Raw genomic sequence first — 53,718 nt, forward strand, 5'->3', positions numbered from 1 at the left:
ATGGCGGGGTCGAGCGTGTCGGGCGCGCGCATCACCTCCTGCCAGTTCTCCGCACGGAGCCAGTGGTAGGGATCCTCCCGGACGATGCCGTGGGCCGTCAGGGTGAGGGGGCGCTGGTCCGCCCGCGGCGCCGGCGCAGCCGCAGCATCGGAAAGGGGGCTATTGGGTGTCTTCAACATGGAGCGGAGGTAGGCGCTTTCATGGGCCTTGGCAAGGGCGGCGGCGTGTCGCGGAAGGGCAGGGCGTCATTCGTTGCAACCGGTGCACAAGCGCGGCGCCGTGTGATAAAAGCGCGGCCATGAGCGACCGATCCACAACGCTGCAGCCGTCCGCGAAGACCCGGACGGAGCGCCCGCGCCTGTACAAGGTGCTGCTTCTCAACGACGACTTCACGCCGCGCGAATTCGTCGTGGCGGTGCTCGCCTCCGAGTTCCGCATGAGCGAGGACGAAGCGGTGCGGGTGATGATCACCGCCCATCAGCAGGGCGTATGCGTCGTTGCCGTCTTTCCGCGCGATGTCGCCGAGACCAAGGCGACCCGTGCAACCGAGGCGGGGCGCGCCAACGGCTTTCCGCTGCGTTTCGAGACCGAGCCGGAGACCTGACCGGTCAGCGGGCACAGGGCCCGTCTGTTTGCGGGATCACTGCGGCGGGCAGACGACGTCTCCGGCGCGCATCGCGCCCGCACCGCCGACCGTCACATCGGACGAGCCCGCGGCAACGCACCCTTCCGCCGGCGCGACGAACCGCACGGCCGGCTCGCCTTCCACGAAGACGCCCGGGACCGGCTCGAACAGGCCGGGCGGGCACGCCGCCACATCCGACAGGCGCAGTGCCGGACGACCGTTGATCGTCACCGACGAGGCGCCCGTCACCGCGCAGGCCGGCATGTCCTGCGCCGCCGCGGGCAGCGCTGGGAGTAGTAGCGTGAGGACGAACGTGATCCAGACGCCGGTGGCGAGGCTCTGTAGATTTGGGTCACGCCTTTGGCGCGACTGATTTGCTGGATGCCGGATCACGCGATGGCGCCTTCGCGCCACGCGGTCCGGCATGACGGAGCGGATATGGACCGCAGGGTGCTCTGTCGATACAACTTTCAACTCGCTATGGTTGTTGTGTCGGGCGAGGCAAATGACAGCCTATGTCTATATTCTGACAGGCAGCCGCGCAGGAATGTCGCGATCTCGTATCATACTTCTGAGGCCGTCATGCCGGACGGCCTGCGGCGTAGCCGCATGGCCAGATCCGGCATCCAGATATCAGTGCCGGCAACGCCCGCACATCAATCTCCAACACGATCAGAAGGCCGTCGCTGCTGCCTCACCGCCCCGGGCGACCGCTCTTCTTCGGGCGGCCGCGGCGCTGGCGCTCTTCCGCAGGATCCTCATAGGACCCCGCGCCGATCTTGCCGCGCACGACCGGCTTGACGTCTTCTTCCGGAGAACTGCCGGGCCTCTTCGGCAGCGCGCCCTTTGACAGCGGCACCTCGGTGCGTCCGACGGTCATCTCGTCGAGCGTATTCTTCCGCACTTTCGAGGCGTTGGGCAAGTTGGCGCTGGCGCCGTATTTCTTCTCGCCCCGGAAACCGCCGCTGCGATCCTCCACCGCCGACTGGCGGGCCAGCGGATCGTCGGCCAGCGCCAGTTCCGTCTCCTGCAGCCGCTTGATCTCGTCGCGCAGCCGCGCGGCCGTCTCGAACTCCAGGTCCGCGGCCGCCTCGCGCATCTTCTTCTCGAGGTCCTCGATATGCGCCTTGAGATTGTGGCCGACCAGGTTGCCGCTCTCGGCGAAACCGGCATCGACCGTGACGTGGTCCTGCTCGTAGACCGACTGCAGGATGTCGCCGATGGACCGGCGCACGGTCTCCGGCGTGATGCCGTGCTCGGCGTTGTACGCCTCCTGCTTCTCGCGGCGACGGTTGGTCTCCGCGATCGCCCGCTCCATCGAGCCGGTCATCCGGTCGGCATAGAGCACCACCCGCCCGTCGACGTTTCGCGCCGCGCGGCCGATGGTCTGGACCAGCGAGGTCTCGGAGCGCAGGAAGCCCTCCTTGTCGGCGTCGAGAATGGCGACCAGCCCGCATTCGGGAATGTCGAGACCTTCGCGCAGCAGGTTGATGCCGACCAGCACGTCGAAGGCGCCGAGCCGCAGGTCGCGGATGATCTCGATGCGCTCCAGCGTGTCGATGTCGGAATGCATGTAGCGCACGCGCACGCCGTTCTCGTGCAGGTATTCGGTCAGGTCCTCGGCCATGCGCTTGGTCAGCACGGTGACGAGCGTGCGGTAGCCCTTGGCCGCGACCGCGCGCACTTCGCCCAGCAGGTCGTCGACCTGCGAGGAGGCGGGGCGGATGTCGATCTGCGGATCGACGAGACCGGTCGGGCGAATGACCTGTTCGGCGAAGACGCCGCCGGCCTCCTCCATCTCCCAGGAACTGGGCGTCGCCGACACGCACACCGTCTGCGGCCGCATCGCGTCCCATTCCTCGAAGCGCAGCGGCCGGTTGTCCATGCAGGAGGGCAGGCGGAAGCCGTATTCCGCCAGCGTCGCCTTGCGGCGGAAGTCGCCGCGATACATGGCGCCGATCTGCGGAATGGTGACATGGCTCTCGTCTGCGAAGACCAGCGCATTGTCCGGCAGGTATTCGAACAGGGTCGGCGGCGGCTCGCCGGGATTGCGGCCCGTCAGGTAGCGCGAATAGTTCTCGATGCCGGCGCAGGAGCCGGTCGCCTCCAGCATCTCCAGGTCGAACAGCGTGCGCTGCTCCAGCCGCTGCGCTTCCAGCAGCCGGCCGTGGGCGTTCAGCTCTTCCAGTCGCTGCACCAGCTCCGACTTGATCGACTTGACCGCCTGGGCCAGCGTCGGCTTCGGCGTCACGTAGTGCGAGTTGGCGTAGATCTTGACGCTTTTCATCTCCGCCGACTTCTGCCCGGTCAGCGGGTCGAACTCGGTGATCGCCTCGATCTCGTCGCCGAACATCGAGATGCGCCAGGCCCTGTCCTCGTAGTGGGCAGGGAAGATCTCGACCGTATCGCCGCGCACCCGGAAGGTGCCGCGCTGGAACGCCGCATCGTTGCGCTTGTATTGCAGCGCCACCAGATCGGCGAGCAACTGGCGCTGATCCATGCGCTCGCCCACCTCGATGGCGAAGGTCATCGCCGTATAGGTCTCGACCGAGCCGATACCGTAGATGCAGGACACCGAGGCGACGATGATCACGTCGTCGCGCTCCAGCAGCGCCCGGGTGGCCGAGTGGCGCATCCGGTCGATCTGCTCGTTCACCGAGCTTTCCTTCTCGATATAGGTGTCGGTGCGCGGGACGTAGGCTTCCGGCTGGTAATAGTCGTAATAGGAGACGAAATATTCGACCGCATTGTCCGGGAAGAACGACTTGAACTCGCCGTAGAGCTGCGCGGCCAGCGTCTTGTTCGGCGCCAGGATCAGCGCCGGGCGTTGGGTGCGGGAGATGACTTGCGCCATCGTGTAGGTCTTGCCCGAGCCGGTGACGCCGAGCAGCACCTGCGTCTTGTCCTGGTTCTCCAGACCCTCGACCAGATCGGCGATGGCGGTGGGCTGGTCGCCGCGCGGCTCGTATTCGGAAACGAGCTTGATCGGGATGCCGCCTTCGGACTTCGCCGGCCGCTCCGGGCGGTGCGGCACCCAGGCGACGCCGTTCTTGTGCAACGGATTGCCTGAGGTGATCAGGTCGGTGAGCGCCTGCACCGTCGCGGTGTGCCCCGTGGTGCCGTCCGACATTTCCGGCGCCGGCTTCTTGCCTTTGCGCGCCTTCTTCGTCTCCGCCACCTGCTTGGCCAGCAGCGCCTCGGCCTCTTCCAGGCTCATGTCCAGCCCGGCGACGGGATTGAGCCCGCCGGCCGCGCGCTCGCGCGGATTGCTGGTCGCGCCCATGGAGGTGCCGCGCGCCGAGCGCGCCGGCTTGGCCTGCTTCGCGGCGGGGCGCTCCTTGCCCTTCTCCGCCGGTGCCGGCTCGTCCTCGGTAAGCTGCCGCGCCCAATCGGAAACCGGACCGGTCAGCGGCGCGCCCTCGAAGGCAGCCTGCGGCGCCTCGCCGAAACCTTGCGGCGCGGCATCGTCACGGGCAGTTCCGTCGTCGGCACGCGCCTTGTCCGGTTTGCCGGTGGAAGACGCGGAAGAAGGGGAGGAGGAAGAGGGTCGCTTGGCCATGGCGGCAATATGGTCCCAAAGCCGCGTTTCGGAAACCCCGTGTTCCGGCTTTGTCCGGCGAAAACCCGCATCATGCTGACATAACGGTGTCAGGAGGGGCTGGATTGAGATTTTCCTCTTGACCTGGAGCGCGCTCCAGCTCCCAGGGTCCGAGGCTGGTTCCAACAGGAGACAGCTCCATGAGCGTTATTGAAGCGTTTTTCTCGGCCCTGACGAGCGGCGATGTGGAGAAGGTTCTGCCGTTCATCGCAGCAGACGCGACCATCGTCGGGGTTCGCGCGACATCCGATCCGCGCCTGCCGATCTACGGCACCTATCACGGACAGGAGGGGATGCGGGCCTTCCTTGGAGAACTGCGAGCGGCCTTCGAAACGGAGGCCTTCGAGGTCGAGGATTTTCTGGAAAGCCCAAAGCTCGGCTTCGCATCGGGGCACTTCCGGCACCGTGTCCGCCACACCGGGCGCTTGTTCGTGTCCACTTGGGCCTTGCGAGCGAAGCTGTGCGACGGGAAGATCGAGCATTATCTGTTTTTCGAGGACACGGCCCGGCTGGAAGCGGCCTTCGGGGTGTCGACGGCGGAGGCTGCGTGATGATGATAGGCGACCTGTCGCAGCGGACCGGCCTGAGCGTCGATACCCTGCGCTACTACGAGAAGATCGGGCTCATTCCCGCGCCGCTGCGCGATTCCGGCGGGCGGCGGGTCTATGACACGGCGATCCTCGGCTGGCTCGATTTCCTCGACCGGCTGAAGGCGACCGGGCTCGGCATGCGCGACCGCCTGCGCTATGCGGACCTGCGCACCCACCCCGGCGTTGCCTCGGTGCGCGAACGCCGCGAGATGCTGGAGCAGCATCGCGAAAAGGTCGCGGCCGATCTGGAGCGCCTGGGCGAAACGTTGAAGCTGCTCGACGACAAGGTTGATCTCTATCGCCGGATCGAGAGCGGAGAGATCGACGACCCGGTCGCTCCGCTCGGCGAGGCGCTGTCGTCCAAGGCATCCCATCGGGGGAGGGCATCATGAGCGCCGCTTTGGAGAGAGGGCGGGACCTCGCCGCACGGCTGAACCCGGACCTCGAAGCCGTGCTCGCCGAGCGCTACGACGATCTGCTCCCGGGTTTCGCAGAAAGCCTGATCGAATGGGCCTATGGCCGCCACTATGCGCGCGGAGGGCTCGATCTGAAGACGCGCCAGCTTTGCACGGTCGCTGCGTTGACGGTTCTGGGCGGCCAGACAGGCCCGCAACTCAAGATCAACATCGAGCACACGCTCGCCGCCGGCGCCAGCCGTACGGAGATCATCGAGGCGATCTGGCAGATGGCCGTCTACGGCGGACTGCCCGCCGCCATCAACGGCCTCAATTCAGCACGGGAGGTCTTTCAGGCGGCGGACCGCGACGGATAGACCGCCCGGCGACATCCTGACGTGTGGCTCGTTCGGGTGAGCGTCTCCCGCTCACCCGTCTCCCTTGTGTCCGTCATTGTGGCCGAGGCTCATGTCCGGCCAGACGAGGTCGCGCACCCGCGCCTTCAGGACCTTCGCCTCGGGAAAGCCGCCGTCCGCCTTGCGGTCCCATATGGTCGTGCCGTCGCAGGTGATGGTGAAGGTCCCGCCGGTGCCGGGCACCAGCGTCACGGAGCCGATCTCCTCTGAAAAGGTCGAGAGCAGCTCCTGTGCCATCCATGCGGCGCGCAGCATCCAGTTGCACTGGCGGCAATAGGTGATCGTCAGGGCGGGCTTTTGCATTTCGGTCATCGGTTTCCGGCAGAAATCAGGGACGGGGGAGGGGCGGCGGGATAGGCTCCGCCGGCTCGTGCGGCGGTCCCTGCGGCCGCGGCTCTGGCTGACGCCATTATCGCGCCGAGCGGCGCCGGGGCAAGCCTTGCAGCGAGACAAGTCGGGATGCCTTGCCATCTGGCGCTTCCCGCGCTCGGGAAAGGCGATCCGGGACAGGCGGCGCTGTTGATGGCGAGGATGCGGGGCAGGCAACCTGCGCCGCGCTACCTCATTTGGGTGACGCGGCGAGGGAGGGCATCGGCGAAAGGAAAGGCGTTGTCCCTCCACTGGAGCTTTCGCCATGAAGAACCTCGTGCTTACCGCGGCTCTCTCGCTTGCCATGCTGACTGTCGCGCCTGTCGTCTTTGCCCCTGTCTCGACCGAGGCGTCCGCCCGTCTGGAATGCGTGGCCCGGAGCCACGCCGCCAGAGGGCCGTCCCGCCGCGACAAGCTACGGGCGCAGAATGGCGCCATCAACGCCTGGGAGCGGGAGGCCCGCCGTCGCTATGGCATCCGGTTCAACGATTTCGGCTACGCGATCAACAAGAACTCCAATGGCTGCAAGTCCAACGGCCGTGAATATGTCTGCGTCGTGAGTGCGGTCGCTTGCGCGAAGGGGAGAACGCGCCCGCGCCCTTCCCGTCCCTCGATCAGCGGAACGCAAACCCAGTAGGGCTGGAGCGCGAGCCCGCCTATGTCCCGGTTCGGGCGCGCGCCTCACGCGCCGAGGTCTCGCCCGAGCCAGGCGAGGAAGTCGCGGATCGCCGCCTCGTCGCGGCGGCAATAGGACCATTTTCCCTGCCGCCGGACGGTGAGAAACCCCGCCTGCCGCAACAGGTCGAGATGCCGGCTTGCGGTCGGCTGGGCGATCCCCAGAGCCTCCGCGATCAGTGTCATGCAGACGCCGAAGGCGACCGGATCCGCCGAAACCTGCCCGGAAAAATGCGCCGCCGGATCCCGCAACAGGCGCAGGATCGTCATGCGCACGTCGCTGGAAATCGCCCGCAACTGTGCCTCTCGCAGGGTATCGGCCGGGGCTGGGGTTGCATCATTCATGCACCTGATCATATAGTCATTTCGCTAAATGTAAATATGATGGCTTGGCCAGGGAGGGCCGGTTGATGCGTCTCGATCTGCCGAACGCCACGATCGTCGATGGCTCCGCGATCCGCTGGGGACGTGCGGGCGAGGGGCCGCCGCTCGTCGCCATCCACGGCACGCCGTTCTCGTCTCAGGTCTGGCGGCGCATCGTGCCGCATCTGGCGCCGCACTGGACGGTGTACTGGTTCGACCTTGCCGGCTATGGCCGCTCGGAGATGCGCGAGGGACAGGATGTCTCGCTCGGCGTGCAGAACCGGGTTCTCGCCGCGCTTCTGCAGGAATGGGGGCTGGAGCGGCCGCATGTGCTGGCCCATGACTTCGGCGGCGCGACGGCCCTGCGCGGTCACTTCCTCGACGGACTTTCCTACGCCTCGCTGACCATCTTCGATGCGGTGGCGCTGGCCCCCTGGGGCTCGCCCTTCGTCCGCCATGTGCGCCAGCATGAAGCTGCCTTTGCCGGCATGCCGGCCTACATGCACGACGCGCTCGTAACCGCCTATCTGCAGACCTCGGCCCACCGGGGGCTCGATGAGGAGGCGCTGCGCATCTATGCAGAACCCTGGACGGGCGACCAGGGCCAGCCGGCCTTCTACCGGCAGATCGCCCAGATGGACCAGCGCTACACCGACGAGGTGGAGAGCCTCTATCGTCCGCTCGACTGCCCCGTCACGGTGCTGTGGGGCGAAGAGGACGGCTGGATCCCGCTGGACAAGGGGCGCGACCTTGCCGGGCGCATCTCCGACCGGCCTCTGGTCGTGATACCCGAGGCCGGCCATCTGGTGCAGGAGGACTGTCCGGAAGCCATCGTTGCGGCGATGCTGCGACAGCTGCCGGCCGCCTGACGCGCGTCAGGCCTCGTCTTCGTCGAGATGCAGCGCCGTGCCGTTCATGCAATAGCGCAGGCCCGTCGGCGGCGGGCCGTCGGGAAAGACGTGGCCGAGATGGCCATCGCAGGTGCCGCAGCGAACTTCCGTGCGCACCATGAAATGCGAGCGGTCCTCGTATTCGCGCACCGCGTCCGGCGTCACCGGCTCGAAGAAGCTCGGCCAGCCGCAGCCGGCATCGAACTTGGTGTCGGAGCGGAACAGCGGCGTGCCGCAACCGGCGCAGGAATAGAGTCCGCCACGAAAAACGTTCCAATACGGGCCGGTGAACGGACGCTCCGTGCCGGCTCGTCGCAGCACATGGAACTGTTCCGGCGTCAATTCACTCTGCCACTCCTCATCGCTCTTCTCGAGTTTCTTGTGCTCTGTCGCGTTCGACATGTGCGGACCCCGTTGCTGAAGTGACTACCTCGACAGGCAGAAATAGGAACCAATGGCCCCTGCGACAATAGGCTTGGTGGCACGGTTCGAAAACTGTAAGGCCACGGTCCTAAATCGCTTGCCCGGCCTGTTGTGCTGGTTATATGTGAGGCAAATCTTCATGAACACTCCGTAGCATCGGCTGATTCGTCGGATCACCCGGCTGTCCGGACCGTTTCATATCTTTGGGGAGGAACATGTCGATCACAGGCCCTGAGGCGACCTTCGCCGCCGTCCTTGCTCCCTTCGCCGCGGCGGCGATTGCTCCTTTTGCGACGCGATTGCTGGGAGCCAATGCGGCCTGGCCGCTCGCCGTCGTGCCGGCGGCGATCTTCCTGTTCTTCGCCGGTCTCGTGCCGGAGGTCGCAGGCGGCGCCAGTTTCACGCCCGCCGTCGACTGGGTCCCGGCCTATGGCGTCAGCTTCTCCTTCTATGTCGATGGTCTGTCGACACTGTTCGCCCTGTTGATCTCAGGGATAGGTACCTTCATCATCCTCTATGCTGGCGGCTATCTGAAGGGCCATCCGCATCAGGGCCGCTTCCTCTCCTTCCTGTTCCTGTTCATGGGCGCGATGCTCGGCCTGGTGCTCGGCAACGACCTGATCACGCTGTTCATTTTCTGGGAACTGACCTCGATCACCTCCTTCCTGCTGATCGGCTTCGATCATCTGCGCGCCGCCTCGCGCCGTGCTGCGCTGCAGGCGCTGGTGGTGACCGGCGGCGGCGGCCTGCTGTTGCTGGCCGGCTTCCTGATGATCATCGCGCTCACCGGCATCACCGACATGGCCACGCTGGTCGCCGGCGGCGATGTCCTGCGCGAGCAGGCGCTCTATCCGCTGGTGCTGCTGCTGGTGCTGGGCGGCGCCTTCACCAAGTCGGCGCAGTTCCCGTTCCACTTCTGGCTGCCCAATGCCATGGAGGCGCCGACCCCGGTTTCCGCCTTCCTGCACTCGGCAACCATGGTCAAGGCCGGCGTCTACCTGTTGATGCGCATGCATCCGGTGCTCGGCGATACGGCGATGTGGACGACGATCCTGCCGATCTTCGGCGGCATCACGCTGCTGGTCGGCACGCTGCTCGCCGTGCGCCAGACCGATCTGAAGCTGATGCTCGCCTACACCACGGTCGCCTCGCTCGGCCTGCTGGTGATGCTGACCGGTACCAGCTGGGACAAGGCGATCGAGGGCGCGGTGCTCTACCTGCTCGCCCACTCGCTGTTCAAGGGTGCGCTGTTCATGGTCGCCGGCACCATCGATCACGAGGCCGGCACCCGCGACGTGACCAAGCTCGGCGGCCTGCGCGGCGCCATGCCGATCACCTTTGCCGCCGCCTGCCTTGCCGCGCTGTCCATGTCGGGCCTGCCGCCCTTCGTCGGCTTCATCGCCAAGGAATACTTGTATGCTGGCACCTGGGGTGCGACCGGCGCGCATCAGGCGGTGACCGCCGTTGCGGTGATCGGCAACGCGCTCATGCTGGTGATCGCCGCGGCCGTGGCGCTGAAGCCGTTCCTCGGACCGAAGGTCGAGACGCCCAAGCACGCGCATGAAGGGCCGGTACTGCTCTTCGCGGGGCCTGTGGTGCTGTCGTTGGCCGGCCTTGCCGCCGCCGTGATGGCCCACGCGACCGGCGTCTACTTCATCTCGCCGGTGGTCTCTTCCGTACTCGGCACGCCGACCGAGGTGGAGGTCCATCTCATCCCCGGCTATATCGGCGCGGCGCTCATCCTGTCGATGGTGACCGTCGCGCTGGGCATCGTTCTCTATCTCAAGCTCGATGCGTTGCGCGCCGCCATGGCCCGCACGCTCGCCGCCATCGGCTGGGGCCCGGACAAGGGCTTCGACCAGGTCATTGCCGGCCTCGTGTCCTTCTCGGGCAGCTTCACCCGGCTGATCCAGGGCGGGCGCATGGACGTCTACATGACGCTCACCTTCCTGGTCACCGCGCTGGCGCTCCTGGTACCGCTCACGCTGACCGGCAACTGGCCCTCGGCCGTGCCGATGCCGGACTTCCGCTTCTACGAATGGGGCATCCTGGCCATCGCCGCCAGCGGGCTCTTTGCGGTGCTGGTCGCCAAGACGCGCCTGACGGCCATCGTGTCGCTCGGCATCCAGGGCTTTGCGGTCGCCGTCATCTTCATGCTGTTCGGCGCCCCGGACCTGTCCTTCACCCAGTTCATGGTCGAGACCCTGTCGGTGGTGATCCTGGCGCTGGTGATGACGCGCCTGAACCTGCGCCCGAGCGATCACCGGCCGATGCTGCCGCGGATCGTGCAGGGCACCATCGCCTTGGGCGTCGGCGTCGGCCTTGCCGGCCTCCTGATGCGGATCACCGAGCTGTCCTTCGACCGGTCGTTGTCGGACTTCTTCGAGGCCTACAGCCGCACAATCGCCCACGGGCGCAACATCGTGAACGTCATCCTCGTCGACTTCCGCGGCTTCGATACTTTCGGCGAGATCGCCGTGGTCATGCTCGCCGGCCTGTGCGTGCTGGCGCTCATCCGGGTGCGGCCGAAACACGCCAGGGAGGAGGCGCTCGACCGCGCCGCCGGTGACGAGGCGTTGCAGAAGAGCGGGGAGGCACGCCTGTGAGGACGGTCATCTTCCGCACCATCGCCCCCTATCTGGCGGCGCTGATGGTGCTTTTCTCGATTTTCGTGCTGCTGCGCGGCCATAACGAGCCGGGCGGTGGTTTCATCGGCGGGCTGATCGCCGCCTCGGCCTTCGCCATTTACGGCATCGCCTGCGGCGTCGCCGCGGTGCGCCGGGCCATCACGTTCCACCCGATGAGCATCTCTGCCGCCGGCCTTTTCCTGGCCGGCCTGTCGGGCCTGCCCTCGCTGTTCACGGGGCAGCCTTTCATGACCAGCCAGTGGTGGTACGTCCACATGCTCGGCGTCGAGGTGCCGCTGTCCACGCCGCTGTTCTTCGACATCGGCGTCTATCTCGTGGTCGTCGGCTCGATCTCCTCGATTGCCCTGGCCCTCGAAGAGCGGGAGAGCGACTGATGGAAGCCGCCTTTGCCATTCTCATCGGCATGTTCTTCACCGTTGCCGTTTATTTGCTGATGTCGCGCCAGCTGGTGCGCGTGCTGCTTGGGATCGCCATCCTCGGCAATGCGGTGAACCTTCTGATCTTCACCTCCGGTCGCCTGCTGCGCGAAGTGCCGCCGGTCATCCCGGAGGCCCTCCAGGTACCGGAGGGGACGATCGCCAATCCGCTGCCTCAGGCGCTGATCCTGACGGCGATCGTCATTTCCTTCTCCTTCTTCGCCTTCCTGCTGGTGCTGTCTTTCCGCGCCTACCAGGAACTCGGCACCGATAACACGGTCGAAATGCGTGTCGCCGAGCCGACCGGTGAAACCGCCCCGCCGCAGGGATACTGAGCATGGCCGCTTCCGACTATTCCGTTGATCTTTCGCAGGCCATGCGGATGGATGCGGTCCCGCCGGGTGACTGGCTGATGATCGCTCCGCTGGTCATCACCATTCTCGGTGGCGCGCTCTGTCTGATGACGCGAAAGAACACGGCCTCCCAGCCGAAGATCGCGATCATCTTCCTGACGCTGCTGGTTCTCGCCTGCGCAGGCTTGCTCGCCCGCGTCCTCGACAAGGGCGTGCTGACCATGGTCGCCGGCAACTGGCTGCCGCCCTTCGGCATCGCCTTCACGGTGGATGCGATGGGCGCGACCCTGGCGCTGACCTCGTCCATCGTGGCCCTGGCCGCCGCTGTCTTCGGCATCAACGACATCGACAGTTCCGGCCGGCGCTACGGCTTCTATCCGTTCCTGCTGCTGATGATGACCGGCGTCTGCGGCGCCTTCCTGACCGGCGACATCTTCAACCTCTATGTCTGGTTCGAGGTGCTGCTGATTTCGTCCTTCGGCCTGCTGGTGCTCGGCAACGAGCGCGCCCAGCTCGATGGTGCGGTCAAGTATGCCCTGCTCAACATCATCGCCACGACGCTGTTCCTGATCGCCACCGGCCTTCTCTACGGCATCCTCGGCACGCTCAACATGGCCGATATCGCCCGCAAGGCGGCATCCAGCGGCGTCGACGGTCCGCTGATGACGGTGGCTGTGCTCTACTTCCTGGCCTTCGCGATGAAGGCAGCCGCCTTCCCGGTCAATTTCTGGCTGCCGGCCTCCTACCACACGCCGCGTATCGTCGTGGCCGCGGTCTTCGCCGGCCTGCTGACCAAGGTCGGCGTCTATGCGCTGCTGCGCATCTTCGGCCTGCTGATGCCGGAGGCCCGGCTGGCGCTGTCCGACCTGATCGCCGTCGTCGCCATCACCACCATGTTGACCGGCGTGATCGGAGCGCTGGCCCAGACCGACCTGCGCCGTCTGCTCGGCTATCTGGTCATCTCGGGCATCGGCTCCATGCTGGCGGGCCTTGCCATCGGCAGCGGTCCGGCCATGGCGGGTGCGATCTTCTATGCCGTCCATTCGATCCTGGTGATGACGGCGCTCTACATGACCGCCGGTGTCATGCGCGGGCTCGGCGGCTCCTATTCGCTGCGCGAGCTGGGGGGGCTGTACCGGGCGAGCCCGCTGCTTGCGGCGGTGTTCCTGATGCTGGCGTTTGCCGTGTCCGGCCTGCCGCCGTTCTCCGGCTTCTGGCCCAAGGTGCTGCTGGTCGATGCGGCCCTGCGCGACGGCCATGGCTGGATCGCCGGGGCCATCCTGCTTACCGGCTTGCTGACGACCATCGCCGTCGGGCGGGTGTGGATCTACGCCTTCTGGCGCGGCGGTGCGGAAGGCACGGCCGACGGCCAACTGACTGCCTCGCTCGCTGTCCCGCGCGAAGTCGGCGGTGCGGCCGTGTGGATGCCTATCGCCCTGCTGCTCGGCCTGGTGGTGATCATCGGCCTGCAGCCCGAGTTCATGATGCAGGTGGCGCAACGCGGTGCCTCGACCCTGGTCGAGCCGCTTGGCTACCTGCGGTCCGTCTTCGGAGACATCGTCCAATGACCGGCCTTTTCCTCATCAACATCCTGCTGGCGCTTGCGTGGGGCGCGGTCACCGGCAGCTTCGCCGAGGTGAACCTCTTCTTCGGCTTCGTGCTCGGCATGATGGCGCTGTACATCATCCGCGAGCAGGTGGGGTCCGACCGCTATCTGCGACGGTTCTGGCAGATCGGCACGCTGGCCCTGCTGTTCATCTACGAGCTGGTGCTGTCTGCGCTGCGTGTCGCTGCCATCGTGCTGCGGCCGAAGATCGACCTGAAGCCGGGCATCATCGCCTATCCGCTCACCGTGGACCGGGATTTCGAGATCACCATGCTCGCCAACCTGATCACGCTGACGCCCGGCACCCTGTCCGTCGACGTCTCCGACGACCGTCGCACGCTTTACGTCCATTGCATCGACGTGCCGGACAAGCAGGCGACCATCGACGACATCAAGAACGGTTTCGAACGCAAGATCCTGGAGGCCTTCCGATGAGCGGCCTTGCCAATTTCTCTTCCGACTTCCTGGACGTTTGCGTCAGCATCTCGCTGGCGATCCTGACCGTGTCCTTCGTGCTGATCGTGCTGCGCATCGTCAAGGGGCCGACCCTGCCCGACCGGGTGGTAGCGCTCGACATGCTGGTCGCCGTCGGCATCGGCTTCATCGCCGCCATCGGTGTGCAGACCGACTACTATCTCTATGTCGACATCGCCATCGCGCTCGGCCTTGTGGGTTTCCTGGCGACCGTGGCTTTCGCCCGCTTCGTGCTCAACCGGGGCCTCGCCAAGGACCCGACCATCGTCGACGAGATCCGCGAAGTCCAGGCGCGCGCAGCGCAGGAGGAGGGTGGACGATGACCCCGTTTGTCGAAATCGCCGTAGGCGTCGTCCTGGTGGTCGGTTCGATCTTCTCGCTGATCGCCACCATCGGCCTGTTGCGGCTGAAGGACGTCTACATGCGCATGCATGCCGGTTCGAAGGCCGGCACGCTGGGCTCCGGCCTGATGCTGATCGCCCTTGCCGTCCATGCCGGCCAGGTCGACGTGCTGACCCGTGCCCTGGCCGGTGTCGTGTTCTTCCTGCTCACGGCGCCCGTTGCCGCGCATCTGCTGGCCAAGGCCGCGTATCAGGCCGGGTACAAGCCCTGCGCGGACACGCATATCGACGAGATGGCGGACGATCGGAGCTGACGTTACGGCCCGCGCCGCTCTCCCGGTGCGGGCCTGTTCTTGAGAGGGCAACTGCCCAGATTTCGCCTTTATATTCGCGATCTGCTTTTCTTGTTTTTGCGAATTCTAAACCGGCCTTGGCAATCGATTGGCATTTAGGCCAAGCTACATGGGTTTCATTGAAAAATTTCTCTTGTGATCGCCATTTTGTCGATATATACGACACATATGGGTTTCGGTCGACAGAATCGAGATCAGATATTGTCTCGCGTCAGTATCCCAACAGTACGCTGAGCTTGTCTGGTCGTAATTTTTGTCGGTCTATTTCGCAAAGTCCCGAATAAACTGATGGGTGAAATAATGACTGATACGGTCGCCGACGACAATCTTATCGACCTGACCGCCGACATCGTCTCGGCCTATGTGTCCAACAACACCGTTGCCTCGTCCGACCTCGGCGGTCTGATCAACGAGGTCTACAACGCCCTTCAGCGCACCAGCGGTTCGACCGTCGAGCCGGAGCCGGAGCCGCTGCGTCCGGCCGTGCCGGTGAAGAAGTCGGTCACCCCCGACTACATCATCTGCCTCGAGGACGGAAAGAAGTTCAAGTCGTTGAAGCGGCACCTGCGCACGCACTACGACATGTCGCCGGAAGAGTACCGCGAGAAGTGGGGCCTACCGACCGACTACCCGATGGTGGCGCCGAACTATGCGGCCGCCCGTTCGGAACTGGCGAAGAAGATGGGCCTCGGCCAGCAGCGCAAGCGCGGCAAGTAAGCCCTTCCAGGCGGCTTGGCGCGGCTGCAGGGCCGAAGCGCAAGCCGACAGGTTCGAGACCGCTGCGGAGCAATCCGCGGCGGTCTTTGTTTTCGGGCCCTCGTTTCCGGCAAGGGAAGGGGCTCAGCCGTCCTGCGGCAGCAGCCATCCGCCGGTGAAGCGCACCGGAATCCTTTCGCCGGGCGTGACCTTCCGGGAAAGGTGCAGGACCAGCGGCTCGTCGATACCGGTCAGTTCGGCCGTCGCTTCGAAGAAGCCGCCGCGATAGCTCGCATGCAGGACCGTCGCACTCAGCGCGCCGTCGCCGGCCTCGGCCCGGATGTCCTCCGGCCGCAGCACCACCCTACCGGCTCCGGGGCGCGCATCGTTGGGGGCGCGCACCTGAAGCGTCTGGCTACCCGACTTCACCTGCGCCATGCCGTTTTCCGCCGCGGCCACGTTCACCCTTGTCAGGGCCGAGCGGCCGATGAAGCGGGCGACCCGCTCGGCGGCGGGGCGCTGATACACCGTCTCGGGGCTGGCCGCCTGCAACAGCCGACCTTCCCACAGGATCGCGATACGGTCGGCCAGCGCCATGGCCTCGCGCTGGTCGTGGGTGATGTAGAGCGTCGTTGCGCCGGTCTGGCGGTGGAACAGCGCCAGTTCCTCTTCCATCGACTGGCGCAGATGCGGGTCGAGATTGGCCAGCGGCTCGTCCATCAGGATGGTGCCGGCCTGCTGCGCGAGGCAGCGGGCGAGGGCGACGCGCTGGCGCTGGCCTCCCGACAGGGAGGCAGGCTTGCGCGCCGCGAAGGCCGTGAGGCCCACCTTGTCGAGGCTGGCCTCGACCCGCCCCTTGCGCTCGCTTGCGGCAAGCCCGGCGCTCTCCACCGGAAAGGCGACGTTGTCGTGCACGCTCATATGCGGCCACAGCGCATAGGACTGGAACACCACGCCGACATTGCGCGCCTCCGGCGGCACATGCCGGGACGGCGAGGCGACCGTTTCGCCGCCGATGGCGATCTCGCCCCCGTCGGGCGTCTCGAGGCCCGCGATCAGCCGCAGCAAGGTGGACTTGCCGCAGCCGGAGGGGCCGAGAATGGCGAAGAAGCTGCCCGCTTCCACGTCCAGCGTGATGTCGGAAACGGCCGTCTGCGGGCCGAAGCGCTTGGTCAGCGCGCGAAGGGAAACCGACATGGGGCTCCGGTACTGTGCTGAGGTCGGGAGGGCGGCGTGGCGATGTGCTTAACCGTGCGGGCGACCGCCCGCAAGCGCGCCCCATCGCATGGCTGTGTGAGGATTGCGTGACAGCGCGCTGCCTGCCGGCTCACTTCACGGGTGCCGGCCGCTCCGTGCCCCAGTTGGAATAGATGCGCGAGCGCCGCGCGTCCTCTTCCTGGCCGTAGCGGTTGATCGCCTCGCAGCCCTTTTCCAGCAGCACCACCTCGGCGGCGAGCTTCTTCCAGGCGACATTGGCGTCCCACACCTTGTTGTGGGAAGGTGTCTCGATCTCCAGCGCGTCGATGGCGTTGCGGTAGGAGACGAGGCGGTAGCGCAGCGCCTGGCCGGCCCAGTCGATATAGCGGCGGTTCTCCCACACCCGCGCCTGGGCGCCCGCTAGTTCCTCCTTGGTGGAGATCTCGCGTCGGCCGAGGGCGCGCAGCCGCTCCTCGTCGGCGGCCATCACCCGGGTCGCCACCTCGCAGAAGGGCGGAACGAGCTCGGCATCCGCACGCGCGTCGGCCGCCACCTTGTCGTAGCGCACCTCGCTGGAGCGGTACTTGTCCGAGCGCAGATAGGAATAGTAGCGGTCCGGATCCAGCTTGTTGGCGCTTTCCGGCAGGATCCGCGTGCGGATCAGCTCGGTGCGCGTGCCCTCGATCCAGTCCTCGCTTGCCGGCGGGCGGATCAGCGTCCAGCCGCGGTCGCGCAGTTCGCGTTCGTCGTCCGTAAGGTTGAAGCGCGACATCGGTTCGCCGCGCGCCACAGCTAGCTCCGAACCCATCTGCGGCATCAGGCGGTCGTGGATGACCGAAGGGGCAGGGCGGCCGAAATCGCCCGTCGGCCGCTGGCAGGCGGCAAGCGTCGCAGCGGCAAGGCAGGCGGAGGCAAGCAGCAGCGCACGCGAAAGGGCAGGGCGCGGTGCGCTCTGACGCCTTGCGAGCCCCGGCCGTTCGGCCATGGCCGCGCGCACTGTCGGACGGCGGATCGTCACGCTTTGCTCTTTCCCCTCGCGACCCCCGCGCCCCGGGTGGGACGGGCGGTCCGGCTCAGTGAGCCTTGCCGGGATCGCGGTCCAGGCCCGGATGCGCAAGGCTATCCTGTTTGCGCCCGATTCGCGCGCCGAGATCAAGCGCTTGCACGTCGTCGTGACGCTCGACCCTCACGCCGGGAAAGATGACGATCTCGGCCGAGCCATGGCGGCCGCGCGGCAGGGCTCGCCGGGAAAGGCGCCCAAACCGAGTGCCGCAGTGGAAGTTCAGCACAGTGCCCATAGCACCCTCCATGAGCCAACCCGGTGCGCGGTGGCGCTCCGGCCCCAGACCCCTGGCAGGTCACGCGAAACCAACTGCCGTAAGGTTAGTAGGAACGAGTCAGGGTTAACAACTCGCTAACGCTTTTCTGGCAGTTTTACGCAGTCCGTCTCCAAGAGGTTCTCTGCGTAAGGGGCCGATGGCGAGGGGCGCGTGTAAATGCGTAGCGCAGGCAGTCCCGGCCCGTGTCCAGTTCTTTCGACGTTTCAGCCAAGACCTTGTCCCCTGGCGCTATCCCCGAGGAGAGCGTGCAGGACCGCCGTCGTCCGCACCACAGGGCGATGGAGGGCGTGCTCGACCTGCCGATGGAGCCGGGCGGGGCCCGCAAGGCCGGGCTGTTGCTGGCCGCCACCGAACTCTACGTCGCCCGCCAGGGGCACGACACCGCCGAACGCCGCATCTTCGCCGAGCTGTTCCGCCAGCTGCTGCCCGAGACGCCGGCCGAGCACCGGCTCACCATCGCACAGCTGCTCGCCGCCGTTCCCGAGGCGCCGTCGGAATGCCTCAGCCTGCTCGCCGCCGATCCCGATAGCGAGATTGCCGCCGCGGCCCTTGCCGGCGAGGGAGCCTTGCCGGAAACCGACCTGATCTCGCGTGCAGCCAGCGGCGATGCCGCCGTCCACCGGGCCATCGCCGCGCGCTCTCAGATGCCGGAGAGCGTTGCCGGCGTGCTGCTGCGCCATGCCGACGCGGCGACGCTGAAGGTGCTGCTGGCCCGTCCCGACTGCCCGCCCGACGAGCGCGTCCTGGAGCTTCTGTCGGCGCGCGAGGACATGCTGCGCGCGCTCGCCGCGGACCTTGCCCGCCGTCATGCCCTGCCCGCGCCGCTGCTCTTCGCCCTGTTCCTCGACCTCGACCGCACGGGACGCATGGAGGCGATTGCGGCGGCGGAAGCGCGTGCTCTTGCCGAACTGGCCCGCCGGGGCGATCCGAAACTTCTCAACGTTGCCTTCAAGCCCGCCGTGCTGGCCGCGCTGGTCGAGGCGGCGCTGTCCGGCGGCCTCGCCGTCTTTGCCGCCCGCCTTGCCCATGCACTGGCCCTGCCGGCGGAGACGGCGGCTCGCATCGTCGACGATCCCGGCGGCGAGGCGCTCGTGCTGGCGCTGCGGGCACTCGGGACCGGCGACAGCGAGAGCGGCCGGGTTCTCGTGCGGGTGCTCGGCCAGACCGCGGCGCTGGAGCATTTGCGCGCTCTCCTTGCCCTGCATGACCGGGTCACCCCGCGTGCGGCGATGATGGTGATGGAGGGACTGCATGCCGGCCCGGCGGCCACCATCGCGCAGCTGGCCGCTGCCCGCGAGGAGGCGCAGCGCCCGGCCGCCGGCCGCGCCCGGGCGTCCGGTCTCGCCTCGCCCTATGGCGGTCTGTCCCATGCCGAGCGCCGCGACGGGCAGGGCGGGCGCACGCTCGTGCCGTCCTCCTCTCCCGCCAGCGTTCCCTCGCGCCGCGACGCCGGCTGACCGCCGGACAGCCTTGTAAAAAATCCCCGGCGTCTTCCCCGGTGTCTGGGCCGGGGCACAAGAAACTGTTACATGCGCCTGCTATGGCCCCTGTTCACCCGCTCGCGACGAACGGGACAACACGCCATTCACGGGGTTTCGCATGATCAAGACCAAGCTGCTCGCAGCCCTCATGACGGTTTCGCTCGCAACGCCGGCCTTCGCCGACCTGTCCGGCAAGCTGGTGCTGTACACCTCCCAGCCCAATGCCGATGCGCAGCAGACGGTCGATGCCTTCAAGGCGAAGCATCCGGGGCTCGAGATCGAGTGGGTCCGCGACGGCACGTCCAAGGTGATGGCCAAGCTCCAGGCCGAGTTTGCCGCCGGCGACCCGCAGCCGGACCTGCTGCTGATCGCCGACACGGTGACCATGGAAAGCCTGAAGAAGGAAGGTCGCCTGCTCGCCCATGAGGGTGCGGACGTCTCCGCCTATGATCCGGCGATCATGGACAAGGACCGCACCTACTTCTCTACCAAGCTGATCACCACCGGGATCGTCTACAACACCGGCGCCTCGATGGTTCCCGCGTCCTACAAGGACCTGTTGAAGCCGGAGGCCAAGGACAGCTTCGCGATGCCTTCGCCGCTGACCTCGGGCGCCGCGACCATCCACATGGTCTCGGTGACCAGCAATCCGGATCTCGGCTGGGCCTTCTACGAGGGGCTGGCTGAGCAGGGCGCGCTCGCCCAGGGCGGCAATGGCGGCGTCTACAAGGCGGTTGCCGGCGGCGAGAAGCTCTACGGCTTCCTGGTCGACTTCATGGCGATCCGCGGCGCAGCCGAAGGCGCGCCGGTCGCGTTCGTCTTCCCGGAAGAGGGCGTCTCCGCCGTCACCGAACCGGTCGCGATCCTCAAGACCGCGAAGAATGTCGAGGCCGCCAAGGCCTTCGTCGATTTCCTGATCTCGGAAGAGGGCCAGGCCCTTGCCGCCTCGCAGGGCTACCTGCCGGCGCATCCGGGCGTTCCCGCGCCGAAGGGCTTCCCCGCCCGCGACAAGATCAAGCTGTTGAACTTCGATCCGGCCGCCGCGCTTGAGGGCGATGCCGCCAACAAGATGAAGTTCGAAGAGATCTTCGGCGGGTAATCGAGGCTTGCGCAGTCCGTCCGCCTTCACGTTCGCCGGCGGCGAGGGGCTCTCCCTCGCCGCCGTCGCCTTTCTGGTCACGCTGCTGTGCGGCGTGCCGCTGGCGTTGCTTTTCGCCATCGGCCTGACCAGTGAGGGCGGGTTGTCGCTCGGCCCCCTTGCCGACACGCTCGCCTCCCGCTCCGTCCAGCGCGCCCTGTGGAACTCGCTGGAAAGCAGCTTCCTCTCCGCCTGCCTTGCCACCGTGCTCGGCACCGTGCTGGCGCTGGCTCTCGGCCTCACCAATGTGCGCGCGAAGGCGCCGCTGGTCTTCCTCATCCTGCTGCCGATGATGATCCCGCCGCATGTGACGGCGATTGCCTGGAGCCAGGCGCTCGGACCCGCATCGCCCGTGCTGCAGGCGGTCGGCCTGGCGCCTGCCGCCGGTGCGCCGCATCCGGTCTATTCGCTGGCCGGCCTCGTCGCGCTGCTTTCCTTCCAGCACATGCCCATCGTCTTCCTGGTGGTGAGGGCGGGCCTGCGGGCCTTTCCGCGCGAACTCAGCGACGCTGCGCGCGTCTCGGGCGCCCGCGCGCCGCGCCTGTTGTGGCGCATCACGCTGCCGCTGCTCGCGCCTTCGCTGCTGGCCGGCTTCGTGCTCGCCTTCGTCAGCGCCCTCGGCAATTTCGGTATCAACGCGCTGATCGGCATTCCCGCCCGCTACACCACGCTGCCGGTGCTGATCTGGCGCCGGCTCGCCGGCTACGGCCCGTCGGTGATCGGCGATGTCGCGCTCATCTCCATGCTGCTCGGCATCGTCACCCTCGGCCTCGTCGCCATCCAGGTCCTGCTGCAGCGGCGCATGCGCAACGCCCTCGTCGGCCTGCCGCAACAGCCGTTGGCCGTCGATCTCGGCCGCGCCCGTCTTCCCGTCGAGGCCTCCGTCTGGCTGATGCTGGCCGCCGCCTTGCTGCTGCCGGCGCTGTCGCTCTTCGCCACGTCCCTGATGCGCACCTACGGCCTGCCGCTGGCTGCCAGCAGCCTGACGCTGGAGAACTATGCCGAGATCCTGTTCCGCCAGGCGGTGACGCTGCGCGCCTTCGCCAACTCGACGGTGGCGGCCGCACTTGCCGCGCTCCTGATCGCCGGCCTGTCGATCCTGCTCGGCTATTTCCTGGCCATGCGCCGCGGCATAGCGCGCCGGCTGGCCGGACTTGTCGCGGCCCAGGCGGATGTCGCCTATGCGGTGCCGGGCCTCGTCATGTCCATTGCCTTCATCCTGATGTTCCTGCGCCCGCTGCCGGTGCTCGGCGTCAGTCTCTACGGCACCATGGCGATCATCCTGCTGGCCTATGTGGCGGTGTTCCTCGCCATCGGGCTCAACTCGGTGATGGCCGCCTACATGCAGGTGGATGCCAGCCTCGACGATGCGGCGCGCGTATCGGGCGCCGGCTTCTTCCGCCGCCTGGTGCGGATCCACGCGCCACTGGTCGCGCCGGCCGCCGCCTCCGGCGCTATCCTCGTCTTCCTCACCTCCTACAACGAGGTGACGGTCTCCGCGCTGCTGTGGTCGAGCGGCAACGAGACCATCGGCACGACGATCTTCAACTACGAGGACGGCGGCTACACGACGCTCGCCGCCGCCATGTCGAGCATCACCGTGGTGGCGACGGTGCTGGTTATGCTGGCGGTCAACGGGCTCGCCCGCCATGTGCCGGCCGGCGCCATTCCCTGGAAGGACTGACGGAAAGATCTCGCCCGGACTACTGCCGGACCTGCGGGCTGCGGTCGCACGCTTCGGCTAGTGCGGCGGCGAGCGCTCGGGCCTGTCGGAGCGCCACAAGCCGGTTGGGATCGTGCGCCCAGGAGCGGGCGAGGCCGAGCTGCCGCTCCATGGCCGCCGCGCGGTCCAGCCAGCGGATCTTTTCGGCGCGCGATATCCCCGCCGGCACGCCGAGCCGCGCCGTCACCCTCGCATGGATGTCCGAAAGCGGGATATCCCCGTCACCGCTGCCGCCCGTATACTTCTTCGCCATCGGCCCCGCTCCCGTCTTTCGAAAGCCAGTATGCGGCCGGCGGGAGGGGGCGGGGATAGGTGCTCGGCGGCAAGGGATCGGCGCTCAATCGGACGCGACGTCCCAGAAGGTGCGGCCGTCGCGATCCTCGATCTCGACCACCCAGATGTCGGGGTCCATGCGCCGCTCGGAGGCAAGCCGTGCCTCGACCACCTCCCGTTCGGCGCGCTCGGCAAGGCGCTCGAACAGCCGGTCGCCGATGGGCGCGTCCATGAACAGGCTTTGCGGGGCAGGGCCGTAGAGGTCGCAGGTGCCGTCGCGCCGGTCGACAACCAGATAAATGGCACCGGCCTCCTCCGCGCCCCTGGAGATCACACCGGCCCAGGCATTCTCGCCGAAGCAGCGGCGGATCAGGGCCGAGACCCAGAAACCGGACGTCAGGCGCATGGCAGTCCTTTCGCGGGGCGCAGCCGGGCGCTCGGCCCGGCCCGTCCTGGCCTTACAGCGGCCGGCCGAGCACCTTTTCCACCTCCTGCTCGACCAGGGGGCCGAGCGCGCCGGTGATGGCAAGGCCGCGGTCGAGTTCGAAACGGCGGATGGCGTTGGCGGTCTGTTCGCCGGCGAATCCGTCGACGCTGATCGGACCATAGCCCATTTCCGTCAGGGCCGCCTGCAAGCGGGCGATGCGGGCGCGGTCGCCGCTGAGGGCGTTGCCGCCGACCGGTGCGGGCGGCACGGGACCGGTGCTCGCCGGTGCGGAGACGGTTTGGGCACGCGGGGCGGACGGGGCCGGCACCGGCGGCGTCACCCGGGTGGTGCGCACCGAGCCGGTCGTCGGGTTCGAACCTTGCGCGGTGGCCGGCGACGAGTTGCCGGAGGACGACTGACCGGGTGCTGTCTGGGGCGGCAGCGGGGGCAGGGGCGGCAGGTTATCCACGCCCGCACCGGTGTCCATGGCAAGGCGCGCCAGCAGCGCGGTGTCGATATCTCCGGTCTCGGGCAGGCCGCGCGCGCGCTGGTAGGCGCGCACCCCGCGCTCCGTCGCCGGGCCATTGAGCCCGTCGAGCAGGCCGCCATACATGCCGAGGCGCCGCAGCTCCATCTGCACGTCGCGCACCAGCCGCTGGCGCTCCAGCTGCGCCTCGGTGACGACAGGGGCTGCCGGCGCGCTGACCGGCGCGTCGCGGGTGGCGAAGAACGGCGCCGGATGACGGCCGGACTGGAAGACGAGGGCGTTGGCGATGATCAGCCCGCCGGTCAGCGCCATGACCAGCCAGCCGCCGGTCGCGACCGGATTGTCGAGCGCCACCGCACCGAGGCCCTGGGACGCAGGGCGCGCCGGCGGCAGCGGTTCGTGCCGTCGTCCGCGCCGGGCGGCGGGAGCGGGCTGGTTTCGGGGCGAACGGCTCATTCTCTCAGTCTTCTTCCTGGCGCTCATGCGCTGCGCTTGATGTCATGTCCCGTGCTGCGGCCGGCCTCCCCCCGGGGCGCCGCAAGCCTTTGCGAAAGTGTCGGCCGCGGGGCGGATATCCCCGCGTCGGCGGCCAGCGAGGGCAGGGCGACGCTGACGCAGGTGCCTTCCCCCTCGCGGCTGTCCAGCGTCATCCGGCCGCCGCTCAGGGCGGCCAGTCCCTTGACCACGGCAAGGCCGAGGCCGGCGCCGTCATGCAGCCGCGCCAGGCCGGCACTCACCTGCACGAAAGGCTCGGTCACCCGCTGGTGGTCGGCCGGTGCGATGCCGATGCCGCTGTCGCGCACGCCGAAGACGAAGCCCTGCGGCTCGCTGCGGGCGAAGAGGACGACACGGCCGCCCTCGGGCGTGAATTTCAGCGCATTCGACAGCAGATTCAAGGCGATCTGGCGGCAGGCGCGCGGATCCGCGCTCACCTCGCCGAGCGACAGCGGCAGGTCGGCCGTCAGCCGCAGGCCGAGCCGGGCAGCCTCCGGCTCCATCATCCGGCGGCAGCTCTCGAGGCACGTCCGCAGGTCGAAGCGTTCGGCGACGATGTCGAAATGGCCGGTCTCGATCCGCGCCATGTTGAGCATGTCGTTGACCAGCTGCAGCAGGTGGCTGCCCGACTGGTGGATGGTGCCGGCATAGTCGCGCACCCGCTGCGGATCGGTGGCGGCACCGGACGGCGTATCCCCGCTCAAAAGCTCGGAAAAGCCCAGGATCGCGTTGAGCGGCGTGCGCAATTCGTGGCTGACGGTGGCCAGGAACCGGGAATGCGCCTCGCGGGCCTTCTCGGCCTCGGCGAGCGCCGTGTCGCGCTCCGTGGCAAGGGTCGTCTCGGCCGTGACGTCGCGCAGCACGCTGAAGACGCCGTCCTCGCCGTCCGGCGCCGGATGGACGGTCAGTTCGGCCGTGACATAGCCTGGCCGGCCGGCCTCGCCGGGCTGGGTGCCGCCGCGGCGCAGGCGCAGCCGCAGGCACTGCACCGCCCCGTCCGCAGCGGCATCGCTGAGGGCCTTGAGATAGGCCGGACGGTCGCCGACATGGACGCGGGCGAAGAGCCCGTCGCCGGCCAATTCCCGTGCCGCTGCTGCCGGATGGCCGAGCCCCAGGATACGCGCGGCGGCCTCGCCGGCCTCCTCCACGCGCCCATTGGGCCCATGCCGCAGCACGGCCTCGCCGGCAAGCCGCGCGGCCAGGTTCGTGCGCGTCTCGCGGCGGACAAGATCTGTCTCGCGCCGGCGGGTGGCGGCACCCACACGCAGCGCCAGCAGGCCGGCGTAGAGCACGGCAAGCGTCACGGCCAGCAGCGGAACGGGCAGGAAACCGCCGATGGGGTCGGCGGCCGCAGGCATCGTCAGCCCGGCAAGCGCGGGGCCGACGGCCATCGCCAGCGTCACGGCAACGACGAGGACAATCCCGCGCCGCCGGCCGGCGATTGCCGCCTCTACCGGAGCGAGCACCAGCAGCGGCAGCACCGGCGAGGAAAGCCCGCCGGTCAGCGCGGCGAGAACGCCGAAGCTCACCGCAAAGAGCAGCGCCGAGGCGATCTGTCCCCGGGCGAGTTCGCCGGTGCGCGAGACATACATGGCAAGCGGCAGGTGCGCCGTCAGCCAGCCGAGAATCAGCGCGACCGCCAGGGTGGTGATTCCATTGAAGGCGAGCATCAGGGGCAGCAGGGCGAGCGCCAGCGCGCCGCAGGCGAGATGCCCGCGGATGAAGGCGCCGTGGCTGGCGCGGGCGGCCGTTTCATGGGCCGCATCCGGGTGGACCAGGGCATCGACATGGCTTGCCGCAAGCCTCAGCCGATCCTGCAATGCTGGCATCATTCTCGTCTTTCCGGCGCGTGGCCGTTTGCTCGACCTGTTGTGCCGCGATGGTCACAGGAACGGCTTAAGGAACCATGAAACCTCAAGTTTTCCCGGTGGAGCGAAGGGGCGGAACAGCGCGCCAAAGGGCCTGCGGAAGGGCCTTGGAATTTCGATAAAATTTGAGACGAATTTTGCGAAAACTCGTCTCGAAATTGCGAAAAATTGAGAGCGGCGACTCAACCCGGCGTTGGCGGATGCGTGCTACATTGCGGGCATAACGGATCCGGCGACCGCATGTCGGCGACCGGCCCCGAAGCAGAAATGACAACCAAGGGCGGCACCCATGTTCTTTCTTCTCAGATGCGCATTCTGGATCGCGCTCGTGCTGCTGATCCTGCCGATAGACACCGGCGAGGACGGCAAGGAGAGCGCCGGCATCAACCCTGTGACCGCGTTCTTCGCGGCCCAGTCGACGATCAGCGACCTCTCGGGCTTCTGCGAACGCAATCCGCAGACCTGCGAAACCGGCGGCCAGGCGATCTCGCAGATCAGCGCCAAGGCCAAGGTCAGCGCGCGGATGATCTACGAGTACCTGGACGAGAACGGCGAGCTGACCACCGGCGCGACCGGCACGCTGACCGCGACCGACCTGGAGCCGGTCTGGGCGCTGCCGAAGGGCGAACCCGCGACCACCGCCGAGGCGCCGAGTGCTCCGGCGACACCGGCTGCCGCCGAGGCAACCGCCGGGCAGCGTTCGGCCCAGGTCGCGCCGATCCCGGCGCCCGGCCACGGCCCGGTCCCGCTGCCCCGTCCCAAGGGCGCCGACCGTCCGGTCTGATCCGAAGCTTTTTCCCGGCGATCCGTTTCGCCGGCAGCCAATCCCCGGCCCGGCGGGCGCGCCCGCTGCCCGGGATTGCCGCAAGCCTCTTGACGTTTTTGCGCAAACTGAAGGCGGACCCTACCGCCGCCCGCGGGTGAACTGCTGCCCTGTTCGCCCGCGGGCTTTTTCTTTGCTGTCTGTCCTTTCCGGAAAAGCCGACGGCCTCCCCCCGGTTTCCATCTTCGGCCCGGCGGACTATATAGCGGGTCACGAAAGTCCGACCCGCTCCGCGTTCCGTTCAAAGACCGCCCAAAGACCAATGGCTGCCCATGATCCCGCCGCTCGACGACATCCTTGAGAACTTCGACTTCCTCGAAGACTGGGACGACCGCTACCGCTACGTGATCGAGCTGGGGCGGATGCTGCCGGAGTTCCCGGAAGAGGAACGCACCGACGCCAACAAGGTGCGCGGCTGCGCCTCGCAGGTCTGGCTGGTGAAGTCGGTGGAGCAGGACGAGGGCGGCGCGCCGCGCCTGGTGTTCCAGGGCGACAGCGACGCCCATATCGTCAAGGGGCTGGTCGCCATCGTGCTCGCCACCTATTCCGGGCGCAGCGCCGCGGAGATCGCCAAGACCGATATCGACGAGATCTTTTCGCGCATCGGCCTCAAGGAGCACCTGTCGGCGCAGCGGGCGAACGGCCTGAAGTCGATGGTCGAGCGCATCCGCGCGGACGCCCGCGCAGCGCTGGCCGAGGCCTGAGGCAGGCCCCCTTCGTCCTCCGGCACGCAAGCTCCTCCCTCGTCCTCCCGGACGGAAGCCTCTCCTTTTGCGTCCTCCGGACGCGGTCACTTTTTGCGTCCTCCCGGACGCAGGCGAAGCCTGCAGATCCGGGATCGGAGAGCCGAGGGCGGTTGCAGCAGCGCTCAGGCAAAAAGGCGGGCACCGTGCCTCCCCGGTCCCGGGTCGCGCTTGCGCTTGCCCGGGAAGACGCGGGGAGGGGGCGGTCGTGAGTGGCGAGGACACGCCGATGTGCCCCCACGCTCGGCCTGTCGTCCCGGTTTCGGCGCAGCCGAAGACCGGGACCCAGTAACCCCGAGCGGTTCGGGCGAGGCCTCGGCACTGCCGCGAGCTTCCCTTGCCGAACGGGCGCTTTCGCAAACCCACCCGCCCCGGCGGATACTGGATACCTGCCTTCGCAGGTATGACAGTGGTGGGGGAGGCGACGCCGCCCCGCCTCACGCCCGCTGAGGGTGCCAATGGGTCCCGGCTCTGCGCTGACGCGCGGCCGGGATGACAGCCGAAGAGAATGGCACGGCCACTCATCCCCTCTGCCGTCACCCCGGCCAAGCGCAGCGCGCGCCGGGCCTATTGGTTTCCAGAGCTGTTGCGGGTGTGTGGGGGTCGCTCCTCTCGTCATCAACTCATATCGTTGAGGTGGTCTCTCATTCTGGTGTTGAGGATGATGCCGGAGGGGCTGGTGCAGGGAGACGTTGCAAGCCAAGCGGAGCGGTAGGGTAAGCCGCCGGCGCGCGCTCAGCCGTAGCCGTAGTGGCGGGCGAGCCGCGTCAGCCCGAGCAGCAGGACCACCTTGGCGGAGCGCGGCGGCCAGCGCCGCTCCCGCTCCACCTGTTCCAGCCCCTTGAGCTCGCAGCACACGTCGATCAGCACGCCGGCAAGCTCCGGCCCGACATCCCGCATCGCCCGCTCCAGCCGCGCGCGCGCGGCCAAAGTGGTGTCGGTGAGCTCGACAAGGCCGCCGCGCGGGTCGCGCCCGCCGCCATGTCCTGCGCCGCTGCCGAGCGCCGACCAGGCCATGCCGCGCATCCCCGGAACGATGGCGCCATGGGTGTGATCGGCGCGCAGCCGCTCGCCGGCAGCGAATTGGCCGTCGTCGAGGATCGGCTCGCCATTGCGGCCGCGCCGCCGTCGCAACCAGGCCAGCGGGCTCTCGGCATGGTTGACGGTGACGATCTCGTCGGCCGCCCCGGCAATGGCGATGCGGCGGGTGCCGGTCTCCCGGTGCTGGGCGGCGAAATCCTCTTCGCCCGACGCAATGCGGCGGAGCCGGGCACGGCCGGCCGGCGACAGGACGAGACGGCCCTTGCCGCCCCGCTCCACCAGCCCGGCGGCAAAGGCCGCCCGCAGCTGGGCCGGATCGACAGCGAGAGAGGGGGCAAGGGAGGGGGCAAGGGAGGGGACCGGCGAGGGAGAGCGGCCGGGCGAGGGAGAGGCGGGCGAAGCCGGGGCGTCTCCTCGGTCGCCGCCTTCGGGGCTGGCGGGTCTGCGTCCGGCGGGCGCGGCGCACAGCCGCAAGCCCTTCTCCGCGGTTTCCTGAAGATGCCAGGCGGGCGCCGTGCCGAGCCGGGCGAGAAGACGGTCCAGCGCGCGTTGCGAGGGCGCCATGGCTCAGGCCTCCGTCCCGCAGGCGGGAAAGGTGTGGGTGGCCAGGGAACGGGTAGCCTGGGAACGGGTAGCCTGGGAACGGGTAGATGTCGGGCGGGCGGGCAGGACGGCGAGCCCGGCCTGCAGGGCGGTCTCCAGCCCGCCGACCATCGCGTCGAACTCGGGCTCGTCGCGCCGGTCCTCGACCAGCCGGCAGGCATGGGCGACGGTGGTGCGGTCGCGCCCGAACTCGCGGGCAATGTCGGTCAATGTGCGTCCGAGAATGACATGATGCAGATACATGGCGATCTGGCGGGCCAGCGCGACCTGGGCCCGGCCGCGGCTCGGCTGGGCGAGGTCGGTCTCCTCCACCTCGAACACCGACAGGACGCAGGCCGTGACGAGCAGTCCCGCCCCTCGCGCCTGGCGGGGCCGACGGGCCGCGGGCATGCCGACGGCCAGGCCGCCGAGGTCTGAAATTCCGGACAATCCAGTCATTCCTGCCTCCACTTATCAATTTTAGGTTTATATTCCTATATCATTACGGGAAAAATACCCGCGCGGGGATAAGTGCGGTTGCGCCTTTGTTTTTTGCGTGCGGCGCGCGGGTCTGGCGGGGATGCGGGAGGGGAGAGAGGGGCGCAAGGAAGCGCCGCGCAGGGCCGGACGGCCGCGCAGATGCCGGCGCGCTATCCACGGCCGGTAGCGGGCCGGGCGCCCGTTTGCTGAAGAGGAGGGCCGCCGCCGAGGCCGGCGGCGTTGCAGCCTATTTGCCGAGCAGCCGCTTTGCCTCCGGCACGGCGAAGTCGAGCAGGACCTTGATGGAGGTCTGCCAGCTCTCGGGATCGTTGTAGCGGCCGGCGAAGGAGGCGACGACGAGGCCGGGGTCGGGCTGCACGGTCAGCCGCTGGCCGCCATTGCCGACGGCGATGGCGATGGTCCGCTCCGGCGTGCCGGCCAGATACCAGAGATAGCCGTAGCGCGTGACGTCGTTGACCGTTGCCCGCGGCTCGAACGAGCGGGCGAGCCACTCGCGCGGCACGATCTGGCGTCCGTCATGGACCCCGTAGTCCGCCACCAGCTGGCCGATCCGTGCAAGGTCCGGCAGCGTCAGCCGCAAACCGGAGGCGGCGGATGGCGCGCCGTCGGCGCCCGCGACCCACTCGAACGTCTCGATGCCGAGCGGCGCGAACAGTTTTTCGGCGGCGTAGCGGTCGAGCGGCATGCCCGTGCCGGTTTCGATCAGCTTCCCCAGCAGCGCAACCGCGCCGCCGCTCGCTGTAGATCCACGCCCCGCCCGGCGCCTCGCGGATCGGCTGTTCGAGGATGAAGCGGTAGCGGTCCGGGGCGTTTTCCATCGCGATCTCGCTGTTGCGCGGATCGCTGTAGGGCAGGTCCTCGTTCCACTCGGTCCCCATCTGCATCGACAGGGCGTGCCGGACCAGGATGAGCTCGCGGCCCGGCTGGGCCAGAAGGTCGGGATATTGCGGGAACTGCGCGTAAAGCGGCGCGTCGGGCTCGGGGACCTTGCCCTCGGCAAGAGCGATCCCGTAGAGCAGGCCGACCACCGATTTCGTCACCGAGCGCAGGTCGTGCAGCGAGGCGGCCGTGTGGTCCTGCCGGCCCTGCGGCAGGCCCCAGCGCTCGTCGTCGCCAGGGAAATACACCTCGGCCAGCCGTTCGCCCCGAAAGTCGACGATGGCGCCGTGCAGGCCGGGCAGCTCGCCGGCCGCAAAGCTCGCTTGCAGCTGTTCGTTCAGGGATTGCGCGTCGACGGGGAGCATGGTGCCGATCCAAAGAAGCGAGGCCGCACAGAGGCGGAGGGCGGGTTTTCGAAACATGGGAAACCTTCGATATCGGCGCCGGAATGCTGCGCCGGAGTGCTGGTGTGTCAGAGCCGGCGGCAGCTCGCCTGCGCCATCGCCGCCTCGATCCGCTCGCGCAGCAGGGGCTCGCCGTCGAAGGCGCGCAAAAGCGCGTAGCCGTGGGTGGCGTCGGTCTCGATGACGATGAGGTCCTCCAGGCCTTCCGGCGGGTTCTCGCGCAGGACGCTGAGCTGCTCGGTGGTGAGCACCAGCACTTCCAGCCGGCCGCCGGCACCGGAGGTGCGGTCGTTGAGGCTGTAGATCGCCCGCCCGCCCGCATCGAACAGGGCGAAGGACCAGAAGGGCGGCGGCAGCGCCGCCTCGATCTTCAGCGGGCCCTCGCCAAGGTCGAACCGGCAGGCGGCATGGAGCATCATCGGGTCGAGCATCGGCAGCGGCTCGGCACCGGCCTCCGCGTCCGGCAGGCGGTTGAACACCCCGTCCGGCCCGAAGGCGGCCACCCGCGCATAGGCGCTTTCCGGCACCTGGCCGGGCACGCCGAGCACGATGGCGATGTGGATGATGCCGCCGAGAAACAGCCCGGCCAGCAGCAGCAGGAGCATGCGCACGACGACCATGCCGTCGAGCGACTGGCGCAGCCGCGCGCGAAACGCGGGCGAAGCGGTGCGGGCGCGCGCGCTCATCGGCACAGCCCCCGGCGGATCTCCGGCATCGGCACGTTGGCAACGCCCGTGCCGGTGGTCAGCGGCGTGTCGTAGAGGCGCAGCGCCAGCACCAGCCCGCGGGCCGTGTCGGAGGTCGGCAGCCAGTTGCCCGGCCGGGCGCGCGGCGCGGCGGTGATGACGAACTCGCCATTCGCGCGGCGCAGCAGGTGGCGGCTGTCGACGCCGCTGCGGGGCGAGCCGTCGGCGACCAGCCGCATCTCGCGGTCGAGCGCCACCAGCGTCCACAGCCGGGCGGGGGCCGCCTGGCCGGAAATCTCGTAGTCGCAGCGCGGCGACAGGGTGTTGCCGGCGCTGTCGGTCTCGGCCAGGAACATCAGCCCCTCGCCGCTGGCCAGCGGCACACGGCCCGAGCGGGCATGGGTGGCGGTGGAATAGGGGTCGGCCTCGCGGGTGCCCTGGCGCGGCCGCGCCTCCCACGCGCCGAGCCGCAGCGCGCCGAAGGCCGGCGCCCGCTCCACCGCCAGATAGGCGCTGGAAAACCCGACGCCCATGGCGATGGCGATGACGATGGCGAGATCGAGCGCCAGGGCGCGCCGGCGCCGCCGCAGGATGGAGGGGACGCGGTCCGGCCGCAGGCCGTCGGTCTCGGGATCGTGAGAAAGGGCGAGTGTCACCGGGCGACGGGCTCCGCCTGTCCTGAGGCCTGAAGCGCGGCCGGCGCTTCGGCCCGCTTGCCGATGGCATCCAGCCGCGCGCCGATCTCCTCCAGCACGGCGATGGATTGCACGCGCAGCAGGCGCGGCCGGTCGGAGCCGGCGCCCTCGGCCACCGGAACGGCGCCGTCCTCGCGGGGCGGGCGGTCGACGCCCGGCATCGGCCGCAGCTCGATGCCCTTGTGCGCGTAATCCATGATCGACTGCCAGGTCATCGCCGGCAGGCTGCCGCCGGTCATCCGGGCGGTGGAGGTGAAGTCGTCATTGCCGAACCACACGGCCGCCGCGTAGTTGCCGGTGTAGCCGACGAACCAGGCATCGCGATAGGCCTGGGTGGTGCCGGTCTTGCCGGCGGCGGTGACGCCCTCCACCCGGGCGCGCCGGCCGGTGCCGTTTTCCACCACGTTGACCAGCGCGTCGTTCATCTCGGCGGCCTTCTCCTCCGGGAAGATGCGGTCCGGCGGGGGCCGGTCGTTCGCCTGCTCGTAGATGATGTCGCCGGCGGAATTGCGCACCTCCAGGATCGCCGTCGGCGTGACCTTCAATCCGCCGCTGGCGAAGCTGGCATAGGCGGCGGCCATGTCCAGTACGGTGACCTCGGCAACGCCGAGCGGCAGCGGCCGGGTGATCTTGAGCTCCGTGGTGATGCCCATCGCCTTGGCATAGTCGACGATCTTGTCGCGGCCGATCGCCTGGGCAAGGCGCACCGGCACCGTGTTGATCGACTTGGTCAGCGCGGTCTTCAGCGTCACCGGGCCGGCATAGCCGCGCGAATAGTTGCGCGGGCTCCAGCCGCCGATGGAAATCGGTGCGTCCGGCACCACGGAGGCCGGCGAATAGCCGTTCATGAAGGCGGCGATATAGACGAAGGGCTTGAACGAGGAGCCGGGCTGGCGCACCGCATCGACCGCCCGGTTGAACTGGCTCTCGCCGTAGTCGCGCCCGCCGACCATGGCGCGCACGGCCCCGGTCTCCGGCACGACGACGGCCACCGCGCCCTCGCGCACCCGGTAGCGCTCGCCGTGCTGGCGCAGGCTCTCCAGAACGCTGCGCTCCGCCTGGCGCTGCAGGCCGGGATCGAGCGAGGTGCGCACCGTGACGATGCGGTCGTTGGCGAGCGCGGGATGGGTGCGCGCCAGCTGCTTCACCTCGTTGAACGCATAGTCGAGGAAGTGGTCCGGCGAGCGGTCCTTGCTGCGGTCGATGGCGACGGCCGGATTGCGCCTGGCGCCGATCACCTGGCCCTCGGTCATGAACCCGGCCTGGACCATGTTGGTCAGTACGTCGTTGGCCCGCGCGCGCGCTGCCGGCAGGTTGATATGCGGGGCGTATTTCGTCGGCGCCTTGAACAGGCCCGCGAGCATGGCCGATTCCGAGAGGCTCAACTCGCGCACGTTCTTGCCGAAATAGAACTCGGACGCGGCGGCGACGCCGAACGTGCCGCCGCCCATATAGGCGCGGTCGAGATAGAGCTTGAGGATCTCGCGCTTGGAGAGGTTCATCTCCAGCCACAGCGCCAGGAAGGCCTCGTTGATCTTGCGCTCCAGCGTGCGCTCGTTCGACAGGAACAGGTTCTTGGCCAGCTGCTGGGTGATCGAGGAGCCGCCCTGCACCACGGTGCGGGCGCGCACGTTCTCCAGCATGGCGCGGAACGTGCCCATCACGTCGATGCCGAAATGGTAGAAGAAGCGCCGGTCCTCGGTCGCCAGCGCCGCCTTGATCAGGTGGTCGGGGATCTCCTCCAGCGGCACCGTGTCGTTGAGCAGGATGCCGCGCTTGCCGATCTCGTTGCCGAACCGGTCGAGGAAGGTGACGGAGAAATCCTCCGTGGTGCGCCAGTCGGCGCGCCCGGTCTGCTGGAAGGCGTCCTGCGCCAGCGCCAGCATCAGGATCAGGCCGAGCAGGCCGAAGGTGACGCCGTCGGAGGCAAGCTCGGCGGCAACGCGCCCGGCGCCGCGGGCGCGGAACCGGCGCAGCCAGGCCGAATAGCCCTCAAGCCCCGTGCGCAGGGCGGAAAACGAACGCCACAGCGCGGTGTCGACCCACGCATCGACCGACAGCATGGCCGAGCGCGCGCGGGCGCCGAACGGGCGCCGCCCCGGCGGCTGCGTCCCGGCCGGATCTGCGGCGGGGGAGGCCGGCTGCGGGCTGTCCTGCGGGTCGGCATCGCCGGATCGCTGGTTCACCTTGGTCTTCCGTTCTGCTATGGCCGTGGGCGAACTCCCGTTGCGGGAGCGACCCGGCGCGTTTCGTTTTACCCCCGATCCGCCGGGCCTTTCAAGGATGTGCCGGTGGTGGATGGATCAACAAATCGGGCGGACGTGACGGCGGGCGGCGCGAGCGAGCCGGGCGAGCCGTTCTGGAAGGGCCGGCGGCTCGACGAGCTGAACCCGGCCGAGTGGGAGTCCTTGTGCGACGGCTGCGGGCGCTGCTGCCTCAACAAGCTGGAGGACTGGGACAGCGGCGAGATCGTCTGGACCTCGCTCGCCTGCACTCTGCTCGACGGCGAGAGCTGCCGCTGCTCGGACTACGACAACCGCTTCGCCACCGTGCCCGACTGCCTGCAGCTCACCGCCGAGCTGGTGCCGACGCTCGCCTGGCTGCCGCCGACCTGTGCCTACCGGCTGGTCGCCGAAGGGCGCGATCTCTACTGGTGGCACCCGCTGGTCTCCGGCGACCCGGAAACCGTGCACGCCGCCGGCATCTCGGTGCGCGGGCAGACCTTTCCCGAAGACGGCATCCCGCTGGAAGACTACGAGAACTTCCTCGCCGACTGGCCGGGCGAGAACCCGATGGACGAGACGGTGCGGGTGGGGTTTGTTAAGTGAGGGGGCGGTGTAAGGCCGCGTTCGGGAGCGATGGCGAGAGCATATAGGATGTCCATCTTGCCCGATGCGGCCCGGCTGGCTGTCGTTCTTCACGCTCTTTCTGTCGTTCTGGTCTCCGTCTCGATGATCGGGGCGGCGTCGGCGACTTCGTATTTCATGATATTGCTTGCGGTTGTTGTAACCACGTTTGTCTTGTCGCTCTCTTTCGGCTCCTTGGTGCTTTGCGCCGCGAATTTTTCCTTGATCGTGATCTGGTGCGCCCTGGTAATTACGTCTCTTGCGGGGCATCTTTCCGAAGGGTGGCTATTCTTGTCTCTGTTCGTGCTTCTGCCGGCGGGCCTTTCGACGCTCGGCTTGTTTGCGCTCGTGAGAGTGGCCGCAAAGAGGGGCGTCTCTTGATCTGTGCGGGCGGGCACGCCTGAGCCGGTTCAGGCATGGTCGCATAGGTGCGGCCTGGCGATGGCGGCGGACCGGTAGGTTCGGCCGCCATTTGTGTTTCTGGCGGGTCCGCTACCGTTCACCCCCCTCTGTCGGCTTCGCCGACATCTCCCCCTCAAGGGGGGAGAGGGGAGCATGGGGAAATGGCGACGCGTCGCCGCCGCCTCCCTCTCAGGCTGTCGTCCCGGACGAGGCCGCAGGCCGAAGATCCGGGAACCATTGGCACCCTCGGCAGGTATTTGTCGCTCCAACCTCTCCCTGGCGTCTTCCCGGGCAAGCGTGAGCGCGACCCGGGACCGGGGAGGCAGGGTGTTTGCCCCTTTTGTCTGAGCGCTGCCGCACCGCCCTCGGCTCTCCGATCCCGGCTCTTCGGCCGGGATGACGAGGGATGGGTTTGCGGTGTCCTCGCTGCCGCTCTGGCAGCCAATAGGCCCCGGCGCGCGCTTGCGCGCGGCCGGGGTGACGGCCGAGGGGAGGCAAGCGCCCTACGTCCCGCTCCGGTCGGGGCTGCCACTGGCTCCCGGCGCGCGCTTGCGCGCGGCCCGGACGACGGCCTGTGAGGCAAGGGAGGAACGGAGCGGGTGCAATGATCCGCGCCATCAGGCAACTTTCCGCAGCGTGAATTTAAAAGTGTTCACAAGGCCTTGGCTCCTGTGGGGAGACACGGAACCGTCACACGGCTGAGATGTGTCCCTGAAATGAGACGGGCTCACGCAAGTCCGCGAGAGGTCTCCCCATGACATCCTTCACCCGTCGCTATTTCCTGTCTTCCGCCGCGAGCCTTGGCGCGCTGGCCGCCCTGTCGCCGGTGCTGGTGCGCCGCGCCGATGCCACGCCCGGAGCGGGCGAGCTGCAAATGGTCGCCGTCACGCCCAATCCCGCCGGCGCTGCCGAGCGCGTCTTCCTGCTCAAGGGCGATCCGCTCGCCGGTCCGGTGACCACCATCGTGGCGCAGGACGGCGCTCCGGTGCCCGAGCGCCGGCTCGCCGACGGCGAGCGCCATGTGCTGCGGCTGATGCATTTCAACGATATGCACAACCACATGACCGACATGCACGCGAAGCGCGGCGACACCCACCGCATGGCGCAGATGGTCAAGCGGGTGAGGGAGGCGCGGGCCAGCGCCGCCGCCAACGAAACCGTGCTGCTGCTGTCGGGGGGCGATGACCACACCGGCTCGATCTTCGACGAACTGCTGGGCTGGACCGAGGCGGACTACGTGGTTGACGCGGGTTACCGGGCGGCCTCGGCCGCCGGCGTCGACATCGCCGTGCTCGGCAATCACGAGTTCGACCGGGGGGCGGCCCAGCTCAGGCTCGGCATCGAGCGCGACGCCGCCTTCCCGGTGCTCTCGGCCAACGTGGCGGACTCGGCCCACCTCGCGCGCGACCGCGACTATGTGCCTGCCGCCATCATCGAGGCCAACCGCCTGCGCGTCGGCGTGATCGGGCTCACCACCAATATCGACATCCGCACCGGCACCAAGGCCGATCCGGCCATGCGGGTGGCAAGCCCGGTCGAGGCGGCGACGAACCTCTACAGGGCGGTGGAGGCCGTGTCCGACGTGGTCGTGGTGCTCTCCCATTGCGGCTACGGCAAGGGCATGCACAAGTCCGGCAAGGCCGGCTCCCTGCGCGAGATCGGCGAGGGCGACTTCGCCATCGCCGAGGCGATCGGCCCGCTGGCCACCAAGCCGGTGGTGCTGGTCGGCGGCCACTCGCACACCGAGCTCAACACGGACGGCATCGACCCCAACAACATGGTCTCCGGCGTGCTGCTCACCCAGGCCAAGGCGAACGGCGCCTTCCTCGGCGAGATCGCCATGTCGATCGCCGCCGGCGAGGGGCGCGACAAGTGGTTCTCCAACGTGTCGCTGCACCCGGTGAAAAAGCGCGACGACACGGTGGCGGAAGGGGCGGACGGTTACGCCGCGCTCGAGCACGAGGGCGACTATGACGCGGGGTTCGAGGCCGAGGTGATGGCGCCGATGATCGCGGCCCTCGACGACAAGCTCGCCGAGGTGATCGGCGCGGTTGCCGCCGATGCGCCGGTCTCGACCAAGGAGACCCAGGCGACCCGCTACACGGGCGAGACCGCACTGGCCAACTTCATGAACGACACGCTGGTGCGCCAGTCGGCGACCTTCCCCGGCGGGGCGGTCGATTTCGCCCTGTTCAACGCGACCGGGCTGGCGACGGGCATCGCCCCGGGCGAGCCGCTGAGCTTCCGCGCCTGGTTCGACGTCATGCCCTATGCGGACCAGGTCGAGATTGCGACCATGACGGGGGCCGAGATCCGCGACATGCTGATCTCCAACGCCAAGCGCCTGCTGCGCCCGGACGAGGTGGCGGCGACGGATCTCTCCACCTTCGTTTCGCGCGGGCTGCTGCATTTCTCCTCCGGCATCCGCTACAAGGTGGAGCTGGGCGCAACGGCGGCCGACGCCCGCGCGGTCGACATCACGCTCGCCGGCAAGCCGGTGGAGGAGGTGCTCGACAAGTCCTTCCGCTTCGCCTTCAACACCTATGTGATGCTCGGTGCCTTCTCGGAGGCCTGGAACGGCAAGCCGATCGGCGGCGGCGTCGCCGGCGGGATCGCGACACCGGACCTGCGCAGGCTGCCCTTCGAGAACACCGGCCTTGTCTACCGCAACGAGCTCATCGCCGCGGTCCGCGAGTTGGGCACGGTCACGCGGGCAAGCGGCGCCGATCTCGACGGCCGGCTGGTGGTCGTCGGCTGACGGCACGGGCCTGACCGGACGCGCGAAAACCCCGCCGGGATCTCCGGCGGGGCACGTCTAGGAAAAAAATCCTTGACACCGTAGCGGTGGTCGGGTAGGGTTCAGGCATGGTCGCACAGTTGCGGCCTGGCGATGGCGGCGGACCGGGAGGTTCGGCCGCCATTTGTGTTTCTGGCGGGGGGGTGTCGCTGCCTCTGCTTACCCCCCTCTGTGCTTACCCCCCTCTGTCGGCTTCGCCGACATCTCCCCCTCAAGGGGGGAGAGGGGAGCATGGGGAAATGGCGACGCGTCGCCGCCGCCTCCCTCTCAGGCTGTCGTCCCGGACGAGGCCGCAGGCCGAAGATCCGGGAACCATTGGCACCCTCGGCAGGTATTTGTCGCTCCAACCTCTCCCTGGCGTCTTCCCGGGCAAGCGCAAGCGCGACCCGGGACCGGGGAGGCAGGGTGTTTGCCCCTTTTGTCTGAGCGCTGCCGCGAGGCCCTCGGCTCTCCGATCCCGGCTCTTCGGCCTGGATGACGAGGGGATGGGTTTGCGGTGTCCTCGCTGCCGCTCTGGAAGCCAATAGGCCCCGGCGCGCGCTGCGCTTGGCCGGGGTGACGGCCGAGGGGAGGCGAGGTCGTGCTTCCGTCTCGGGCCGTCTTCCGATCCTCGCTGAACATGATCCCTACATCAAAAAAGGGAGGAGCCGATGGCCAGTTCAAAACCTGCGAAGGGCGGTGCCGCGCGATCTCAGGAACATGCCGAAGCCAAGGACAAACCGGCAGAGGCTGAGACCCTGCCGGCCGATCCCGACGCAGTGGGTGCCAAACCCCAAAAGCCAACCCCGGCGGACGCGGCCGCTCCCGACCGCAAGGCGCCGGTGCATCTGGGTGTCGAGGCCTGGGCCGAGGCGCGGCAGCTCTACGAGAGCGGCGCGCTGGATGCGGACGGGGTGGTGAAGCGGTTCTGCGTCGCGAAGAGCACGGTGCTGCGCCACATCCAGGCGGAAGGCTGGGTGCGCTCGGGCGATGTGCGCGGGCTGATCGCCGCCGGCGACACGCAGGGCCTTGCCTGCCTGGTGGGGCGGCTGGCGGAGGCGTTCGAGCGGCAGGTGGAGGCGATCGAGCTGGAAATCGGCCGCGCCCGCGCCCTGAAGCTGGACCGGGCGGAGGCCTCGCAACTGGCCGAGCGCAACGCCCGCACACTGGGCAGCCTTGCCCGGACGCTCGACGTTCTGATCGAGCTGCGCAGCGGCGTGAGGGAACTGGACCCGGCGGGGAGGGACGAGGATGCACTCAGGCACGAGCTTGCGCAGCGCCTTGACCGCCTGTGCGGCGAAGGGGCGGTTGCCGGACTTCCTGGCGCGGCTGACGGCGGCGGAGCTGCGCTTCCTGCGCCATGACTGGCCGATCTGGGCGCATCAGCACCAGCTGCCGCCGCAGGGCGACTGGCGGGTGTGGCTGCTGCTCGGCGGGCGCGGCGCCGGCAAGACCCGCGCCGGCGCCGAGTGGCTGCGCGCGGCGGTGAACGCGGCAGCGCGCGAGAGGAGTGGCGGCGAGCTGCGCATCGCGCTGGTCGGCGAAACGCAGATGGATGCGCGCGAGGTGATGGTGGAGGGGATCTCCGGCCTGCTGTCCGTGCATCCCGCGTCCGAGCGGCCGCAATGGCTGCCCTCGCGCCGGCGGCTGGAATGGCCGTGCGGGGCGGTGGCGCAGGTGTTTTCCTCCGAGGATCCGGACGCGCTGCGCGGGCCGCAATTCGAGATGGCCTGGTGCGACGAGCTGGCCAAGTGGCGGCATGTGCAGGAGACCTGGGACATGCTGCAATTCGGCCTGCGGCTCGGCGCCCATCCGCGCCAGCTGGTGACGACGACGCCGCGCCCGATCCCGCTCCTGAAGCGGCTGATCGGGGACGAGGGCACGGTGGTGACCCGCGCGGCGAGCGAGGCCAACGCGGCGCATCTGGCCAAGGGCTTCATCACCGCGATCCGCGCCCGCTATCGCGGCACGCGGCTGGCGCGGCAGGAACTGGACGGCGAGATCGTCGGCGAGCGCGAAGGCGCGATGTGGAGCCGCGACGCGCTGGAGCGCTGCCGCACCGACCGGCGGCCGGAGGAGCTCACCCGCATCGTCGTCGCGGTCGATCCGCCGGCGGGCTCGTCCCGCCGCTCGGACGCCTGCGGCATCGTTGCGGCCGGCATCGACGCGGCGGGCATCGTCCATGTGCTGGCGGATGCGAGCGTGCGGGCGGCAAAGCCGGCGCGCTGGGCCCGGGCGGCGGTGGAGCTGTGGCGGAGCCTCGGGGCCGACTGCCTGGTCGCCGAGGTGAACCAGGGCGGCGAGATGGTGGGCGCGGTGATCAACGGCGTCGACCCCGGCGTGCCCGTCGCCGAGGTGCGGGCGCGGCGGGGCAAGTGGCTGCGCGCCGAACCGGTCGCCATGCTCTACGAGCAGGGCCGGGTGCGCCATGTCGGCGCCTTTCCCGAACTCGAGGACGAGATGGCGGAATTCGCCCCCGACGGGCTGTCGGCCGGCCACTCGCCCGACCGGCTCGACGCGCTGGTCTATGCGCTGCACGAGCTGGCCTTGAAGCCGCTGGCAAACCCGCGCCTGCGCAGCCTGTGAGACCCGCCGCACCGCGTTGAATCACGATGTAAGGCACCTGAATCGATCTGTTTGAATCGATGCTTCAGGACGCGGACTCAGTTTCTCAAGTCGACCGAAAAAAGGATTCTGGATCATGGGGTTGCGCGACCTTCTTGACTCTTTTCGTCGCCCTGTCGCCGAGGCCAAGGCCTCGCGCGTCGGCCCGTTGCTGGCGCTTTCGGGCAGCGGGCGCGCGGTGTGGACGCCGCGCGATTATGCGGCGCTTGCCCGCGAGGGATATGCGCGAAACCCGGTGGTGCACCGGGCCGTGCGCATGGTGGCGGAGGCGGCGGCCAGCGTGCCGCTGGTGCTCTACGAGGGCGCGCGCGAACTCGACACGCATCCGCTGCTGGAGCTGCTGGCGCGGCCCTCGCCGGGCCAGTCGGGGCAGGGGCTGCTGGAGGAGGTTCACGGCTACCTGCAGGTCGCCGGCAATGCCTATCTGGAGCGGGTCGACATCGACGGCAGGGCGCGCGAGCTGCATGCGCTGCGGCCCGACCGGGTGCGCGTGGTGCCGGGGCGCGACGGCTGGCCGGAGGCGTTCGACTATACGGTTGCCGGGCGCACGGTGCGCTTTCCCGCCGACCCGCGCGACGGGCATCCTTCGGTGCTGCATCTGAAGGTGTTCCACCCGCTCAACGATCATTACGGCTTCGCACCGCTGGAGGCGGCGCAGGTCAGCCTCGACCTGCACAATGCGGCCGGGGCCTGGAACAAGGCGCTGCTCGACAATGCGGCGCGCCCCTCCGGCGCGCTGGTCTATGGCGGGGCGGATGCGGCGAACCTGACCGACGAGCAGTTCGACCGGCTGAAGGGCGAGCTGGAGGCCGGCTACCAGGGTCCGGCCAATGCCGGGCGGCCGCTGCTGCTGGAAGGCGGGCTCGACTGGAAGCCGATGGGCTTCACCCCGCGCGACATGGATTTCATCGAGGCGAAGAACCAGGCGGCGCGCGAGATCGCGCTCGCCTTCGGCGTGCCGCCGATGCTGCTGGCGATCCCCGGCGACAACACCTTCGCCAACTACCAGGAGGCCAACCGCGCCTTCTGGCGCCAGACCGTGCTGCCGCTGGCCGCGCGGGTCGGCGAGGCGCTGGCGCGGTGGCTTTCCCCTCGCGAGGGGGCGGACCTGCGGCTGGTGCCCGATGCCGATGCCATCGAGGCGCTGTCGGCCGAGCGTGCGGCCCTGTGGGAGCGGGTCGAGCGGGCCTCGTTCCTGACGCGAGCCGAGAAGCGGCAGGCGGTCGGCTACGGGGCGGAAGGCTCCGGGGCAGAGAGCGCATGATGGAGCCGGCGCTGCGCGAGGTGGCGGCACGCGGGGACCTTGCCCATCTGGTGCTGCTGCTGTGGGCGGGCTCCTCGTCGAGCCTGCTGGTGTGGAGCCTGCGCGAGATGGTGCGCTCCAACCGCCGCTTCGACGATTTCGTCGAGGCCATCGCCCGGCTCAACCGGATGATCGGAGACGAGTAGGGGGGGCTGGCGCTGCCCATCTGTTCGTCTTCCCGGACGCTCGCATTTCGAATTCACCAAAGGGAGATCCAGATCATGACGCACCGTGTTGGGGCGAGCGCGGGCGCGCGCGTGCCCAGTTCTCAGATGTCCGCATCGGATGCGATCCGCTGCGCGCCGCATGTGAAGCGGGCGCACCGGGCCGTGTTCGCCCGCTTCGTGCTGGTGCTGCGCGCCGCGCTCGAAAGAAGCGCGGAGAGCGCCGGGGCGCGCGCATGAGCCGGGCGCAGACGGAAAGCCCGGTGAAGCGGGACGGCGCCGCGCTGGCGATGCGGGCACTGGCGGCAGGCCGCTTCGGCCGCGATGGCGGCGGGGCGGAACCGAAGGGCGGGCGGGCTCTCGTCCGGCCGACGCGGATTTCCGGCTATGCCAGCGTCTTCGGCGCGCCGGACGATGCGCTCGACATGGTGATGCGCGGCGCGTTCCGCCGCAGCCTTGCCGAGCGCGGGGCGCAGGGCATCCGCTTCCTGTGGCAGCACGATCCGGCACGGCCCATCGGCGTGTGGGACAGCGCCAGGGAGGACGCCCACGGGCTCTATCTCAGCGGCCGGCTGGTCACCGACACGCGCACGGGCCGCGATGCCGCCGCGCTGGTGGCGGCCGGCGCGCTGGACGGGCTCTCCATCGGCTTTCGCACCCGCTCCGCCCGCCGCGATCCGCAGAGCGGGCTGCGGCGGATCTTCGACATCGACCTGTGGGAGGTGTCGCTCGTGACCTTCCCGCTGCACCCGATGGCCCGGCTCGATGCCGGGTCCACTGCCACGGGACGCGCGCCGGGCGCGCTCGACTCGTGAGGCGGCCGCAGGGCCGTCCGACCGGCGCTGGCAGCGCCGGGCCTCTCAACCAGGGCAATGGAGTTTCGCAGATCATGACCAGCAGCAATCCCCGTCCGGCCGAGCAGCCGGCGCTGACGCGCCACGCCCCCGAAACCAAGGCCGTGACCGGGCGCGGCGCCGCACCTGCCGCAGGCACCGGCCTGGAGCGCGAGCTCGACGAGATGCGCGCCGCCTTCACCGCGTTTCGCGAGGTGAACGACGAGCGCCTGTCGGAGATCGAGCAGCGCGGCAGCACCGACGTGCTGACCGGCGAGAAGCTCGCCCGCATCGAGGCGGAGATCGACCGCCAGCAGCAGCGCCTCGACGCGCTGGCGCTGAAGGCGGCCCGCCCCCCGCGCGAGGGCGAAGGGGCCGGCGGCCGGGCCCGCGAGAGCGCGGCGACCGGCGAACATCGCGGCGCCTTCCTCGCCTATATGCGCAAGGGCCAGGAGGAGGGCCTGCGCTCCCTCGAGCAGAAGGCGCTGTCCATCGGCTCCGACCCCGACGGCGGCTATCTGGTGCCGGAGGAGACGGAGGCCGGCATCCTGCGCCGGATGACGGCTGTCTCGCCGATCCGCGCCATTGCCGGCTCGCGGCAGGTCTCGGCCAGCGTCTTCAAGAAGCCGTTCTCGGTCTCCGGCCCGCAGTCGGGCTGGGTGGCGGAGACGGCGGCGCGGCCCGAGACCGGCTCGCCGACGCTCGCCGAACTCGCCTTCCCGACGATGGAGCTCTACGCCATGCCGGCGGCGACGGCCTCGCTGCTCGACGATGCGGCGGTCGATGTCGACGCCTGGATCGCCGAGGAGGTGGAGCTGGCCTTCGCCGAGCAGGAGGGCGCGGCTTTTGTGGCCGGCAACGGCGTCAACCGGCCGCGCGGTTTTCTCGACTATCCGCAGGTGACCGAGAGCGCCTGGAGCTGGGGCAATGTCGGCACGCTGTCGACCGGCGTCGATGCGGGCTTCTCGGCGGCCGATCCGGGCGACGTGCTGATCGACCTCGTCTATGCGCTGAAGGCCGGCTACCGCCAGAACGCCCGCTTCGTGATGAACCGGCGGACGCAGGGCGTGCTGCGCAAGATGAAGGACGGCGAGGGCAACTACCTGTGGCAGCCGCCGGCGAGCCTCGGCGCTCCGGCCACGCTGATGAGCTTCCCGGTCACCGAGGCCGAGGACATGCCGGACATCGCCGCCGGGGCGCCGGCCATCGCCTTCGGCGACTTCCGCCGGGGCTATCTGGTGGTCGACCGGGCCGGGGTGCGCATCCTGCGCGATCCCTATTCGGCCAAGCCCTACGTGCTGTTCTACACGACCAAGCGCGTGGGCGGCGGCATGCAGGACTTCGACGCGATCAAGCTGCTGGTCTTCGCCGCGTAAAGGCGGCGGCGGACGAGAGGCCGGGCGGGGCATTCCCCGCCCGGTCATGCGGGACGGACAGCGGATGGGGATGCGATGACCGCGATCGTGACGACGCCGCCGGCACTGGAGCCGGTGACGCTGGAGGAGGCGCGCGCCCAGCTGCGCGTGACAACCAGTGAGGAGGATGCGCTGCTCGGCCGGCTGATCGCCGCCGCGCGGGCGCAGATCGAGCTGGCAACGCGCCGGGCGCTGATCGCGCAGGGCTGGCGGCTCTATCTCGATGCCTGGCCGCCGGGCCGGGTGGTGCGGCTGCCGGTCGCCCCGGTCGCCTCCGTCGAGGCGGTCACCGTCTATGACGGCGACGGGCTGCCGGTGGCGCTTGACCCTGCCGACTACCGGCTGGAGGCGGCAACCAACCCGCCGCGGCTGAAGGTCAAGGCCGGGGCGCCGGCCGGGATCAAAGGCTTCAACGGCATCGAGATCGACTTCACCGCCGGATACGGCACGGAGGCCGACGCGGTGCCGGGGCCGCTGCGCCAGGCGGTGCTGCTGCTGGTTGCCCACTGGTTCGAGCACCGCGAGCCGGGGCTGGATCCGGCCGCGCTCGGCCTGCCGCCGGCGGTGGCGAGCCTTGCCGGCAGCTACCGGATGGTGCGGCTGTGAGGGCGGCGGCAGGAGCGGGCTCGCTCGACCGCGCGATGCGGCTGGAGCGGCCCGAACGGATCGAGGCGGCGGACGGCGAGGCCGAAACGATCTTCACGGACACCGGCCTCGTCTTCGTGGCACTGGCGCCGGCGAGCCTTGCCGAGCGGCAGGCGGGCGGGCGGCACGACGGCATCGCCACCCATGTGGCGCGGCTGCGCACCGGCACCGGCATTGCCGGCGGCTGGCGGCTGAGCGAGGGCGCGCGGCACTTCCGCGTGCTGGCCGTCGACGACACGGCGCGGCGGAGCGGGTTTGTCGCCTGCCTCATCGAGGAGGAGGGGCGATGAGCGCGCAAGTCGCCTTGCGGGCAGCGCTGGTGAAGGCCTTGCGCGCCGATGCGCAGCTGACCGCGCTGACGGGCGGCGAGCGGGTGCATGACGGGGCACCGCGTGGGAGCGCGCACCCTTTCATCGAGCTCGGGGCCCTCGTCTCGCGGCCGCTGCTTTCGAGCGCGGAGGAGGGCGAGGAGCACGAGGCGGAGATCCTGGTGCATTCGCGAAAAGACGCGCGCGGCGAGGTTGCCGCGCTGATGGCGGCCGCCCGCGAGGCGGTGCTGAACGGCGCGGGCGGATTTCTCGACGGACATGTGCTGGTCAATGCCGGGACGCTGGACGAGCGCAGCGAGCGGCTGGCCGACGGGCGCAGCTGGCGCGGCCGGTTGCGGCTGCGGCTGGTGAGCGAGCCGGCGGAATAGGTCGATACAGGAACGGAGGCGGAGATGGCCGCACAGGCAGGCAGGAACCTTTTGCTGAAATGCGATGCGACCGGAAGCGGGAGCTTCGTCACCATGGCCGGGCTGAAGGCGCGGCGCATCGCGCTCAACGCCGGCAGCGTCGACGTCACCGACGCGGACAGTTTCGGGCGCTGGCGCGAGCTGCTGTCGGGCGCCGGCACCCGCTCGGCCAGCATCTCGGGCGGCGGCATCTTCCGCGACAAGACGGCGGACGAGACCGTGCGGGCGATGTTCTTCGACGGGACCATCCGCTTCTGGCAGGTGGTGGTGCCGGATTTCGGCACGATCAGCGGGCCGTTCCAGGTGAGCGCGCTCGACTATGCCGGCACCCATGACGGCGAGGTGACCTACGAGCTGGCGCTGGAATCGGCCGGCGAAATCAGCTTCACGGCGGCCTGACCATGGCAGGTGACAAGGGACTGGCGGCGAACCGCCACCGCGGCGAGGTGGCGGCACGGCTCGGCGGGCGGAACCGCCGGCTGGTGCTGACGCTGGGCGCGCTGGCGGAGCTGGAGGCGGTCTACGGGGCGCAGGACATGGCGACGCTGGCCGAGCGCTTCGCCGAGGCGCGGCTTTCGGCGCGCGACGTGATCCGCATCCTCGGGGCGGGCCTGCGCGGTGCCGGCGAGGACATCACCGACGAGGAGGTCGCGCGGCTCGACCATGCGGACGGCGTCGCCGGGCTGGCGCTGCTTTCGGCGGAGCTGCTGCGCGCGACCTTTGCCGGCAGCGCGGACGGGCAGCGGGGCGAGACGCCGCCGGACCCTTGAGCGCCGCGTCCGCCGGGCCGCAGGCGGGCGCGGAGGAAGCACGGCCCTTTCCCTGGAACGAGGCGATGGGCCTGTGCATGGGCCGGCTCGGCTGGCCGCCGGACAGCTTCTGGCGGGCAACGCCGCGCGAGCTTGCGGCGGTGCTGGCCGGCCTTGGTGGCGGCAGGGCGGGCGATTTGCGCCCGCTGGCGCGCGCCGGACTGGAGGCCTTGATGCGGCGCTTCCCCGATGCGCCGACGAGCGGCGACACGGTACGGCAGGAGGGCGGCGATGAGCGCTGAGGGACTGGAACTGGACGAGGCGGAGCGGCTGCGCGCCGCCATGGAGGATGTGCGCAGCGCCTCGCGCGATGCGGCCGGAGTGCTGTCGCGCGGGCTGCGCCAGGCGCTGGTCGACGGCCGCTCGCTGGAGCAGGTGCTGCGGTCGGCGGCGCTGTCGCTGTCGAACCGGGCCTTGAGCGCGGCGCTCGCCCCGTTGGAGCAGGGGATCTCAAGCGGGATCTCCGGCCTCGCCGGGCAGCTGTTCTCGGGGCTGGCGTCCGGGTTTTCCGGCGGCGGCATCCTGCCCTTCGCCAAGGGCGGCGTCGTCGCGGCGCCCGGCTATTTCCCACTGCCGGGAGGCGGCGCGGGCGCGCTGGGGCTGATGGGCGAGGCGGGCGCGGAGGCGGTTCTGCCGCTGTCGCGCGATGCGAGCGGCCGGCTGGGCGTTGCCGCGGGCGCAGCAGGCGGCGGACAGGCCATGCCGCAGATCGTCTTCAATGTGGAGGCGAGGGATGCGGAGAGCTTCGCGCGTTCGGAAGCACAGATCGCAACAATGGTTGCCCGCGCCGTCGGACGGGGACGGCGCGGGCTTTGACGTCGGGCCTGAAGAGGAGGGGCTCAGGCACCGGCGTTTCAGGTGGCGGCGAGCATCGCCGCGATTTCGTCCTTCAGGTGAAGGCGCTGCTTCTTGAGGTTCTCCAGGGCCTCGTCAGAGGCCGGGGCCACATCGGTTTCGACCCGGTGAATCTCCCGGTTGACGTCGTGGTAGCTGTCGGCAAGCCGCGCGAAATGGCCGTTGGAAACCTTCAGCTCGTGCAAGGCAGCAACCTTGTCCGGGAATTCCTCGTGCAACTCGTGGGGAACATGACTCATGTCCGGTAGACCTCCTGTGACGCGAAGAGACTGCCCCGCCGCGGCGGGCCGAACCTTGAGCAAGATCAAACTCGGGGCATTTCTTTCAAAAATTCGCAACAGGGGGGCGGAGCGATGACGCCCGGCTTCATCGAGGAACGCTTTCCGCTCGGCGTCGCCTTCGGCGCCAGCGGCGGGCCGCAATGGCGCACGGACGTGGTGACGCTGGCCTCCGGTGCCGAGATGCGCAACGCGCGCTGGGCCGGATCGCGGCGGCGCTACGATGCCGGCAGCGGCGTTCGCTCGCTCGCCGACCTGCAGGAGGTCGCAGGTTTCTTCGAGCGCATGCGCGGGCGGCTGATCGGCTTCCGCTTCCGCGATCCCTTCGACAACCTGTCGGCGGCGACCGGCAATACGGTCGGCCCGCTCGACTGCCCGCTCGGCACCGGCGACGGGACGCGGGTAGAGTTTCCGCTCGCCAAGAGCTACGGGGCGGGCGCCGACGCGGCGCTGCGGCGGATCGAAAAGCCGGTGGCCGGCTCCGTGCGGGTCGCTATCGGCGGCAGCGAGCTTGTCGAGGGCGCGGGCTTCACCTGCGATCCCGCGACCGGGCTTGTGACGCTCACCGGCGCGCCGGCGCCGGGCGTCACGGTCACCGCGGGCTTCCGCTTCGACGTGCCGGTGCGCTTCGACACCGACCGGTTGGAGCTGAGCCTGACCCATTTCGAGGCCGGGCGCGTGCCGACGATCCCGCTTGTGGAAATAACGCCGGACGGGGGAGAGGCGCCATGAGGACGGTTCCGCCGGGACTGGCCGCGCGCGCGGGCGCACAGGCGACGACGCTTGCCACCTGCTGGCGGCTGACACGGGCCGACGGCACCGTGCTGGGCTTCACCGACCACGACCGGGTGCTCACCTTCGAGGGGACGCAGTTCCGCCCCGAACTCGGCTTCGAGGCGAGCGCCACGGACCTGGCGCCCGACTTCGCCACCGGCACCAGCGAGGCGGCCGGCATTCTCGCCTCCGACAGGATCGCGGAAGCGGACCTTGCCGCCGGGCTGTGGGACGGCGGGCGCGTCGAGATCTTCCTGGTCGACTGGCAGGCGCCGGAGCACCGGATGCTGCTGCGCCGCGCCGTCATCGGCGAGGTGACGCGGGCGGGCAATGCGTTTCGCGCCGAGCTGCGCGGGCTCGCCCATCTGCTCGACATCCCGCAAGGGCGGGTGTTCTCGCATCTTTGCGATGCCGATCTCGGCGACGGGCGCTGCGGTGTGGATCTGGTTGCCGGCGGCTTCCGGCTGGAGGGCACGGTGGCGGCGGGCTCGAATGCCAGGCGCCTCAAGGTGGACGGCATTGCCGGGCCGCCGCGCGACTGGTTCGCCGGCGGGCGCCTGGAGGTCGGCGGGCTCGTCGGCGAGGTGGTCTCCGACCGGGTGGAGGAGGGGCTGCGCATCGTCGAGCTGATGACGCCGCTCGTCCGGCAAGTGGCCGAGGGCGCGCCCGTGCGGCTGACCGCCGGCTGCGACAAGCGCTTCGCCAGCTGCCGCGAGAAATTCTCCAACGCGCTCAACTTCCAGGGCTTTCCGCATATGCCGGGCTCGGAACGGGTGCTGGCCTATCCGAGCCGCGGGGCGGCGGAGAACGACGGCGGCGCGCTGGTGCGCTGACACTTTCACGAAGACTGCGACACTACAGGAGGCACGTCATGGTGCTGCGAAGCGACATCCTTTGCGAGGCGCGGCGCTGGATCGGCACGCCCTATCGCCATCAGGGCAGCTGCCGGGGCGCGGGCTGCGATTGCCTGGGCCTGGTGCGCGGGGTGTGGCGGGCGATCCACGGCACCGAGCCGGAGGCACCGCCCCCCTATAACCGCGACTGGGCCGAGGCGGATGCGCGCGAGACGCTGCTCGCCGCCGCGCGCCGCCACATGGATGAGCTCAGCCTCGCCGAGGCGCGGCCGGGCGACGTGCTGCTGTTCCGCTGGCGCGACGGGGCGCCGGTGAAGCATGCGGGCTTTCTCTCGACGGACCTCACCGGCACGTCGCCTGCGATGATTCACGCCTATGAGGGCCTGTCGGTCTCCGAAAGCCCCCTGGTGCCGGCCTGGCGGCGGCGGATCGCCGCCGTCTTCGCCTTTCCGGAGGCGCGCTGATGGCAACGCTCGTTCTGGCGGCCGCCGGCCAGGCGCTGGGCGCGGCCTTTCTCGGCAGCACCGGCGCGATCCTCGGCCAGGCGGCCGGCGCGCTGGCGGGCCATGCGCTCGACCAGCGGCTGTTCGGCCAGACCCGAACCATCGAGGGGCGGAGGCTGTCGGATCTTTCCGTGCAGTCCTCGGCGGAAGGGGCGCCGCTGCCGCTGGTCTATGGCCGGGTGCGGCTGGCCGGGCAGGTGATCTGGGCGACCCGCTTCGAGGAGGAGGTGCGCGAGGAAACCACCGGCGGCAAGGGCGGCGGCGGCAGCACGCGGGTGCGCAGCTACCGCTATCACGCAAGCTTTGCCGTGGCGCTGTGCCAGGGGCCGATCTCCCATGTCGGGGCGATCTGGGCGGACGGCAAGCCGATGGAGCTGACCGGCGTCACCTGGCGGCTCTACAAGGGCGAGGCGGACCAGCCGCCCGACCCGCTGATCGCGGCGCTGCAGGAGGCGACGCCCGCCTATCGCGGCACCGCCTATGCGGTGTTCGAGCGGCTGCCGCTGGAGGAATTCGGCGACCGTCTGCCGCAACTGACCTTCGAGGTGGTGCGCGCTGTCGAGCCGCTGGAGGAGATGGTGCGGGCGGTGACCATCATCCCCGGCGCGGGCGAATTCGTCTACGAGCCGGCGGAAGTGACCTGGACGGTGCGGCCGGGCGTTTCCGAACGCGCCAACCGGCACGTCTCCCACGCGCCGAGCAACTGGTCCGCCTCGCTCGACGAATTGCAGGCGCTGTGCCCGAACCTGGAACAGGTGGCGCTGGTGACGGCATGGTTCGGCGACGACCTGCGCGCCGGCCACTGCACGATCCGCCCGAAGGTGGAAACGCGCGGCCGCCAGACGCGCGGCGCCACATGGCGGGTCGCCGGCCTCTCCGGCGCGGTGGCCGAGGAGGTGAGCCGGCACGAGGGCCTGCCCGCCTATGGCGGCACGCCGTCGGATGCGAGCGTCGTGCGGGCGATCCGCGACCTGAAGGCGCGCGGGCTGAAGGTGGCGCTCTATCCCTTCCTGCTGATGGACGTGCCGCCCGGCAACGGCCTGCCGGACCCGTATGGCGGGGGCGAACAGGTGCCGCATCCCTGGCGCGGGCGCATCACCGGCGCGCTTGCCCCCGGCCTCGACGGCTCGCCGGACGGCACGGCGGCGGCGGGAGGCGAGATCGCCGCCTTTGCCGGCAGCGCCCATGCGGGGCAGTTTTCGCCCTCCGGCGACGGGGTGAGCTATCTCGGCCCCAACGAGTGGAGCTATCGCCGCTTCGTGCTGCATCACGCCGCGCTCGCCAAGGCGGCCGGCGGGGTCGATGCCTTCCTGATCGGCTCGGAAATGCGCGGCCTGACGCGGCTTTGCGATGCGCCCGGAAGCTTCCCCTTCGTCGAGGTGCTGCGCCAGCTGGCCGGGGAGGTGCGCGCGCTGCTCCCCCTTGCTGCGATCACCTATGCGGCGGACTGGAGCGAATATGGCGGCTACCAGCGCGAAGGCGGCGAGCTGCGCTTTCCGCTCGATCCGCTGTGGGCCGATCCGCAGATCGATGCGGTGGGCATCGATGCGTATTTTCCGCTGGCCGACCAGCGCGAGGATGGCGACCCGGACGGCACTGTCGACCCTTATGACATCGCGGCGCTGGCCGGCGCGGTCGAGGGCGGCGAGGACTACGACTGGTACTATGCGAGCGAGGCGGACCGGCGCGCCGGCTTGCGCTCACCTATCAGCGACGGGGCGCACGGCAAGCCGTGGGTGTACCGCGCCAAGGACCTGAAGGGCTGGTGGTCGAACCCGCATGTGGAGCGGGTCGCCGGTGCGGAGACCGGGGCGCCGACGCCCTGGGTGCCGCAGTCCAAGCCGATCTGGCTGACGGAACTGGGCGTGCCGGCGATCAGCCGCGGCGCCAACCAGCCCAATGTCTTCTTCGATGCGAAATCCTCCGAATCCGCCTGGCCCCGCTTTTCCGACGGCGGGCGCGACGACCTGATCCAGCGCCGGGCGCTGGAGGCGGTGATCGGCCGCTGGTCGGGCTGGCATCCGGGCCTTGCCGGCGGCGACAACCCGGTCTCGCCGGTCTATGGCGGGCCGATGGTCGATCCGGCGCGCATCCACCTGTGGGCCTGGGACGCGCGGCCCTTTCCGGCCTTTCCGACGGCAACGGACCTGTGGGCCGACGGCAGCAACTGGCGCGCCGGCCACTGGCTGAACGGCCGGCTGGGCGGGCTGTCGCTGGCCGGACTGGTGCGGGCGATCGCTGCAGATTTCGGCCTGCCGGACGATCTGATCCGGCTCGGCGGCCTTTCCGGCACGCTGGACGGGATCGCGCTGGCCGGACCGGTGGCGCCGCGCGACGTGCTGGCGCCCTTGATCGAGGCGCATGGCGCGGTCGCCGTCGACAGGGGCGAGGCATTGGCCCTCCTGCCGGCGTGGTCGCCGGCCGTCGCGGAGCTGGATGCGGGCGGGATCCTTGCCGGCGATGCCGACCGCCCGGCGCTGTCGCTGCGGCGGAGCGAAACGGCGGACCTGCCGGCGGAGGTGCGCATCGCCGCGCGCGATGCGACGCGCGAGCACCGGCGCTTCGTCGTCTCCTCGCGCCGGATCGAGGGGCACGGCGCGCGGGTGGAGGAACTGGATCTCGGCGCGGCGCTCGACCCTGCGCTGGCGGCGGGACTTGCCGACCGGCTGCTGATGCGGCGCTGGAACGAGCGCGAGGAAGCGCAGCTGGCGCTGCCGCCGGGGCGGCTGGGGCCGGAGCCCGGCGACGTGGTGCGCCTTGCGGCCGATCCGCTGCTGGGGCGCGAGGAGGCGCTCGACATCCGCATCGACGGCGTGGAGGAGGCGGAGGGGCGGCGGCTGACCGGCAGGGTGGTGCGCCGGCCGCCGCCGAGCGCTGCCCGCGCCATCGGCGGCGAGGCGCGTCCGCGCAGCATCACCGCAACGGCCGGCGGGGTGGAGGCGGTGATCCTCGACCTGCCGCCGCTGCCCGGCGACAGCGCGCCGCAGGCCCCGCGCCTGGCCGTGTTCGGCGCGCCCTGGCCGGGGGCGGTCGACGTCTATCGCTGGCGCGACGGCCTGTCGCCGATGCGCCATGCACGGGCCGAAAGCCCGGCGCTGATCGGCACGCTGGTGACCGAGTTGCCGCCGGGGCCGGTGGCGGTCTGGGACCGGGGCAGCCGGCCGGTGGTGGAGATTTCCGGCGGCACGCTGTCCTCGGCGAGCGAGGAGGCGGTGCTGTCGGGGGCCAATGCGCTGGCGGTGCTGGGCGGGGCGGGCGGGCTGGAGGTGCTGCAATTCGCCGGCGCCGAACTGGTCGGCCCGCGCCGCTACCGCCTGTCGATGCTCTTGCGCGGCCAGCAGGGAACGGAAGAGGCGGCGCGCGCCCCGACGCCGGCCGGCAGCCGGGTGGTGCTGATCGACGACGCGCTGCCGCCGCTGCCGCTGACCCTCGACGAGATCGGCATCGGCTTTTCCTACGCGGCGCTGCCGGCGGGGCATGCGCTCGACAGCCTCGCCCGCGTCGATCTCGCCCATACGGCCACCGCGCGCGGGCTGATGCCTTTCGCGCCGGTGCATGGTCGTGCAAGGCGGCTTGCGGGCGGCGAGGTGCGGTTCGACTGGATCCGCCGCACGCGCATCGGCGGCGACGGCTGGCGCGAGGGCGACGTGCCGCTCAGCGAGGAGCGCGAGGAGTATCTCGCCGAACTGCTGGACGAAGGAGGTATCGCCCGCTGGTCGGCGAGCGTGGCGAGCCCTGAGGCGGTGCTGACGGCAGCGCAGGAGACGGCCGCCTTCGGCGGGCCGCAGGCGCTGTTCCGCTTAAGGGTGCGGCAGGTCTCGGCGAGCGTTGGCCCGGGGCTCGCGGGCCTCTTCGAGCTCAATCCCTGATTATCATCGACGCAAGG

General features: G+C 69.4%; 60 protein-coding genes and 1 pseudogene (1 of these 61 only partly in view). 40 read left to right on the forward strand and 21 right to left on the reverse strand.

What is annotated here, in order from left to right; translation table 11 throughout:
* Positions 1–179 carry the beginning of a S9 family peptidase gene (locus GH266_RS21065; protein ID WP_158195583.1) on the reverse strand. Its footprint begins 1,969 nt before the window's first position, so 179 of the gene's 2,148 nt are visible here — the first part of the coding sequence; its start codon is at positions 177–179; the stop codon falls past the left edge of the window.
* Positions 180–298: 119 nt separating this feature from the next.
* On the opposite strand from GH266_RS21065, the gene clpS reads away from it, so the two are divergent.
* Entirely contained in the window at positions 299–604 is a 306-nt protein-coding gene (gene clpS / locus GH266_RS21070) for an ATP-dependent Clp protease adapter ClpS (RefSeq protein WP_067221889.1), read from the forward strand.
* Positions 605–640: 36 nt separating this feature from the next.
* Here clpS and GH266_RS21075 read toward each other — a convergent pair whose 3' ends face one another.
* Both GH266_RS21075 and uvrB read right to left on the reverse strand, forming a co-directional pair.
* The gene (locus GH266_RS21075) at positions 641–889 is read right to left on the reverse strand and encodes a PAAR domain-containing protein (protein WP_158195584.1); all 249 of its coding nucleotides are present in this window, start codon (positions 887–889) and stop codon (positions 641–643) included.
* A gap of 430 nt (positions 890–1,319) precedes the next feature.
* Positions 1,320–4,034 (reverse strand): excinuclease ABC subunit UvrB, encoded by a 2,715-nt coding sequence (uvrB, locus tag GH266_RS21080; protein ID WP_425329576.1) that lies wholly within the window; start codon positions 4,032–4,034, stop codon positions 1,320–1,322.
* A gap of 329 nt (positions 4,035–4,363) precedes the next feature.
* On the opposite strand from uvrB, the gene GH266_RS21085 reads away from it, so the two are divergent.
* The 3 genes from GH266_RS21085 to GH266_RS21095 are packed head-to-tail and all read left to right on the forward strand — an operon-like array spanning position 4,364 to position 5,585.
* Complete coding sequence (locus tag GH266_RS21085; protein ID WP_158195586.1) at positions 4,364–4,774, forward strand: nuclear transport factor 2 family protein; 411 nt, start codon at positions 4,364–4,366, stop codon at positions 4,772–4,774.
* Entirely contained in the window at positions 4,774–5,205 is a 432-nt protein-coding gene (locus GH266_RS21090; RefSeq protein WP_158195587.1) for a MerR family transcriptional regulator, read from the forward strand. The genes GH266_RS21085 and GH266_RS21090 overlap by 1 nt, the downstream gene beginning before the upstream one ends.
* Positions 5,202–5,585, forward strand: a complete 384-nt coding sequence (locus GH266_RS21095) for a carboxymuconolactone decarboxylase family protein (protein WP_158195588.1) — start codon at positions 5,202–5,204, stop codon at positions 5,583–5,585. Before GH266_RS21090 ends, GH266_RS21095 begins: the two co-directional genes overlap by 4 nt.
* 51 nt (positions 5,586–5,636) lie before the next feature.
* On the opposite strand, the gene GH266_RS21100 is transcribed toward GH266_RS21095, so the two are convergent.
* A complete protein-coding gene (locus GH266_RS21100) occupies positions 5,637–5,936 on the reverse strand; it encodes an Rdx family protein (RefSeq protein ID WP_158195589.1) in 300 nt (99 codons plus the stop codon).
* 322 nt (positions 5,937–6,258) lie between these two features.
* On the opposite strand from GH266_RS21100, the gene GH266_RS21105 reads away from it, so the two are divergent.
* Entirely contained in the window at positions 6,259–6,630 is a 372-nt protein-coding gene (locus GH266_RS21105) for a hypothetical protein (RefSeq protein WP_158195590.1), read from the forward strand.
* Between the two features lie 44 nt (positions 6,631–6,674).
* On the opposite strand, the gene GH266_RS21110 is transcribed toward GH266_RS21105, so the two are convergent.
* The gene (locus tag GH266_RS21110) at positions 6,675–7,013 is read right to left on the reverse strand and encodes an ArsR/SmtB family transcription factor (RefSeq protein WP_158195591.1); all 339 of its coding nucleotides are present in this window, start codon (positions 7,011–7,013) and stop codon (positions 6,675–6,677) included.
* A 65-nt stretch (positions 7,014–7,078) separates the two neighbouring features.
* On the opposite strand from GH266_RS21110, the gene GH266_RS21115 reads away from it, so the two are divergent.
* Positions 7,079–7,900 (forward strand): alpha/beta fold hydrolase, encoded by an 822-nt coding sequence (locus GH266_RS21115; RefSeq protein WP_158195592.1) that lies wholly within the window; start codon positions 7,079–7,081, stop codon positions 7,898–7,900.
* Between the two features lie 6 nt (positions 7,901–7,906).
* Here the strand turns inward: GH266_RS21115 and msrB are convergent, their stop codons facing one another.
* The gene (gene msrB, locus GH266_RS21120) at positions 7,907–8,323 is read right to left on the reverse strand and encodes a peptide-methionine (R)-S-oxide reductase MsrB (RefSeq protein ID WP_158195593.1); all 417 of its coding nucleotides are present in this window, start codon (positions 8,321–8,323) and stop codon (positions 7,907–7,909) included.
* 236 nt (positions 8,324–8,559) lie between these two features.
* Between msrB and GH266_RS21125 the strand changes: the two genes are divergently transcribed.
* From GH266_RS21125 to GH266_RS21160, 8 genes are all read left to right on the forward strand, one after another.
* Positions 8,560–10,950, forward strand: coding sequence for a putative monovalent cation/H+ antiporter subunit A (locus GH266_RS21125; protein WP_158195594.1), 2,391 nt, complete (start codon positions 8,560–8,562; stop codon positions 10,948–10,950).
* Positions 10,947–11,366: a Na+/H+ antiporter subunit B gene (locus GH266_RS21130; protein ID WP_158195595.1), complete on the forward strand. Its 420-nt coding sequence runs from the start codon at positions 10,947–10,949 to the stop codon at positions 11,364–11,366. The genes GH266_RS21125 and GH266_RS21130 overlap by 4 nt, the downstream gene beginning before the upstream one ends.
* Positions 11,366–11,743, forward strand: a complete 378-nt coding sequence (locus GH266_RS21135) for a Na+/H+ antiporter subunit C (protein WP_158195596.1) — start codon at positions 11,366–11,368, stop codon at positions 11,741–11,743. Before GH266_RS21130 ends, GH266_RS21135 begins: the two co-directional genes overlap by 1 nt.
* 2 nt (positions 11,744–11,745) lie before the next feature.
* Positions 11,746–13,329, forward strand: coding sequence for a Na+/H+ antiporter subunit D (locus GH266_RS21140; protein WP_158195597.1), 1,584 nt, complete (start codon positions 11,746–11,748; stop codon positions 13,327–13,329).
* The gene (locus GH266_RS21145) at positions 13,326–13,802 is read left to right on the forward strand and encodes a Na+/H+ antiporter subunit E (RefSeq protein WP_067221908.1); all 477 of its coding nucleotides are present in this window, start codon (positions 13,326–13,328) and stop codon (positions 13,800–13,802) included. Before GH266_RS21140 ends, GH266_RS21145 begins: the two co-directional genes overlap by 4 nt.
* Entirely contained in the window at positions 13,799–14,164 is a 366-nt protein-coding gene (locus GH266_RS21150) for a cation:proton antiporter (protein ID WP_158195598.1), read from the forward strand. The genes GH266_RS21145 and GH266_RS21150 overlap by 4 nt, the downstream gene beginning before the upstream one ends.
* A complete protein-coding gene (gene mnhG, locus GH266_RS21155) occupies positions 14,161–14,496 on the forward strand; it encodes a monovalent cation/H(+) antiporter subunit G (protein ID WP_158195599.1) in 336 nt (111 codons plus the stop codon). Before GH266_RS21150 ends, mnhG begins: the two co-directional genes overlap by 4 nt.
* 339 nt (positions 14,497–14,835) lie before the next feature.
* Complete coding sequence (locus tag GH266_RS21160) at positions 14,836–15,252, forward strand: Ros/MucR family transcriptional regulator (protein WP_158195600.1); 417 nt, start codon at positions 14,836–14,838, stop codon at positions 15,250–15,252.
* A 123-nt stretch (positions 15,253–15,375) separates the two neighbouring features.
* Here the strand turns inward: GH266_RS21160 and GH266_RS21165 are convergent, their stop codons facing one another.
* The 3 genes from GH266_RS21165 to GH266_RS21175 form a co-directional block, all read right to left on the reverse strand.
* Positions 15,376–16,428, reverse strand: coding sequence for an ABC transporter ATP-binding protein (locus GH266_RS21165; RefSeq protein WP_158195601.1), 1,053 nt, complete (start codon positions 16,426–16,428; stop codon positions 15,376–15,378).
* Positions 16,429–16,558: 130 nt separating this feature from the next.
* A complete protein-coding gene (locus GH266_RS21170) occupies positions 16,559–17,446 on the reverse strand; it encodes a hypothetical protein (protein WP_209001501.1) in 888 nt (295 codons plus the stop codon).
* A gap of 55 nt (positions 17,447–17,501) precedes the next feature.
* Complete coding sequence (locus GH266_RS21175; protein WP_158195602.1) at positions 17,502–17,726, reverse strand: hypothetical protein; 225 nt, start codon at positions 17,724–17,726, stop codon at positions 17,502–17,504.
* Positions 17,727–18,013: 287 nt separating this feature from the next.
* On the opposite strand from GH266_RS21175, the gene GH266_RS21180 reads away from it, so the two are divergent.
* From GH266_RS21180 to GH266_RS21190, 3 genes are all read left to right on the forward strand, one after another.
* Positions 18,014–19,225 carry a DUF2336 domain-containing protein gene (locus GH266_RS21180; protein ID WP_158195603.1) on the forward strand — a complete coding sequence of 404 codons (1,212 nt, stop codon included), beginning with the start codon at positions 18,014–18,016 and terminating at the stop codon, positions 19,223–19,225.
* Between the two features lie 145 nt (positions 19,226–19,370).
* A complete protein-coding gene (locus GH266_RS21185) occupies positions 19,371–20,348 on the forward strand; it encodes an ABC transporter substrate-binding protein (protein ID WP_425329577.1) in 978 nt (325 codons plus the stop codon).
* Between the two features lie 7 nt (positions 20,349–20,355).
* Positions 20,356–22,071, forward strand: coding sequence for an ABC transporter permease (locus GH266_RS21190; protein WP_158195605.1), 1,716 nt, complete (start codon positions 20,356–20,358; stop codon positions 22,069–22,071).
* Between the two features lie 19 nt (positions 22,072–22,090).
* Here the strand turns inward: GH266_RS21190 and GH266_RS21195 are convergent, their stop codons facing one another.
* The 4 genes from GH266_RS21195 to GH266_RS21210 form a co-directional block, all read right to left on the reverse strand.
* A complete protein-coding gene (locus GH266_RS21195; RefSeq protein ID WP_158195606.1) occupies positions 22,091–22,363 on the reverse strand; it encodes a hypothetical protein in 273 nt (90 codons plus the stop codon).
* Positions 22,364–22,447: 84 nt separating this feature from the next.
* Positions 22,448–22,789, reverse strand: a complete 342-nt coding sequence (locus GH266_RS21200) for a DUF1491 family protein (protein WP_158195607.1) — start codon at positions 22,787–22,789, stop codon at positions 22,448–22,450.
* 52 nt (positions 22,790–22,841) lie between these two features.
* Positions 22,842–23,753: a peptidoglycan-binding domain-containing protein gene (locus tag GH266_RS23290; protein ID WP_199270396.1), complete on the reverse strand. Its 912-nt coding sequence runs from the start codon at positions 23,751–23,753 to the stop codon at positions 22,842–22,844.
* Positions 23,754–23,776: 23 nt separating this feature from the next.
* Positions 23,777–25,624: a sensor histidine kinase gene (locus tag GH266_RS21210; protein WP_158195608.1), complete on the reverse strand. Its 1,848-nt coding sequence runs from the start codon at positions 25,622–25,624 to the stop codon at positions 23,777–23,779.
* 325 nt (positions 25,625–25,949) lie between these two features.
* Here GH266_RS21210 and GH266_RS21215 point away from each other — a divergent pair, with 325 nt between their 5' ends.
* Both GH266_RS21215 and GH266_RS21220 read left to right on the forward strand, forming a co-directional pair.
* Entirely contained in the window at positions 25,950–26,444 is a 495-nt protein-coding gene (locus GH266_RS21215; RefSeq protein WP_158195609.1) for a DUF5330 domain-containing protein, read from the forward strand.
* 311 nt (positions 26,445–26,755) lie between these two features.
* Complete coding sequence (locus GH266_RS21220; protein WP_158195610.1) at positions 26,756–27,187, forward strand: SufE family protein; 432 nt, start codon at positions 26,756–26,758, stop codon at positions 27,185–27,187.
* 774 nt (positions 27,188–27,961) lie between these two features.
* Here the strand turns inward: GH266_RS21220 and GH266_RS21225 are convergent.
* From GH266_RS21225 to GH266_RS21250, 7 genes and pseudogenes are all read right to left on the reverse strand, one after another.
* Entirely contained in the window at positions 27,962–28,831 is an 870-nt protein-coding gene (locus tag GH266_RS21225; protein ID WP_158195611.1) for a DUF6456 domain-containing protein, read from the reverse strand.
* 3 nt (positions 28,832–28,834) lie between these two features.
* A complete protein-coding gene (locus tag GH266_RS21230) occupies positions 28,835–29,308 on the reverse strand; it encodes a helix-turn-helix domain-containing protein (protein WP_158195612.1) in 474 nt (157 codons plus the stop codon).
* A gap of 268 nt (positions 29,309–29,576) precedes the next feature.
* Positions 29,577–30,035, reverse strand: a complete 459-nt coding sequence (locus tag GH266_RS23630) for a serine hydrolase domain-containing protein (RefSeq protein ID WP_280524811.1) — start codon at positions 30,033–30,035, stop codon at positions 29,577–29,579.
* Positions 30,036–30,147: 112 nt separating this feature from the next.
* Positions 30,148–30,651, reverse strand: a pseudogene (locus tag GH266_RS23635) (serine hydrolase domain-containing protein); the annotation flags it as partial.
* Positions 30,652–30,701: 50 nt separating this feature from the next.
* The gene (locus GH266_RS21240) at positions 30,702–31,319 is read right to left on the reverse strand and encodes a DUF1254 domain-containing protein (RefSeq protein ID WP_209001503.1); all 618 of its coding nucleotides are present in this window, start codon (positions 31,317–31,319) and stop codon (positions 30,702–30,704) included.
* Positions 31,316–31,975, reverse strand: coding sequence for a DUF1214 domain-containing protein (locus GH266_RS21245; protein ID WP_158195613.1), 660 nt, complete (start codon positions 31,973–31,975; stop codon positions 31,316–31,318). The genes GH266_RS21240 and GH266_RS21245 overlap by 4 nt, the downstream gene beginning before the upstream one ends.
* On the reverse strand, positions 31,972–34,077 hold the full coding sequence (locus GH266_RS21250; protein WP_158196346.1) for a transglycosylase domain-containing protein: 2,106 nt from the start codon (positions 34,075–34,077) through the stop codon (positions 31,972–31,974). Before GH266_RS21250 ends, GH266_RS21245 begins: the two co-directional genes overlap by 4 nt.
* Before the next feature lie 231 nt (positions 34,078–34,308).
* Here GH266_RS21250 and GH266_RS21255 point away from each other — a divergent pair, with 231 nt between their 5' ends.
* The 17 genes from GH266_RS21255 to GH266_RS21335 all read left to right on the forward strand — a co-directional run bounded on the left by GH266_RS21255 (position 34,309) and on the right by GH266_RS21335 (position 47,384).
* Complete coding sequence (locus GH266_RS21255; RefSeq protein ID WP_244953729.1) at positions 34,309–34,842, forward strand: YcgN family cysteine cluster protein; 534 nt, start codon at positions 34,309–34,311, stop codon at positions 34,840–34,842.
* Positions 34,843–34,890: 48 nt separating this feature from the next.
* Positions 34,891–35,241, forward strand: a complete 351-nt coding sequence (locus tag GH266_RS21260; protein WP_158195614.1) for a hypothetical protein — start codon at positions 34,891–34,893, stop codon at positions 35,239–35,241.
* A gap of 775 nt (positions 35,242–36,016) precedes the next feature.
* Positions 36,017–38,020, forward strand: a complete 2,004-nt coding sequence (locus GH266_RS21265; RefSeq protein ID WP_158195615.1) for a bifunctional metallophosphatase/5'-nucleotidase — start codon at positions 36,017–36,019, stop codon at positions 38,018–38,020.
* Positions 38,021–38,709: 689 nt separating this feature from the next.
* A complete protein-coding gene (locus GH266_RS21270; RefSeq protein ID WP_158195616.1) occupies positions 38,710–39,402 on the forward strand; it encodes a hypothetical protein in 693 nt (230 codons plus the stop codon).
* Positions 39,290–40,624 carry a DNA-packaging protein gene (locus GH266_RS21275; RefSeq protein ID WP_199270397.1) on the forward strand — a complete coding sequence of 445 codons (1,335 nt, stop codon included), beginning with the start codon at positions 39,290–39,292 and terminating at the stop codon, positions 40,622–40,624. The genes GH266_RS21270 and GH266_RS21275 overlap by 113 nt, the downstream gene beginning before the upstream one ends.
* Before the next feature lie 115 nt (positions 40,625–40,739).
* Entirely contained in the window at positions 40,740–41,927 is a 1,188-nt protein-coding gene (locus GH266_RS21280) for a phage portal protein (protein ID WP_158195617.1), read from the forward strand.
* Entirely contained in the window at positions 41,924–42,112 is a 189-nt protein-coding gene (locus GH266_RS21285; protein WP_199270398.1) for a hypothetical protein, read from the forward strand. Before GH266_RS21280 ends, GH266_RS21285 begins: the two co-directional genes overlap by 4 nt.
* 75 nt (positions 42,113–42,187) lie before the next feature.
* Positions 42,188–42,370 (forward strand): hypothetical protein, encoded by a 183-nt coding sequence (locus GH266_RS21290; RefSeq protein WP_158195618.1) that lies wholly within the window; start codon positions 42,188–42,190, stop codon positions 42,368–42,370.
* Positions 42,367–42,945 (forward strand): HK97 family phage prohead protease, encoded by a 579-nt coding sequence (locus GH266_RS21295; RefSeq protein ID WP_244953730.1) that lies wholly within the window; start codon positions 42,367–42,369, stop codon positions 42,943–42,945. Before GH266_RS21290 ends, GH266_RS21295 begins: the two co-directional genes overlap by 4 nt.
* A 74-nt stretch (positions 42,946–43,019) precedes the next feature.
* Positions 43,020–44,339 (forward strand): phage major capsid protein, encoded by a 1,320-nt coding sequence (locus GH266_RS21300; protein WP_158195619.1) that lies wholly within the window; start codon positions 43,020–43,022, stop codon positions 44,337–44,339.
* A gap of 75 nt (positions 44,340–44,414) precedes the next feature.
* A complete protein-coding gene (locus GH266_RS21305; protein ID WP_158195620.1) occupies positions 44,415–44,984 on the forward strand; it encodes a head-tail connector protein in 570 nt (189 codons plus the stop codon).
* Positions 44,981–45,313: a head-tail adaptor protein gene (locus GH266_RS21310; protein ID WP_158195621.1), complete on the forward strand. Its 333-nt coding sequence runs from the start codon at positions 44,981–44,983 to the stop codon at positions 45,311–45,313. The genes GH266_RS21305 and GH266_RS21310 overlap by 4 nt, the downstream gene beginning before the upstream one ends.
* Positions 45,310–45,720: a DUF3168 domain-containing protein gene (locus GH266_RS21315; RefSeq protein WP_158195622.1), complete on the forward strand. Its 411-nt coding sequence runs from the start codon at positions 45,310–45,312 to the stop codon at positions 45,718–45,720. The genes GH266_RS21310 and GH266_RS21315 overlap by 4 nt, the downstream gene beginning before the upstream one ends.
* 24 nt (positions 45,721–45,744) lie before the next feature.
* Complete coding sequence (locus GH266_RS21320; RefSeq protein ID WP_158195623.1) at positions 45,745–46,158, forward strand: phage major tail protein, TP901-1 family; 414 nt, start codon at positions 45,745–45,747, stop codon at positions 46,156–46,158.
* 2 nt (positions 46,159–46,160) lie between these two features.
* A complete protein-coding gene (locus GH266_RS21325; protein WP_158195624.1) occupies positions 46,161–46,529 on the forward strand; it encodes a gene transfer agent family protein in 369 nt (122 codons plus the stop codon).
* Complete coding sequence (locus GH266_RS21330) at positions 46,526–46,810, forward strand: rcc01693 family protein (protein ID WP_280524812.1); 285 nt, start codon at positions 46,526–46,528, stop codon at positions 46,808–46,810. Before GH266_RS21325 ends, GH266_RS21330 begins: the two co-directional genes overlap by 4 nt.
* Positions 46,800–47,384 carry a phage tail tape measure protein gene (locus GH266_RS21335; protein ID WP_158195625.1) on the forward strand — a complete coding sequence of 195 codons (585 nt, stop codon included), beginning with the start codon at positions 46,800–46,802 and terminating at the stop codon, positions 47,382–47,384. The genes GH266_RS21330 and GH266_RS21335 overlap by 11 nt, the downstream gene beginning before the upstream one ends.
* Before the next feature lie 38 nt (positions 47,385–47,422).
* On the opposite strand, the gene GH266_RS21340 is transcribed toward GH266_RS21335, so the two are convergent.
* Entirely contained in the window at positions 47,423–47,662 is a 240-nt protein-coding gene (locus GH266_RS21340) for an HP1242/YdcH family protein (protein ID WP_158195626.1), read from the reverse strand.
* A 114-nt stretch (positions 47,663–47,776) separates the two neighbouring features.
* Here GH266_RS21340 and GH266_RS21345 point away from each other — a divergent pair, with 114 nt between their 5' ends.
* From GH266_RS21345 to GH266_RS21360, 4 genes are read left to right on the forward strand one after another with little or no spacing between them, the layout of a single operon-like run.
* A complete protein-coding gene (locus GH266_RS21345) occupies positions 47,777–48,433 on the forward strand; it encodes a DUF2460 domain-containing protein (protein WP_158195627.1) in 657 nt (218 codons plus the stop codon).
* Positions 48,430–49,308, forward strand: coding sequence for a DUF2163 domain-containing protein (locus tag GH266_RS21350; protein ID WP_158195628.1), 879 nt, complete (start codon positions 48,430–48,432; stop codon positions 49,306–49,308). Before GH266_RS21345 ends, GH266_RS21350 begins: the two co-directional genes overlap by 4 nt.
* Positions 49,309–49,346: 38 nt before the next feature.
* Positions 49,347–49,793, forward strand: a complete 447-nt coding sequence (locus tag GH266_RS21355) for an NlpC/P60 family protein (protein ID WP_158195629.1) — start codon at positions 49,347–49,349, stop codon at positions 49,791–49,793.
* Positions 49,793–53,701: a baseplate multidomain protein megatron gene (locus tag GH266_RS21360; RefSeq protein WP_158195630.1), complete on the forward strand. Its 3,909-nt coding sequence runs from the start codon at positions 49,793–49,795 to the stop codon at positions 53,699–53,701. Before GH266_RS21355 ends, GH266_RS21360 begins: the two co-directional genes overlap by 1 nt.
* Positions 53,702–53,718: the final 17 nt, after the last annotated feature.

It is taken from the genome of Stappia indica (assembly GCF_009789575.1).
In the GTDB taxonomy this organism is placed as follows: domain Bacteria; phylum Pseudomonadota; class Alphaproteobacteria; order Rhizobiales; family Stappiaceae; genus Stappia; species Stappia indica_A.

What these genes read in the sequence shown, in the direction of transcription:
- clpS (WP_067221889.1), top strand. Translation starts at nt 299, where the DNA reads ATGAGCGACCGATCCACAACGCTGCAGCCGTCCGCGAAGACCCGGACG.
- GH266_RS21075 (WP_158195584.1), bottom strand. Translation starts at nt 889, where the DNA reads ATGCCGGCCTGCGCGGTGACGGGCGCCTCGTCGGTGACGATCAACGGT.
- GH266_RS21085 (WP_158195586.1), top strand. Translation starts at nt 4,364, where the DNA reads ATGAGCGTTATTGAAGCGTTTTTCTCGGCCCTGACGAGCGGCGATGTG.
- GH266_RS21090 (WP_158195587.1), top strand. Translation starts at nt 4,774, where the DNA reads ATGATGATAGGCGACCTGTCGCAGCGGACCGGCCTGAGCGTCGATACC.
- GH266_RS21095 (WP_158195588.1), top strand. Translation starts at nt 5,202, where the DNA reads ATGAGCGCCGCTTTGGAGAGAGGGCGGGACCTCGCCGCACGGCTGAAC.
- GH266_RS21100 (WP_158195589.1), bottom strand. Translation starts at nt 5,936, where the DNA reads ATGACCGAAATGCAAAAGCCCGCCCTGACGATCACCTATTGCCGCCAG.
- GH266_RS21105 (WP_158195590.1), top strand. Translation starts at nt 6,259, where the DNA reads ATGAAGAACCTCGTGCTTACCGCGGCTCTCTCGCTTGCCATGCTGACT.
- GH266_RS21110 (WP_158195591.1), bottom strand. Translation starts at nt 7,013, where the DNA reads ATGAATGATGCAACCCCAGCCCCGGCCGATACCCTGCGAGAGGCACAG.
- GH266_RS21115 (WP_158195592.1), top strand. Translation starts at nt 7,079, where the DNA reads ATGCGTCTCGATCTGCCGAACGCCACGATCGTCGATGGCTCCGCGATC.
- msrB (WP_158195593.1), bottom strand. Translation starts at nt 8,323, where the DNA reads ATGTCGAACGCGACAGAGCACAAGAAACTCGAGAAGAGCGATGAGGAG.
- GH266_RS21125 (WP_158195594.1), top strand. Translation starts at nt 8,560, where the DNA reads ATGTCGATCACAGGCCCTGAGGCGACCTTCGCCGCCGTCCTTGCTCCC.
- GH266_RS21135 (WP_158195596.1), top strand. Translation starts at nt 11,366, where the DNA reads ATGGAAGCCGCCTTTGCCATTCTCATCGGCATGTTCTTCACCGTTGCC.
- GH266_RS21140 (WP_158195597.1), top strand. Translation starts at nt 11,746, where the DNA reads ATGGCCGCTTCCGACTATTCCGTTGATCTTTCGCAGGCCATGCGGATG.
- GH266_RS21145 (WP_067221908.1), top strand. Translation starts at nt 13,326, where the DNA reads ATGACCGGCCTTTTCCTCATCAACATCCTGCTGGCGCTTGCGTGGGGC.
- GH266_RS21150 (WP_158195598.1), top strand. Translation starts at nt 13,799, where the DNA reads ATGAGCGGCCTTGCCAATTTCTCTTCCGACTTCCTGGACGTTTGCGTC.
- mnhG (WP_158195599.1), top strand. Translation starts at nt 14,161, where the DNA reads ATGACCCCGTTTGTCGAAATCGCCGTAGGCGTCGTCCTGGTGGTCGGT.
- GH266_RS21160 (WP_158195600.1), top strand. Translation starts at nt 14,836, where the DNA reads ATGACTGATACGGTCGCCGACGACAATCTTATCGACCTGACCGCCGAC.
- GH266_RS21165 (WP_158195601.1), bottom strand. Translation starts at nt 16,428, where the DNA reads ATGTCGGTTTCCCTTCGCGCGCTGACCAAGCGCTTCGGCCCGCAGACG.
- GH266_RS21175 (WP_158195602.1), bottom strand. Translation starts at nt 17,726, where the DNA reads ATGGGCACTGTGCTGAACTTCCACTGCGGCACTCGGTTTGGGCGCCTT.
- GH266_RS21195 (WP_158195606.1), bottom strand. Translation starts at nt 22,363, where the DNA reads ATGGCGAAGAAGTATACGGGCGGCAGCGGTGACGGGGATATCCCGCTT.
- GH266_RS21200 (WP_158195607.1), bottom strand. Translation starts at nt 22,789, where the DNA reads ATGCGCCTGACGTCCGGTTTCTGGGTCTCGGCCCTGATCCGCCGCTGC.
- GH266_RS23290 (WP_199270396.1), bottom strand. Translation starts at nt 23,753, where the DNA reads ATGAGCCGTTCGCCCCGAAACCAGCCCGCTCCCGCCGCCCGGCGCGGA.
- GH266_RS21210 (WP_158195608.1), bottom strand. Translation starts at nt 25,624, where the DNA reads ATGATGCCAGCATTGCAGGATCGGCTGAGGCTTGCGGCAAGCCATGTC.
- GH266_RS21215 (WP_158195609.1), top strand. Translation starts at nt 25,950, where the DNA reads ATGTTCTTTCTTCTCAGATGCGCATTCTGGATCGCGCTCGTGCTGCTG.
- GH266_RS21220 (WP_158195610.1), top strand. Translation starts at nt 26,756, where the DNA reads ATGATCCCGCCGCTCGACGACATCCTTGAGAACTTCGACTTCCTCGAA.
- GH266_RS21225 (WP_158195611.1), bottom strand. Translation starts at nt 28,831, where the DNA reads ATGGCGCCCTCGCAACGCGCGCTGGACCGTCTTCTCGCCCGGCTCGGC.
- GH266_RS21230 (WP_158195612.1), bottom strand. Translation starts at nt 29,308, where the DNA reads ATGACTGGATTGTCCGGAATTTCAGACCTCGGCGGCCTGGCCGTCGGC.
- GH266_RS23630 (WP_280524811.1), bottom strand. Translation starts at nt 30,035, where the DNA reads ATGCCGCTCGACCGCTACGCCGCCGAAAAACTGTTCGCGCCGCTCGGC.
- GH266_RS21240 (WP_209001503.1), bottom strand. Translation starts at nt 31,319, where the DNA reads ATGAGCGCGCGCGCCCGCACCGCTTCGCCCGCGTTTCGCGCGCGGCTG.
- GH266_RS21250 (WP_158196346.1), bottom strand. Translation starts at nt 34,077, where the DNA reads ATGCTGTCGGTCGATGCGTGGGTCGACACCGCGCTGTGGCGTTCGTTT.
- GH266_RS21260 (WP_158195614.1), top strand. Translation starts at nt 34,891, where the DNA reads ATGTCCATCTTGCCCGATGCGGCCCGGCTGGCTGTCGTTCTTCACGCT.
- GH266_RS21265 (WP_158195615.1), top strand. Translation starts at nt 36,017, where the DNA reads ATGACATCCTTCACCCGTCGCTATTTCCTGTCTTCCGCCGCGAGCCTT.
- GH266_RS21270 (WP_158195616.1), top strand. Translation starts at nt 38,710, where the DNA reads ATGGCCAGTTCAAAACCTGCGAAGGGCGGTGCCGCGCGATCTCAGGAA.
- GH266_RS21275 (WP_199270397.1), top strand. Translation starts at nt 39,290, where the DNA reads ATGCACTCAGGCACGAGCTTGCGCAGCGCCTTGACCGCCTGTGCGGCG.
- GH266_RS21280 (WP_158195617.1), top strand. Translation starts at nt 40,740, where the DNA reads ATGGGGTTGCGCGACCTTCTTGACTCTTTTCGTCGCCCTGTCGCCGAG.
- GH266_RS21285 (WP_199270398.1), top strand. Translation starts at nt 41,924, where the DNA reads ATGATGGAGCCGGCGCTGCGCGAGGTGGCGGCACGCGGGGACCTTGCC.
- GH266_RS21290 (WP_158195618.1), top strand. Translation starts at nt 42,188, where the DNA reads ATGACGCACCGTGTTGGGGCGAGCGCGGGCGCGCGCGTGCCCAGTTCT.
- GH266_RS21295 (WP_244953730.1), top strand. Translation starts at nt 42,367, where the DNA reads ATGAGCCGGGCGCAGACGGAAAGCCCGGTGAAGCGGGACGGCGCCGCG.
- GH266_RS21300 (WP_158195619.1), top strand. Translation starts at nt 43,020, where the DNA reads ATGACCAGCAGCAATCCCCGTCCGGCCGAGCAGCCGGCGCTGACGCGC.
- GH266_RS21305 (WP_158195620.1), top strand. Translation starts at nt 44,415, where the DNA reads ATGACCGCGATCGTGACGACGCCGCCGGCACTGGAGCCGGTGACGCTG.
- GH266_RS21315 (WP_158195622.1), top strand. Translation starts at nt 45,310, where the DNA reads ATGAGCGCGCAAGTCGCCTTGCGGGCAGCGCTGGTGAAGGCCTTGCGC.
- GH266_RS21320 (WP_158195623.1), top strand. Translation starts at nt 45,745, where the DNA reads ATGGCCGCACAGGCAGGCAGGAACCTTTTGCTGAAATGCGATGCGACC.
- GH266_RS21325 (WP_158195624.1), top strand. Translation starts at nt 46,161, where the DNA reads ATGGCAGGTGACAAGGGACTGGCGGCGAACCGCCACCGCGGCGAGGTG.
- GH266_RS21335 (WP_158195625.1), top strand. Translation starts at nt 46,800, where the DNA reads ATGAGCGCTGAGGGACTGGAACTGGACGAGGCGGAGCGGCTGCGCGCC.
- GH266_RS21340 (WP_158195626.1), bottom strand. Translation starts at nt 47,662, where the DNA reads ATGAGTCATGTTCCCCACGAGTTGCACGAGGAATTCCCGGACAAGGTT.
- GH266_RS21345 (WP_158195627.1), top strand. Translation starts at nt 47,777, where the DNA reads ATGACGCCCGGCTTCATCGAGGAACGCTTTCCGCTCGGCGTCGCCTTC.
- GH266_RS21350 (WP_158195628.1), top strand. Translation starts at nt 48,430, where the DNA reads ATGAGGACGGTTCCGCCGGGACTGGCCGCGCGCGCGGGCGCACAGGCG.
- GH266_RS21355 (WP_158195629.1), top strand. Translation starts at nt 49,347, where the DNA reads ATGGTGCTGCGAAGCGACATCCTTTGCGAGGCGCGGCGCTGGATCGGC.
- GH266_RS21360 (WP_158195630.1), top strand. Translation starts at nt 49,793, where the DNA reads ATGGCAACGCTCGTTCTGGCGGCCGCCGGCCAGGCGCTGGGCGCGGCC.